Annotated in this window: 47 protein-coding genes, 1 tRNA gene and 2 pseudogenes (2 of these 50 cut by a window edge); 24 read left to right on the top strand and 26 right to left on the bottom strand. The window is 64.0% G+C overall.

Going from position 1 to position 57,671, the window contains the following annotated elements:
* Nucleotides 1–1,299, bottom strand: the beginning of a protein-coding gene (locus BZF57_RS12615) for a glycosyl hydrolase 2 galactose-binding domain-containing protein (RefSeq protein WP_086738436.1). 2,106 nt of this gene lie to the left of the window's left edge; only the first 1,299 of its 3,405 coding nucleotides appear in the window; its start codon is at nt 1,297–1,299; its stop codon lies beyond the left edge, outside the window.
* Between the two features lie 181 nt (nt 1,300–1,480).
* Between BZF57_RS12615 and BZF57_RS12610 the strand changes: the two genes are divergently transcribed.
* A complete protein-coding gene (locus BZF57_RS12610; RefSeq protein WP_086738432.1) occupies nt 1,481–2,722 on the top strand; it encodes an ROK family transcriptional regulator in 1,242 nt (413 codons plus the stop codon).
* 6 nt (nt 2,723–2,728) lie between these two features.
* Here the strand turns inward: BZF57_RS12610 and BZF57_RS12605 are convergent, their stop codons facing one another.
* Both BZF57_RS12605 and BZF57_RS12600 read right to left on the bottom strand, forming a co-directional pair.
* Nucleotides 2,729–3,673, bottom strand: coding sequence for an ROK family protein (locus BZF57_RS12605; RefSeq protein ID WP_086738429.1), 945 nt, complete (start codon nt 3,671–3,673; stop codon nt 2,729–2,731).
* A gap of 91 nt (nt 3,674–3,764) precedes the next feature.
* Complete coding sequence (locus BZF57_RS12600; RefSeq protein WP_086738427.1) at nt 3,765–6,950, bottom strand: TonB-dependent receptor; 3,186 nt, start codon at nt 6,948–6,950, stop codon at nt 3,765–3,767.
* Nucleotides 6,951–7,142: 192 nt separating this feature from the next.
* Here BZF57_RS12600 and BZF57_RS12595 point away from each other — a divergent pair, with 192 nt between their 5' ends.
* Genes BZF57_RS12595 through BZF57_RS12580 form a run of 4 tightly spaced genes read left to right on the top strand, consistent with a single transcriptional unit; the run spans nt 7,143 to nt 13,096 of the window.
* Entirely contained in the window at nt 7,143–8,663 is a 1,521-nt protein-coding gene (locus BZF57_RS12595) for a tryptophan halogenase family protein (protein ID WP_420810207.1), read from the top strand.
* On the top strand, nt 8,653–10,083 hold the full coding sequence (locus tag BZF57_RS12590) for a tryptophan 7-halogenase (RefSeq protein WP_086738424.1): 1,431 nt from the start codon (nt 8,653–8,655) through the stop codon (nt 10,081–10,083). The genes BZF57_RS12595 and BZF57_RS12590 overlap by 11 nt, the downstream gene beginning before the upstream one ends.
* The gene (locus BZF57_RS12585) at nt 10,080–11,606 is read left to right on the top strand and encodes a tryptophan halogenase family protein (protein WP_086738421.1); all 1,527 of its coding nucleotides are present in this window, start codon (nt 10,080–10,082) and stop codon (nt 11,604–11,606) included. Before BZF57_RS12590 ends, BZF57_RS12585 begins: the two co-directional genes overlap by 4 nt.
* A complete protein-coding gene (locus tag BZF57_RS12580) occupies nt 11,603–13,096 on the top strand; it encodes a tryptophan halogenase family protein (protein ID WP_086738418.1) in 1,494 nt (497 codons plus the stop codon). Before BZF57_RS12585 ends, BZF57_RS12580 begins: the two co-directional genes overlap by 4 nt.
* Before the next feature lie 27 nt (nt 13,097–13,123).
* On the opposite strand, the gene BZF57_RS12575 is transcribed toward BZF57_RS12580, so the two are convergent.
* The gene (locus BZF57_RS12575) at nt 13,124–14,149 is read right to left on the bottom strand and encodes a cupin-like domain-containing protein (RefSeq protein WP_086738416.1); all 1,026 of its coding nucleotides are present in this window, start codon (nt 14,147–14,149) and stop codon (nt 13,124–13,126) included.
* A 142-nt stretch (nt 14,150–14,291) separates the two neighbouring features.
* Here BZF57_RS12575 and BZF57_RS12570 point away from each other — a divergent pair, with 142 nt between their 5' ends.
* Nucleotides 14,292–15,599: an MFS transporter gene (locus BZF57_RS12570; protein ID WP_240505972.1), complete on the top strand. Its 1,308-nt coding sequence runs from the start codon at nt 14,292–14,294 to the stop codon at nt 15,597–15,599.
* A gap of 82 nt (nt 15,600–15,681) precedes the next feature.
* Nucleotides 15,682–17,685: a serine hydrolase domain-containing protein gene (locus tag BZF57_RS12565; RefSeq protein ID WP_206073253.1), complete on the top strand. Its 2,004-nt coding sequence runs from the start codon at nt 15,682–15,684 to the stop codon at nt 17,683–17,685.
* 411 nt (nt 17,686–18,096) lie between these two features.
* Here the strand turns inward: BZF57_RS12565 and BZF57_RS12560 are convergent, their stop codons facing one another.
* The 5 genes from BZF57_RS12560 to BZF57_RS12540 all read right to left on the bottom strand — a co-directional run bounded on the left by BZF57_RS12560 (nt 18,097) and on the right by BZF57_RS12540 (nt 22,346).
* On the bottom strand, nt 18,097–19,425 hold the full coding sequence (locus tag BZF57_RS12560; protein ID WP_086738410.1) for a type II toxin-antitoxin system HipA family toxin: 1,329 nt from the start codon (nt 19,423–19,425) through the stop codon (nt 18,097–18,099).
* Nucleotides 19,425–19,676 carry a helix-turn-helix domain-containing protein gene (locus BZF57_RS12555; protein ID WP_086738408.1) on the bottom strand — a complete coding sequence of 84 codons (252 nt, stop codon included), beginning with the start codon at nt 19,674–19,676 and terminating at the stop codon, nt 19,425–19,427. The genes BZF57_RS12560 and BZF57_RS12555 overlap by 1 nt, the downstream gene beginning before the upstream one ends.
* A 178-nt stretch (nt 19,677–19,854) precedes the next feature.
* Nucleotides 19,855–20,187 carry a DNA/RNA helicase domain-containing protein gene (locus BZF57_RS12550; RefSeq protein WP_240505971.1) on the bottom strand — a complete coding sequence of 111 codons (333 nt, stop codon included), beginning with the start codon at nt 20,185–20,187 and terminating at the stop codon, nt 19,855–19,857.
* Between the two features lie 68 nt (nt 20,188–20,255).
* Nucleotides 20,256–21,170 carry a hypothetical protein gene (locus BZF57_RS12545; RefSeq protein WP_086738403.1) on the bottom strand — a complete coding sequence of 305 codons (915 nt, stop codon included), beginning with the start codon at nt 21,168–21,170 and terminating at the stop codon, nt 20,256–20,258.
* A gap of 9 nt (nt 21,171–21,179) precedes the next feature.
* On the bottom strand, nt 21,180–22,346 hold the full coding sequence (locus BZF57_RS12540; RefSeq protein WP_086738400.1) for a restriction endonuclease: 1,167 nt from the start codon (nt 22,344–22,346) through the stop codon (nt 21,180–21,182).
* A 1,153-nt stretch (nt 22,347–23,499) separates the two neighbouring features.
* Here BZF57_RS12540 and BZF57_RS12535 point away from each other — a divergent pair.
* From BZF57_RS12535 to BZF57_RS12510, 6 genes are all read left to right on the top strand, one after another.
* Nucleotides 23,500–23,691 (top strand): helix-turn-helix transcriptional regulator, encoded by a 192-nt coding sequence (locus tag BZF57_RS12535; protein WP_023836545.1) that lies wholly within the window; start codon nt 23,500–23,502, stop codon nt 23,689–23,691.
* 45 nt (nt 23,692–23,736) lie between these two features.
* The gene (locus BZF57_RS12530) at nt 23,737–24,258 is read left to right on the top strand and encodes a hypothetical protein (protein WP_143738492.1); all 522 of its coding nucleotides are present in this window, start codon (nt 23,737–23,739) and stop codon (nt 24,256–24,258) included.
* Between the two features lie 217 nt (nt 24,259–24,475).
* Nucleotides 24,476–24,847: a hypothetical protein gene (locus tag BZF57_RS12525; protein ID WP_086738395.1), complete on the top strand. Its 372-nt coding sequence runs from the start codon at nt 24,476–24,478 to the stop codon at nt 24,845–24,847.
* On the top strand, nt 24,844–26,688 hold the full coding sequence (locus BZF57_RS12520; protein WP_086738391.1) for a type IV secretion system DNA-binding domain-containing protein: 1,845 nt from the start codon (nt 24,844–24,846) through the stop codon (nt 26,686–26,688). The genes BZF57_RS12525 and BZF57_RS12520 overlap by 4 nt, the downstream gene beginning before the upstream one ends.
* Nucleotides 26,688–29,435: a MobF family relaxase gene (gene mobF / locus BZF57_RS12515; RefSeq protein WP_086738389.1), complete on the top strand. Its 2,748-nt coding sequence runs from the start codon at nt 26,688–26,690 to the stop codon at nt 29,433–29,435. Before BZF57_RS12520 ends, mobF begins: the two co-directional genes overlap by 1 nt.
* A 223-nt stretch (nt 29,436–29,658) precedes the next feature.
* Entirely contained in the window at nt 29,659–30,540 is an 882-nt protein-coding gene (locus BZF57_RS12510) for an ArdC family protein (RefSeq protein ID WP_086738386.1), read from the top strand.
* A gap of 29 nt (nt 30,541–30,569) precedes the next feature.
* Here the strand turns inward: BZF57_RS12510 and BZF57_RS12505 are convergent, their stop codons facing one another.
* Nucleotides 30,570–31,019 carry a very short patch repair endonuclease gene (locus BZF57_RS12505; protein ID WP_086738607.1) on the bottom strand — a complete coding sequence of 150 codons (450 nt, stop codon included), beginning with the start codon at nt 31,017–31,019 and terminating at the stop codon, nt 30,570–30,572.
* Nucleotides 31,020–31,066: 47 nt separating this feature from the next.
* On the opposite strand from BZF57_RS12505, the gene BZF57_RS12500 reads away from it, so the two are divergent.
* Entirely contained in the window at nt 31,067–32,659 is a 1,593-nt protein-coding gene (locus BZF57_RS12500) for a DNA cytosine methyltransferase (protein ID WP_240505969.1), read from the top strand.
* Here the strand turns inward: BZF57_RS12500 and BZF57_RS12495 are convergent.
* From BZF57_RS12495 to BZF57_RS12480, 4 genes and pseudogenes are all read right to left on the bottom strand, one after another.
* Nucleotides 32,641–34,710, bottom strand: coding sequence for an AIPR family protein (locus BZF57_RS12495; RefSeq protein ID WP_086738383.1), 2,070 nt, complete (start codon nt 34,708–34,710; stop codon nt 32,641–32,643). The genes BZF57_RS12500 and BZF57_RS12495 overlap by 19 nt on opposite strands.
* A pseudogene (locus BZF57_RS12490) lies at nt 34,698–35,680 on the bottom strand (PD-(D/E)XK motif protein). The gene BZF57_RS12495 and the pseudogene BZF57_RS12490 overlap by 13 nt, the downstream one beginning before the upstream one ends.
* Entirely contained in the window at nt 35,667–38,426 is a 2,760-nt protein-coding gene (locus tag BZF57_RS12485; RefSeq protein WP_086738381.1) for a Z1 domain-containing protein, read from the bottom strand. Before BZF57_RS12485 ends, BZF57_RS12490 begins: the two are co-directional and overlap by 14 nt.
* Entirely contained in the window at nt 38,419–39,933 is a 1,515-nt protein-coding gene (locus BZF57_RS12480; protein ID WP_086738379.1) for an ATP-binding protein, read from the bottom strand. Before BZF57_RS12480 ends, BZF57_RS12485 begins: the two co-directional genes overlap by 8 nt.
* 622 nt (nt 39,934–40,555) lie before the next feature.
* On the opposite strand from BZF57_RS12480, the gene BZF57_RS12475 reads away from it, so the two are divergent.
* Together BZF57_RS12475 and BZF57_RS21115 are read left to right on the top strand one after the other, a co-directional pair.
* Entirely contained in the window at nt 40,556–40,744 is a 189-nt protein-coding gene (locus tag BZF57_RS12475; RefSeq protein WP_086738377.1) for a hypothetical protein, read from the top strand.
* Nucleotides 40,741–40,908, top strand: a complete 168-nt coding sequence (locus tag BZF57_RS21115) for a hypothetical protein (protein ID WP_156076254.1) — start codon at nt 40,741–40,743, stop codon at nt 40,906–40,908. Before BZF57_RS12475 ends, BZF57_RS21115 begins: the two co-directional genes overlap by 4 nt.
* Before the next feature lie 8 nt (nt 40,909–40,916).
* On the opposite strand, the gene BZF57_RS12470 is transcribed toward BZF57_RS21115, so the two are convergent.
* On the bottom strand, nt 40,917–41,840 hold the full coding sequence (locus tag BZF57_RS12470; protein ID WP_143738491.1) for an ImmA/IrrE family metallo-endopeptidase: 924 nt from the start codon (nt 41,838–41,840) through the stop codon (nt 40,917–40,919).
* Entirely contained in the window at nt 41,837–42,217 is a 381-nt protein-coding gene (locus BZF57_RS12465; protein WP_086738371.1) for a helix-turn-helix domain-containing protein, read from the bottom strand. Before BZF57_RS12465 ends, BZF57_RS12470 begins: the two co-directional genes overlap by 4 nt.
* Nucleotides 42,218–42,385: 168 nt before the next feature.
* Here BZF57_RS12465 and BZF57_RS12460 point away from each other — a divergent pair, with 168 nt between their 5' ends.
* From BZF57_RS12460 to BZF57_RS12445, 4 genes are read left to right on the top strand one after another with little or no spacing between them, the layout of a single operon-like run.
* Complete coding sequence (locus BZF57_RS12460) at nt 42,386–42,742, top strand: multiubiquitin domain-containing protein (protein WP_162291006.1); 357 nt, start codon at nt 42,386–42,388, stop codon at nt 42,740–42,742.
* A gap of 5 nt (nt 42,743–42,747) precedes the next feature.
* A complete protein-coding gene (locus BZF57_RS12455; protein ID WP_086738366.1) occupies nt 42,748–43,143 on the top strand; it encodes an E2/UBC family protein in 396 nt (131 codons plus the stop codon).
* Complete coding sequence (locus BZF57_RS12450) at nt 43,140–44,546, top strand: ThiF family adenylyltransferase (RefSeq protein ID WP_206073252.1); 1,407 nt, start codon at nt 43,140–43,142, stop codon at nt 44,544–44,546. Before BZF57_RS12455 ends, BZF57_RS12450 begins: the two co-directional genes overlap by 4 nt.
* Entirely contained in the window at nt 44,543–44,926 is a 384-nt protein-coding gene (locus BZF57_RS12445) for a ubiquitination-like system serine protease family protein (RefSeq protein ID WP_206073251.1), read from the top strand. The genes BZF57_RS12450 and BZF57_RS12445 overlap by 4 nt, the downstream gene beginning before the upstream one ends.
* Nucleotides 44,927–45,073: 147 nt before the next feature.
* On the opposite strand, the pseudogene BZF57_RS12440 reads toward BZF57_RS12445, so the two are convergent.
* Nucleotides 45,074–46,177, bottom strand: a pseudogene (locus BZF57_RS12440) (tyrosine-type recombinase/integrase); the annotation flags it as partial.
* A gap of 177 nt (nt 46,178–46,354) precedes the next feature.
* A tRNA-Leu gene (locus BZF57_RS12435) sits at nt 46,355–46,441 on the bottom strand.
* Nucleotides 46,442–46,855: 414 nt separating this feature from the next.
* On the opposite strand from BZF57_RS12435, the gene BZF57_RS12430 reads away from it, so the two are divergent.
* Both BZF57_RS12430 and BZF57_RS12425 read left to right on the top strand, forming a co-directional pair.
* On the top strand, nt 46,856–47,824 hold the full coding sequence (locus tag BZF57_RS12430) for a complex I NDUFA9 subunit family protein (RefSeq protein WP_086738361.1): 969 nt from the start codon (nt 46,856–46,858) through the stop codon (nt 47,822–47,824).
* Nucleotides 47,825–47,859: 35 nt separating this feature from the next.
* Nucleotides 47,860–48,774, top strand: a complete 915-nt coding sequence (locus tag BZF57_RS12425; protein ID WP_206073250.1) for a formylglycine-generating enzyme family protein — start codon at nt 47,860–47,862, stop codon at nt 48,772–48,774.
* A 50-nt stretch (nt 48,775–48,824) separates the two neighbouring features.
* Here BZF57_RS12425 and BZF57_RS12420 read toward each other — a convergent pair whose 3' ends face one another.
* On the bottom strand, nt 48,825–49,220 hold the full coding sequence (locus BZF57_RS12420) for a hypothetical protein (protein WP_086738357.1): 396 nt from the start codon (nt 49,218–49,220) through the stop codon (nt 48,825–48,827).
* 221 nt (nt 49,221–49,441) lie between these two features.
* On the bottom strand, nt 49,442–50,317 hold the full coding sequence (locus BZF57_RS12415; RefSeq protein ID WP_086738354.1) for a dienelactone hydrolase family protein: 876 nt from the start codon (nt 50,315–50,317) through the stop codon (nt 49,442–49,444).
* A 141-nt stretch (nt 50,318–50,458) separates the two neighbouring features.
* Here BZF57_RS12415 and BZF57_RS12410 point away from each other — a divergent pair, with 141 nt between their 5' ends.
* Both BZF57_RS12410 and BZF57_RS12405 read left to right on the top strand, forming a co-directional pair.
* The gene (locus tag BZF57_RS12410) at nt 50,459–52,630 is read left to right on the top strand and encodes a PQQ-dependent dehydrogenase, methanol/ethanol family (protein WP_240505968.1); all 2,172 of its coding nucleotides are present in this window, start codon (nt 50,459–50,461) and stop codon (nt 52,628–52,630) included.
* A 2-nt stretch (nt 52,631–52,632) separates the two neighbouring features.
* Complete coding sequence (locus BZF57_RS12405; protein ID WP_086738352.1) at nt 52,633–53,091, top strand: beta-lactamase hydrolase domain-containing protein; 459 nt, start codon at nt 52,633–52,635, stop codon at nt 53,089–53,091.
* Between the two features lie 125 nt (nt 53,092–53,216).
* Here the strand turns inward: BZF57_RS12405 and BZF57_RS12400 are convergent, their stop codons facing one another.
* The 6 genes from BZF57_RS12400 to purT form a co-directional block, all read right to left on the bottom strand.
* Complete coding sequence (locus tag BZF57_RS12400; RefSeq protein ID WP_086738349.1) at nt 53,217–53,615, bottom strand: VOC family protein; 399 nt, start codon at nt 53,613–53,615, stop codon at nt 53,217–53,219.
* Nucleotides 53,616–53,678: 63 nt separating this feature from the next.
* On the bottom strand, nt 53,679–54,110 hold the full coding sequence (locus BZF57_RS12395; RefSeq protein WP_162291005.1) for a hypothetical protein: 432 nt from the start codon (nt 54,108–54,110) through the stop codon (nt 53,679–53,681).
* 48 nt (nt 54,111–54,158) lie between these two features.
* Nucleotides 54,159–55,424, bottom strand: a complete 1,266-nt coding sequence (locus BZF57_RS12390) for a serine hydrolase domain-containing protein (protein ID WP_086738343.1) — start codon at nt 55,422–55,424, stop codon at nt 54,159–54,161.
* A gap of 28 nt (nt 55,425–55,452) precedes the next feature.
* The gene (purU, locus tag BZF57_RS12385) at nt 55,453–56,319 is read right to left on the bottom strand and encodes a formyltetrahydrofolate deformylase (RefSeq protein WP_086738340.1); all 867 of its coding nucleotides are present in this window, start codon (nt 56,317–56,319) and stop codon (nt 55,453–55,455) included.
* Nucleotide 56,320: 1 nt separating this feature from the next.
* On the bottom strand, nt 56,321–57,343 hold the full coding sequence (locus BZF57_RS12380) for an NAD(P)H-dependent flavin oxidoreductase (RefSeq protein ID WP_086738338.1): 1,023 nt from the start codon (nt 57,341–57,343) through the stop codon (nt 56,321–56,323).
* 10 nt (nt 57,344–57,353) lie between these two features.
* Nucleotides 57,354–57,671, bottom strand: partial view of a formate-dependent phosphoribosylglycinamide formyltransferase gene (purT, locus tag BZF57_RS12375; RefSeq protein WP_086738335.1) — the end only. The gene runs 867 nt beyond the window's last position; the window shows 318 of its 1,185 coding nt (coding positions 868–1,185); its start codon lies off the right edge, out of view — the gene reads right to left on this strand; its stop codon occupies nt 57,354–57,356.

Below are 57,671 nucleotides of genomic sequence, written 5' to 3'. Positions count from 1 at the left end.
CAGGCCGGTGTTGCGGTCCCGGATCGCGGGGATCCAGTCCCAGCCCTCGGTCGCGACGAAAGTCGGCCCGTCGATCGCGAGCTGGCCGCCATTCTCGCCGACCCCGCCCTTGATCGATTGCTCGTGCGGCGTGCCCGGGTGCGGTGGCGGGTTGACCCTGATCGCGACGACATTGCGGCCCGCGACCGGCGTGAAGGCGAACTGGCCGCGGATGAAGGCGCCCGTGGTGCCGCCGACCGCCTTGCCATTGATCCAGACCTCGGAGGAATAGTTGACCCCGTTGAAGCGGATCTGGGTCAGCTTGCCCGCAGCCTCGGCGGGTACCTCGAAGCTGGTGCGGTACCAGTAGCTCTGCCGCGCCAGCTTTTCCGGGATGGCGAGGTTGTTGAGCGCGTAATAGGGGTCGGGATAGACGCCCCGATCGACGAGGGTCTGGAGCACGGTGCCCGGCACGGTGGCCTTGTACCACCCGGTGACGGTGCCGCCGGGTGCCGAAAGCTGCGCGCCTTCGCCGCCCGCCTTGTCGGCCTCGATCATCTCCCAGCCGTTGATCTGCCAGCGCCCCGCGCCGGTCGGGACGAGCGCCGGCTGCGCGGGCACCGGCTTGGCGACGGGCGCGGTCGCGGGGACGCTCGATTGCGGCAGGGTCCAGGGATCCTGCGGGCGCCAAAGCCCGGTGTTGGCGCGGTTCTGCCATTCCCAGCCCTGTCCGACCTTCCACATATGGACGAGATCGAAAGCGGGCCGCGCGGCATGGGCGGCGGTCACCTCGGCGGCGCTCCAGGCGGCCTCGTCCAGCTTCAGCCCGACGAGATCGCCGCCGAAGTGGGGCTTGCCGGATACCGGCGGTGCTACCGCGATACGTCCGGCAGCGGCCGCAGCCGACGCCTTGCCGGCGGCAACGGGCTTCCCGTTCACGTAGAGCGTCGCAGTCTGCCCGTCGAAGGTGACGGCGAGATAGGCCCATTGGCCAGCCGCAAGGGCATCATTCGCGGCAATCGCGGCCTCGCCCATCCGGAACACGGGGCGTCCGCCCTCGAGGGCGAGGCAGCGGCAGGTCTCGGGAGAATCGCCGACCGCGAGGATCGTGCCGTCGCGGGTGTCGGGGTTCACCCAACCGGAGATGGTGAAGGAGGCGTTGGCGGCCAGAACCGGCGATTGCAGCGGGCGCGAGACGCCGACGCCGCCTTCAAGAATGCTGACGTTGTAGGGCCCGCCGTTCTCCGGCGTGGCAGCCCCGAGTGCGGCGGAGCCGGCAAGTATGGCGACCAGCGCGACGCCGCCTGCGATCTTGTGCATGTCTGTCCCTCTCCACCGGGTGCTCCCTTTCCGAGGCCCCGCGATGGACAGACTATCCGCGGGAAAAAATAAAGCAAACAAATTTCTTTAATAATCACACCGCGAAACAGGATAGACAACGCGAGGCCTTGCGCCGATTCGCGGGATCGATGGTGCGCCGGCTGCTGCTGAGGACTGGACAATGCCTGAACCAACCCAGACTGCGGTCCGCCTGTCTGGAACCAATCTCGAGCGTGCTGCGGATCACAACCAGCGCATCACGCTGCACGCCATCCGGGTTCAGGGAACCACCACGCGGGTCGAGCTGGCCCGCCTCACCGGGCTTACGGCCCCCGCCATCGCCAACATCACCAAGCGCCTGATCGCCGATGATCTGGTGCACGAGGCCGGGCAGGTGCGGCAGGGGCGGGGCCAGCCCGCGATCAAGCTGAAGCTCAACCCCGACGCCTGCTTCGCGATCGGAGTCAATATCGACCGCGATCACATCGCCATCGCGATCGTGAACTTCCTCGGGGAGACGGTTGCGCGGCGAGCGGTGGAGATCGATTTCTCGCTGCCCGACGATGTCCGCGCCTTCTATCGTACCACAGTGAAGGATCTGGTCGAACAGGCCGGTATCGACGTGCGCCGCCTCGTCGGGATCGGTGTCGCCACGCCCGACGATCTGGGGTCAATCGAGCTCGCTGGACGTCCGCAGGATTACTCGACCTGGGACCAGACCGACATCGCCAGCCTGTTTGCCGAGCCCTATGCGCTGCCGGTGTTCATCGAGAACGACGCGGCAGCGGCGGCGATGGGCGAACAGCAGCTTGGCAGCGGACGGCACCATTCGAGCGCGTTCTACATGCTGATTTCGTGGGGTCTGGGCGGCGGCTTCTTCGCCGACGGCACCTATGTGCGCGGCGCTGCGGGCCGCAGCGGCGAGATCGGCTTCCTCAATTGCCGCGCCGATGACGGCACGGTCGAGCCGGTGCAGCAGTGGGTGTCGCTCTCGGGCCTGTCGACCCTTCTGCAAGCGCGCGGGCTTGGCCTTGGCGAGCTCTTCGCGTCCGAGCACAGTCCCGCCTTCGAGGAGGCGTTCGATGTGTGGGTGGAAGGCGCCGCGCGGCGGCTGCTCGATCCCATGATCGCGGTGAACTGCCTGCTCAACCCGGCCGCGATCCTGATCGGCGGGCGGCTGCCGCTACGGTTCCTCGAGCGCCTGGAGCGCAGGCTCAACGCCTATCTCGCAGAGCATGCCGCGCATATCCCGGGACTGGCGCCGATCCGTCTGGCGGAGCTGGCCGAGGACGCGCCCACCGTCGGTGCGGCGATCCTGCCGCTCAGCCATTATCTGCTCCCGCAGGCGGCGACCTTGTGGAAGCAGGATGAGGGCAGCGAGCCCGAACTGGAAAGCGCCGGCACCTGGATGCAGCGCGCCTGAGCGCGGCTATTCGGCGGCGACCGTGAGAGCGGGCGCGGCAGCGGCGGCTTCCGCCTCGATCCCGAGCATGATTGCGCCCAGCGGGCCGGCCTGACCGCCCAACTCCGGCTCGACGATATACGGCCGCCCCTCGGGCAGGCTGATGTAGCCCGCAAGGCTCGCTTTCAGACGCGCCTCGATCCGCGGCACCAGATGCGGCTGGCGGTTGATGACGCCGCCACCGAAGGCGATGCGCTGCGGCGCGGTCGAGCAGACCATGTTGTGGCATAGCGATGCGAGGGCATCGACGACGATGTCCCAGACCGGATGATCGGGCGCGACCCCGGCGAGGTGCTCCGCGCCCATCCGCGCCTTGATCGCAGAGCCGGAGGCGAGGCCTTCGACGCAATTGTCGTGGAAGGCGCAGACACTCGGAAAGGTGTCTCCCGCCATGCGCGGCACCAGCATGTGGCCCAGTTCGCCATGCGCCAGCCCGCGCGTGGCCCTGCCGTTGACGATCAGGCCCACGCCGACACCCGTACCGACGGTGACATAGGCGAAATCGGTAAACCCGCGCCCGCTCCCCCAGGCCACCTCGGCAAAGGCGGCCGCGTTGACGTCGGTATCGAAGCCGCAGGGCACGGGGAATTCGCAGGACAGCTCGCCCAGCACGTCCACCCCGCTCCAGCCGGGCTTGTTGGTGGCGAGGATATGCCCGTAATCGGCCGCGCGCGGATCGAGACGGATCGGGCCGAAGCTGCCGATGCCGAGCGAGCGGAAGCCGTGGCGTGACCACCAGCCGCGCAGGATCGCCTTGAGGCTGCCGAGGGTCGTGTCCGGATCGGTGGTCTCGACGGTCGCTTGCTCGATGACGAGCCCCGGGCCGAGCGCGAGGGTGCAGATGCATTTGGTCCCCCCCAGCTCGACGCCGGCCACAGGCAAACGATCCGGGACAACGTCAGGCTTGCTCACGAAGGGGGTTCTTTCTGCCGGGGAGGGCTTTGGTATTCCGCAGCGGGGAGGCGGGGGGAGCGCAGCAGCGTCCCGCCCGCCTTGTGCCGCATCAGAACGAGAGTCGGACCGTGAACGCGTAGCGGCGGTCGGTGATGAAGGCACCGCGCTTGGCGATCACCAACCGGTCTCCGTCCGCATAGAGCGCAAAGCTGGTCCGTGTGACTTCGTTCAGCAGGTTGTTGGCCTGAAGGCCGATCTTGATGTTGTCGTTGAACGAATAGAACAGCGATCCGTCCAGCTGGCCCGTCGGCTCCGAGAAGACCGGGAGGAACGGGAAGCAGCAGTCGCGGGTGCTGAGCAGGTAGCGCGAACGCCACGAGTAGGCGAGGCGGGCGTAGAGGCCGCCCTTCTCGTAGAAGCCTGCGAGGTTGATGTTGTGACGCGAAAGCTGCGGCAGCGGGAGCAGACCGTAGATCTCGTTCACTTCGCCCGGCGGACGCGCGCCGTCACCCGCGCCGTTGGCCGGCGTGCTGGTCGGAATCCGGCCCGGATCGATCCAGGTATAGGACGCCTGCATCCCGAGCCCCGAGAGCACCCCCGGCAGGAAGTCGTAGGTCTGCTGGTAGGCGAGCTCGAAGCCCTTGATCGACGATTTCTTGTCGGTGTTCGCCGGGCCGTTCAGCACCACATCGAAGGTCTGGCCGTTGTTGGTGGCCGAGATGATGCCCTGCCCGTTGTTGTCGATGACGTTCGACAGCCGCTTGTAGAACAGCGACGCGGTCAGCGAGCCGACGGTGTCGAAGTACCATTCGCTGGTGAGATCGAACTGGGTCGCCTCGGTCGGCTTCAGGTACGGGTTGCGCGAATTCGAGGTGAAGACGAGGTCGTTGGCCTGGTTGACCGTGGCATTGACCCCGATGAAGGCGCGCAGGTTCTCGAAGTTCGGCCGCGAGATCGCCTTCGAGGCGGCGAAGCGGAACTGCAGCTCGTCATTCGCCTGGAAGCGGATGTTGAGGCTGGGCAGCCAGTTGCCGAACTGGTTGCGCGCCGCCAGCGGTTCGCTCGCGCCATTGGCGAAGGCGAGGACGTTGGCCTGTTCGGTCGGCGAGAGGCGGCAGACCGGCGGGATCGGATCATTCGGCCCGCGCGGCGCGGCGCAATAGGCCGCCACGGTCGGGAAGGTCGAAGGCAGGATCTGGTTGCGCAAGGGCGCGGTCAACGATCCGAACGAGACCCCCAGCGTATCGACATAGCGCACGCCGATGTTGCCATCGATGAAGGAATCCCCGCCCTTGTCGGTCGAGAAGTCGAGCCGGACATAGCCCGCCATCGTCCGCTCGGAATTGCGGAACACTTCATTGGGGCAGAAGTAGGTGTTCACCGTGGCGCAGGCGCGGTCCTCGATCGGCTGGTAGTTGCCCGTGGCCCGCGCGGTGATGGTGCGCAGCAGCTCCTGCGTGGATTCGTAGTTCTCCGCGATATTGCCCTTGAGGAAAACCGCGCCCGGAGGCTGGGTCGATTCCCCGCGGAAGAAGTTGTTGAACTGGAACACCTCGTAGAGCGACGGATCGATTGTCGCATAGGTCTGCGCGCCGTTCGGGAAGGTCCACGTCTCGGACGGTGCGCCCCAGTTGTTGTAGTTGTTGTTGCGCACGACCTGATCGCGGTCGGCGTAGCGCGCGCCGACCCGGACGCGGCGCAGGAAGCTGTCGTCGCTCAGGTCATATTCGGCATCCGCACGGAAGGCCCATTCCTCACCGTCGTTGTCGTCACGGTCGGTGAAGGCGTCGCGGAAGTAGAGGCTGTTGGGGTTGGCGAAATAGGCCTCGGCGGTCGGCGTGGTGCCGTTCGGCAGGCGGCCGATGCTGAAGCCGATCTGCGGGATCTTGCCCGAATTGTCGATCGACACGTTGGACCAGGTCGCCGTGTCGATGATCTGGTCGACCTCCTTCGCGCGGGCCTTGATGTACTGCGCATCGAACGACAGGCGCAGGCGATCGCTCGCCTTGAACTTGATTTCGAGGCTGTGGTCGTCGGTGCGATAGTCGGTCAGGAAGCCGCGGTTCGACTGGGTCGTGAAGATCCCGCCTTCCTGGAAGTTGGGCAGGGGATCGGTCCAGTTGCCGCCGCTCCAACCGCCGTGGAAGCCGCCGGGGCGGGTGATGTTGCCGCTGACGAAGACGCCGTTCTCGTCGAAGGTGTAGCTGGTACCGGCCGCCGGGAAGGTGGCGTTGACGTCCGGATACCACACGTTCGGTTCGATCGTGTGTTCGGTCCAGCTGTTCTTGCCCTGGGTGCGCAGAAACGCAGCGGTCGCGATCAGACGGTCGTCGGCGGTCGCGAACTGCGCCGATGCCGCTAGGCCGATGCGCTCGCGGTCGAAGTCCTGGGTGCGCACGCCGCCGCCCGTCGGGGCGTAGCAGGTGGTGAGGCCCGCGCCGCAGTTGAATGTGTCGGTGACGGTCGAGGCATAGGGCGAGCCCGCGTTGAAGGTGCGGGTCCCGTTGAAGCGCTCGAACGGCGAGGCGATGAAGGCCGAATCGACTTTGGAATAGAGCTTCGACCAGGTCGCCGAGGCGAGGAAGCCGATGCGCGCGCCGCTCGGCAAATCCCACTGGTTGCTGTAGACGCCGGTGAAGTTCGGGGCCCAGCGCTCGGCAAGATCGCCGTAGTTGGCTTCACCCGAGATGTAGATCAGCTGCTTGCTCGAATCGAACGGGCGGCGGGTGTTGATGCTGGTGGTGCCCGAAATGCCGCCTTCGATCATGTCGGCGGTGAGGTTCTTGAACACCTCGATCGAGCCGACCAGTTCGGGGGCGATGTCGTTGTAGCTGATTTCGCGGCCGCCGCTGACCGAGAAGGTGTCGCGGCCGTTGAACAGGCCCTTCACGTAGTTGAGGCCGCGGATGGTGACGCCCGAGCCTTCGACCGAGAAGTGCTGCGAATCTTCGGCTGCCGCATAGCGGGTGATCGCGACGCCCGGGACGCGCTGGAGCGCTTCGTTGACCGAGCGGTCGGGGAGCGCGCCGATGTCTTCGGCCGAAAGCGCGTCGACGACGGTGTCGGAGCGCTGCTTGATCGACTGCGCAGTCTCGAGACTGGCGCGGAAGCCGGTGACGATGATGTTGCCTTCATCCGTTGTCGTGGTTTCCGGCTGCGCCTCGTCGGCCTCGCCATCCTGCGTCGCGCTCTGTGCCAGGGCGGCTTGCGAGCCGAGTGCCAGCACCGCCAGCGAAACGCCGCAGGCGAGGTGCTTCAAACTGGTATGCGCAACGGAAAAGCGCCTGTCGGCCATCGTGATTCTCCCCTCTTGCCCGGCTTGTTTTGGCCGGTTTCTGTCCTCTGGCCCCACCTCCGGCGGGTTCGCCCAGTGCCTTTAAGAACCACAAGCCTGCCCGAATGACAAGTTAAAAAAATTTGCTTATTTTATTCAAGCCCCGTTGCCAAACGCGCCGCAGCGCCGGATATTTCGGGCCGGGAGGAGCGAATTGTGGGAAGGCGGGACCCCGTTTCGGTCGTGATTGTCGGAGGCGGAACAGCCGGTTGGTCGGCTGCGGCGGCGCTCGCGCGGCTGGTTCCCGGAGGGGCCGACATCCGCCTCATCGAATCCGCCGATATCGGCATCGTCGGGGTCGGGGAGGCGACGCTCCCCCACGTCCGGCAGTTCATTCAGCAGATCGGGATCGACGAGGCCGCCTTCATGCGGGCGACCCACGCGACCTTCAAGCTGGGCATCGATTTCCGCAACTTCGGCCGGATCGGCGACAGCTACATCCACCCCTTCGGCACCTTCGGACGCGATCTCGCGCAGGTGCCGTTCCATCACTACTGGCTGCAACGCCGCGCGGCGGGCGAAGAGGCGGACATCGGCCAGTTTTCGCTTGCGGTGCAGGCCGCGCGGGCGGGGCGGTTTCAGCTCCCGCGTGAGACCGACCTCTCGCTCGCCTCGAGCTATGGCTACGCCTACCAGTTCGATGCGGGGCTGTTCGGTCCCTACCTGCGCGACTTCGCCTGCCAGCACGGCGTCACGCGCACCGAGGGCCGGATCGTGTCGGTCGAGCGGGATGCGGAAAGCGGCGACGTTGCCTCGGTCACACTGGAAGACGGCACGCGCTTCACCGCCGATCTGTTCATCGACTGCTCGGGCTTTCGCAGCCTGCTGCTGGGCGATGCGCTGGAGGAGCCGTGGGAGGACTGGTCGCATTGGCTCCCCTGTGACCGGGCAGTAGCGATGCCGACCGCCTCGCCTGCGGGGGAGATCGAACCCTATACCCGTGCAACCGCGCTCGGGGCCGGCTGGGCCTGGCGCATCCCGCTCCAGCACCGGGTCGGCAACGGCTATGTCTATGCCAGCGCCTTCATCGATGACGACAGCGCGGCCGAGGGCCTGCGGGGCACGGCCGAAGGCGCCGCACTGGCAGACCCCCGCATCCTGCGGTTCCGCGCCGGACGGCGGCGACGGTCATGGGTCGGCAACGTCGTCGCCATCGGGCTTGCCAGCGGTTTCCTCGAGCCGCTCGAATCGACCAGCATCTACCTGTCGCACATGGCGATCCTGCGGCTTGTCGACCTGTTCCCCTTCGGCGGGATCAGCCCGGCCGACCGGGCCGAGTTCAACCGGCTGGTCGACATGGAATATGACCGGATCCGCGACTTCCTGATCCTCCACTACCACGCCACCACCCGCGACGATTCCCCCTTCTGGGATCACGTGCGCACCATGCAGGTGCCCGACAGCCTTGCCGAAAAGCTCGAGCTGTGGCGCGCGACGGGCCGCGTGGCGCGCTATGGCGAGGGGCTGTTCTTCGAACCGAGCTGGGTCGCGGTCTATTGCGGCCAGAATGTCGTGCCCGACCGCTGGGATGCGCGCGCGGCGCTCCCCGACCAGCCGGTGCTGGCCCGCGCACTCGATCGCCTGAAGCAGGAAATCGCGGCGCAGGTGCAGGCCATGCCGGGCCACCGCGCCTTTCTGGAACGCGAAACGAGGCGGCTCGCCCATGCCGGGTAGCGCGCGCGAGCCTCTCGGCACCATTGCTGTCGTCGGTGACGGGCCGACCGGTCTGGTGGCAGCCATCGCGCTGCGCCGCGCCTTGCCACGCTGCGCGGTAACGGTGATCCCTACCCCGGCCGATCCCGCAGCGCTCGCCGACTGGACAGCCGCGCTCACCCCGCGCAGCAATGCCTTCCTGCGCCAGATGGGTATCGAGGAGGGGATGCTGGCCGCACGCGCCGGCGCGAGCCTGCGGCTGGGTACGGAGCTGGCCGGCTGGACAAGCGGACAAAGCCGCGCGGTGCATCCCTTCGGCGCAGCACCGCCTCCCGAGATTGCCGCGACATCGGTATCCGCTGCGCTCGCGCTGGCGGATCGCTTCGCCCTGCCGTCCGACGATCCGGCCTCTCCCCTGTCGGACATCGACTATGGCCTGCGCCTCAATCCGCAGGCCTACACACGGGCGCTCGGCGCGCTCGCCGCGCATCTTGGCGTCACCCGCAGCCCGAGCGGATTTGCCGCGGCCACCGGCGACACAAGCGGCGGCATTGCCGGGTTGAGGCTGGCTAGCGGCGAGGATGTCACCGCCGATCTGTTCGTCGATTGCTCGGGGCCGGCGTCGCTGGTGGCGCAGGGCTTGCCGTCAGAGCCGCACATTGATTGGTCGCGCATTCTGCCGGTCGATCGCCTGCTTATCCCGCCTACTACAGGAGCGCCCAAACTCACCGCGCTCGACCGCATCACCGCTACACCGCTCGGCTGGCGTGGCGAGGTGTTCGGGCGGGACGGCACCCACGCCTTATTCGCCGCCAGCATCGAGGTAGGATCGCCCGAGGCATGGGTGGAAGCGGCGGGCTTTGCCGAGGCAGCCGTCATCCCCCTCGCGCCCGGACGCCGCGACCGGCTGTGGCAGGCGAATGTCATCTGCCTTGGCGATGCCGGTGTCCGCTTCGAACCGCTGCACTGGCTCAACGCCGCGCTCGTCCATGCGCAGGTCGCGCTGCTGATCGAGCTGCTGCCGGGCCGGGATCTCCACCCGCTCGAACGCAATGAGTTCAACCGCCGCGCCGCTGCCATGGCCGACAGGGCGCGGGATTTTGTCGCGCTCCACTACCACGCGCCCACCCGCCCCGAGGGCGCGTTCCAGGATTATGCCGCGGGTCTGGCCTTGCCCGACACCCTGCGCCTGACGATCGACGAGTTCACCCGCCGCGGGCGTCTGCCCTTCTTTGAGGAGGACGTCCTCCCGCGCGATGCCTGGGTGTTCGCGATGGCATCGCTCGGCATTGCCCCCGGGCCGACCGCTCGATCCGTAACTCTGACCCCCGCCGCCCGGACCGCCCTGATCCGCGGGCACGAGGCCCGCGCCGCCGCCGCGGTGCAGTCCGCCTTGCCCTATCGCGACTGGCTTGCCGCCTATCTCCAGAGTGCCCGATGACCCACGCAATACCCGTCGAAACCCTTGTCATCGTCGGCGGCGGCACTGCCGGATGGATGGCCGCCGCTGCCGCCAGCCGCTTCCTCGATGACGGTCGCCGCACGATCGTGCTGGTCGAATCGGAGGAGATCGGCACCGTCGGCGTGGGCGAGGCGACCATTCCGCCGATCCTCAACTTCAACGCCAAGCTCGGCATTGCCGAGGCCGATTTCGTCCGCGCGACGCAGGCGACCTTCAAGCTCGGGATCGAGTTCGCCAACTGGGGCAATGTGGGCGAGCGCTACATGCACCCCTTCGGCTCGATCGGGCGCGATCTCGAGGGGGTCGCCTTCCACCAGATCTGGAGCAAGTTTCGGGAGCAAGCGGGCATCGGCCCCATCGCCGATTTCTCGATGGCCTGCGTCGCGGCGAAGGCGGGCAAGTTCGCGCCCACCGCCAGCGACCCGCGCTCGCCGCTGTCGCAGCTCGGCTACGCCTACCATTTCGACGCGGGGCTCTATGCCCGCTTCCTGCGCGGTTACGCGGAGGACAACGGCGTCATCCGGCACGAAGGGCGGATCGAACGCGTCGAGCAGGATGGCGAGAGCGGCTTCGTCACCGCGGTTGTGCTCTCCGACGGGCGCCGGATCGCGGGTGATCTGTTCGTCGATTGCTCGGGGTTCCGCAGCCTGCTGCTCGGCCAGACGCTGAGCGTTTCCTATCACGACTGGTCGCAGTGGCTCCCCTGCGACAGCGCGCTCGCGGTGCCGAGCCAGCGCACCGAGCCGCTGCTGCCCTATACCCGCGCGACCGCGCACGGGGCGGGGTGGCAGTGGCGCATCCCGCTCCAGCATCGCACCGGGAACGGCCATGTCTATTGCTCGGCCTTCATGGACGATGGCGAGGCGGAGCGCCTGCTGCTCGCCAATCTCGACGGCGCACCCCTCGCGCAGCCGCGCAAGATCGGCTTCACCGCCGGCGTGCGCGACCGCTTGTGGGAGAAGAACGTGATCGCGTTGGGCCTGTCGGGCGGGTTCATCGAGCCGCTGGAATCGACCTCGATCCACCTGATCCAGACCGGCATTTCCAAGCTTTTGTGGCTGTTCCCCGACAAGCGCTGCACCGCCACCGAACGCGACGAATACAACCGCCTGATGCGCGAGCAGTTCGATTACATCCGCGATTTCATCGTGCTGCACTACAAGGCGACCGCGCGCGGCGACACGCCGTTCTGGCTGCAGATGCGCGACATGCCGATCCCCGACAGCCTCGCCCGCAAGATCGACCTGTTCCGCGAGAAGGGACGCATCCTGCGCTATGACCACGACCTGTTCGACATTCCGAGCTGGGTGGCGGTGATGCTGGGGCAGGGCATCGTTCCTGCGGGGCACGATGCGGTCGCCGATGCGCTGGATGACGAACGGGTGATCGCCGCGCTGCGCACCCTCTCTTCCCACTATACCGAGCAGGCCCAGCGGATGCCCGCGCACGCCGATTACATCGTCCGCTTCTGCGCGGCTCCGGCACAGGCGGTGGCGGTATGAGCGGCCAGCCCTTGCGCACAATCCTGATCGTGGGCGGCGGCACGGCCGGATGGATGGCGGCCGCCGCGATCGCCACGGTCATGCCGAACATCGCGGTCGAGCTGGTCGAATCCGACGAGATCGGCATCGTCGGCGTGGGCGAGGCGACCATCCCTCAGATCAACCTGTTCAACGCCTCGCTCGGCATCAGCGACGCCGATATGCTGCGCGAGACCCAGGCGACCTACAAGCTGGGGATCGAATTCGCCGACTGGCTCGAGGAGGGGCACAGCTATCTCCACCCCTTCGGTGCCTTCGGCGTGCCGATCAACGGGGTCGATTTCTGGCACTTCTGGATCCGGACGGGCGGGCGGGTGCCGCTGCACGAATTCAACGCCAATTCGGTCGCGGCTGCGACGGGGCGGTTCGCGAAGATCAACCCGCCGCCCCCGCCCAATTCGCCGCTCGCCAAGCTGTTCAGCGCCTTCCACTTCGACGCCTCGCTCTATGCCCGCCTACTGCGCCGGGTGGCCGAGGCGAGGGGCGCGACGCGTCACGAAGGGCGGATCGTCGAAGCGACGCGCGATGCGGAGAACGGCATGCTGACGGGCGTCACGCTGGCCGACGGGCGGGTGCTGACGGCCGATCTCTACCTCGATTGCTCGGGCTTCCGCAGCCTGCTGCTCGGCGAGACGATGGGGGTGGGCTACCGCGACTGGTCGCGCTGGCTGCCGTGCGACCGTGCGTTGGCGGTCCCGACCGAGCGGCACGAGGAGCCCATCCTCTACACCCGCGCCACCGCGCGGGCGGCGGGGTGGACGTGGCGCATCCCGCTCCAGCACCGTACCGGCAATGGCTATGTCTATTCGAGCGCGCATGTCTCGGACGACGAGGCTGCGGCCACGCTGCTTGCCGCGGTCGACGGGAAGCCGCTTGCCGAGCCGCGGCAATTGCGCTTCACCGCCGGGCACCGCGAGGAGTTCTGGCACGGCAATGTCATCGCGCTGGGCCTCGCCGGCGGCTTCCTCGAGCCGCTGGAATCCACCAGTATCCATCTGATTCAATTGGTAATCAGCCGTCTCCTCACCCTGATGCCGCGCAGCCTTCCGGCGACCGGGACGGTGGCGGAGTTCAACCGGCAGTCGGTCAAGGATTACGAGGGGATCCGCGATTTCCTGCTGTTCCACTACTGGGCCAACCGGCGAGGGGAGCCGTTCTGGCGGGAACGCCGCGCTACCCTGCCGCCTGACCAGACGCTCGCGGACCGTATCGCCCTGTTCCGCGAGACAGGCCGAATAACCCGCGAAAACAACGAGCTGTTTGCCGAGGCGAGCTGGCTGGCGGTGATGCTCGGGCAGGGGGTGGAGCCCGCCGCCTACTCCCCGCTGGCCGACCTTGTGCCCGAGCAGGAACTGGCCGACATCATGGCCATGCTGCGCGACACAACCGCGCAGGCGGTGGCAAAATTGCCCTTCCAGGCGGAGTTTATCAGGGGTCTGACGGGGGTCTGACCGCGTCTGGCGGGGGTCTGAGGCGGGCTAACCCGCACCTAGCGCACGCATCACGAAGGCCCGCACGCCCTCTGCCCGGCCAGCGCCGGGCGGACCGCTCACTCCGCGCGCGTGCGGCGGCAGGTGCGCGGCGGCATCGGCGGCGTCGGGCGCGAACACGAAATGGTCGAACCAGTGCGCCCACGCCGCTTTCTCGGGCGGCGGCAGATCGCGCACGGCCAGCATCGCATGGACCAGCGCGGCAAAGGGCGAGGAGTTGGCCGGCGCGTTGTACCAGTAGTTGACGAGGATATTGGCCGGATCCAGCGCCTCGATGCAGTGCCACCACAGCGAGGGCATGTAGATCGCATCGCCCGCTTCAAGCTCGGCCACGACCGCGTGCTCCATCGCCTCGGCGTAGCGCGGATAGCGTTCGAGATCGGGCGCGCGGATGTCGACCATGCTCACCGGCTGGCCCGCGATCGTCACATCCAGCGGGCCGACATAGAGGTTCGCGGTCTGGTGCGGCGGGAACAGCACCACCCGCCGGCGGCCGAGCGCGACCACCGCGATATTCTCGGAGATATCGAAATGCGGGGCGACGTGGCTGGCATTGCCGACCCACACCCGCGCGGCGGCATCGGGGATCGGCAGCGTCAGCCGGTTCGCTGCGGCAAAGCCGGGCAGATAGGTATCGACCGGGTTCGAACCGGCATAGACCGCAGGGGGATCGGGCTGTTCCACCAGCGCCAGAATCTGCGCGCAGACCTGTGCGAGGCCGACCGTCTGCACCGCGAAATTGTAGCCCAGCATGTCGTCGGCATAGAAGAACCGCCCGCCCAGCGCCGCCGCGCCGAGCATCGTCTTCGCTCCCTTGCCGGTGTCGAATTGCAGGAGATGATCGAAGGCTTGCCGCGGCCCGGTGCGACCCTGCCCCACCAGCGGCCAGTCCGCCGCAAGCCCCCGAAACACCAGCGGATGCCCCGCCTGCGCGGCATCGGCGAGCGCTGCTGCCGGATCACCGCTGCACTCGGCAACGCTGCGCCCGGGGCGCCAGCTCCACGGCTTCAACATCCGGCTTTCTCTCCCGCACCCCTGATCGGCGCTTGATTATGCGTCTACCTTGCGCCATCCAATAAGATAAGCAAAATTATTTAATACAGGGAGGGGATCGATGGTGGCCAAAAACGGCTCGACAGGCCTTGCGTTCGCGGCCGTGACGACGCTCTTTTTCGCGTGGGGCTTCATCACCTCGATGCTCGATCCGCTGGTCGCCTCGGTGAAGGGCATCTTCACTCTGAGCGATTTCGAGGCACAGCTGAGCGCCTTTGCCTTCTTCATCGCCTATGGCGTCACCAGCCTGCCCGCCGCGGCCTTGCTGGCGCGCCTTTCCTCGGTGCGCACCATCCTGATCGCGCTCGCGATGATGATCGCGGGCTGCCTGACCATGCTGCTCGCTGCCAATGCCGCGATCTATCCGGTGGTGCTGGCGGGCCTGTTCATCCTCGCGAGCGGGATCACGATCCTGCAGGTCGCCGCCAACCCGCTCGCCGCCGCGCTCGGCGCGCCCGAGCGCAGCCACCTGCGCCTGACGCTGAGCCAGACCTTCAATTCGGTCGGCACCTTCATCGGCCCGATCATCGGCGCGAGCCTGTTCCTCAAGGATCTCGAGGTGAAGCCCGGCGTCGAGGTGACCGATGCGGTCCGCGATGCGGCGCTGGCGGGGATCGACCGGGCCTATTTCTGGATCGCGGGCATGATCGCGGCGCTGCTGGTGTTCTTCTACCTCAGCCGCAGCGCCTTGAACGCGGCCCAGCCTCCGGTCGAGAACGCCGCCGCGCAGCCCGGCGCGCTCGCGACCCTCGGCGATGCGCTGTCCTCGCGCTGGGCGGTGTTCGGCAGCCTTGCGATCTTCCTCTATGTCGGCGCGGAAGTCTCGATCGGCACCCAGATGGCACTGTTCCTCAATTCGAACGCGGTGTGGGGCCAGTCCGAGGCCGCATGGTCCTTCCCCGCCATCAGCTGGCTGTTCAGCAATGACGGGGTGCCCGGCATCTCGCTGGAAGAGGCGGGCAAGTTCACCGCGCTTTACTGGGGCGGGGCGATGATCGGGCGCGCGGTCGGATCGGCGCTGCTGGCGCGCTTCGATGCGGCGCGGCTGCTGGCGATCTTCACCGTCACCGCCGCGCTGATGTGCCTCTATGTCATGGCGGTCGGCGGGGTGAGCGCCGGGTTCGTCGCGCTCGCGATCGGCCTGTTCAACTCGATCATGTTCCCGGTGATCTTCACCCTCACGCTCGAACGGTCGAGCGCGAGCCAGGAGGCGACCTCGGGCCTGCTGTGCACAGCGATTGTCGGCGGCGCCTTCATCCCGCTGCTGGCGGGGGCCGTGTCGGGGGCGAGCAGCTATGCCACGTCCTTCATCGTCCCGGCGCTGTGCTACGGCGCATTGACGCTGTTCGCTGTGCTGGCCGGACGCGCGGCGGCGCAGCGCACGGTCGCAGCGGGGGCGGGCGGGCACTGACGGGGCATAGTCCCCCCGCCAATTCGCAGTTGCCAGACCTTCTTGCCTGACGGATATTCCCGACCGGTTGGGAGGGGATTCCATGGCAAAGTTTCTGAAAGTCACCGCGTGCCTGCTTGCGGTCGCCGCGCCGCTCGCGCTGGCGATGCCCGTGTCGGCGCAGACCGCCGCCGAGGCGCAGGACGCGGCCGCGCTGTCCGGCGTGACACCTGCGGGGGCGACCTTCACGCTCTCTCCCGGCTGGACCCGCAAGGAGGCACCCAGCCTCGTCGAACTGGCCGCGCCCGAAGGCGATTTCCGCATCGCCATCGTCGAGGTCGGCGCCGCCGCTGACGCTTCCGCCGCGGCGGCCAAGGCATGGCAGCTGTGGTCGCCCTCGCAGACCCGCCCGCCCAAGATCGTCACCGCAAGGCCCCCGCGCAACGGCTGGGAGGAGCGGCAGGTCATCGATTACGAGACCTCGCCGAACGAGAAGCGCGCGCTCTATGCGGTCGCGTTCCGCAAGGGCGCGGACTGGACGCTGGTGCTGATCGACGGGGCCGAGGCGACCGCCGACAAGCGCGCCGCAGCCATCGGCCTCGTGCAACAGAGCCTGCGTCCGGCGGGCTATGCGCGCGAGAGCTTTGCCGGACGACAGGCGCATCCGATGGACGCCGCGCGGATCGCCGAGCTGCGCAGCTTCGTCGAACAGTCGATCAAGGAGCTGGGCGTGCCCGGCGCGGGAATCGCTATCACCGACCGCAACGGCACGCTCTATGCGGGCGGCGTCGGCGTGCGCGCTATGGGCAAGCCCGAGCCGGTCGACGGCGACACGATCTTCGCCATCGCCTCGAACACCAAGGGCATGGCGACCCTGCTGCTCGCCAAGCTGGTCGACGAGGGCAAGCTGCGCTGGGACGAGCCGGTGACCGAGGCCTATGCCCCCTTCCGCCTCGGCAGCGATGCGACCACTGCCAAGGTGCTGGTCAGGCATCTGGTCTGCGCCTGCACCGGCCTGCCGCGCAAGGACTTCCAGGTCATCCTCAACTCCGACCCGAACGCGGCGGCCAAGGACACCTTCGCCCAGCTCGCCGTGACCGAGCCCACCAGCGGTTTCGGCGAGGTGTTCCAGTACAACAACCTCATGGCCTCGGCCGCGGGCTATATCGGCGGGCATCTGGCCGAGCCGGAGGTCGCCGATCTCGACAAGGCCTTCGATACGGCGATCCACCGGCTGGTGTGGGGCCCGCTCGGCATGACCCGCACGACGCTCGATTTCGGCAAGGCGACGCAGGGCAACTGGGCCTGGCCGCACGCGACCGACATCACCGGCGCGCACCAGCCGATCCTCGATGCGGGGCAGAAGCTGAACTTCGCCTTCACCCGCTACGGCGCGGCAGGAGGGGCGTGGTCGACCGCCGCGGATCTGGCGAAATACGTCCGCTTCGAACTCAACGTGGGCAGGCTCGACGACGGGACGCAATATGTCTCGGCCGCCAACGTGCTCCAGCGGCGGGTGGCGAACGTGCCGGTCGGCGAGGACCGGGTCTACGGCATGGGGATGCAGGTCGACCGCGACTACGGCGTCGACGTGGTCCACCACGGCGGCAGCCTTGCCGGGTACAAGAGCGACATCATCATCATCCCCGAGGCCGGGATCGGCGCGGTGCTGCTGACCAATTCGGACTACGGCCAGGCGCTGCTGCGCCCCTTCATGCGGCGGCTGCTCGAACTGCTCTACGATGGCAAGCCCGAGGCTGCGAGCGATGTCAGCGCGGCGGCGGCACGCTACAACGCGGAAATCGCGGCAGAGGCGGCACTGGTCTCGGTGACCCCCGACCCCGCGGCAGTCGCGGGCCTTGCGGCATCATACTACAACGCCGACCTCGGCCCGCTGAAGGTGACGCGCGACGCCAAGGAAACCCGTTTCGCCTTCCGCACCATGTCGACCCCGGTCGGCACGAGGAAGAACGAGGACGGCACGCTCAGCTTCGTCGGGCTCGATCCCACCCTGCTGTTCTTCCCGCTGGTGGCCGGCACACAGGACGGCAAACGGACGCTGGTGGTGCGCGACAGCCAGCATGAGTTCGTGTTTGTGGAGCAATAGGGAAGGGGGCAAAACCATTGCCCCGTCCGCGCCGCTTGGCCTTTGCGGGGTGGCCGCGATGGTGCGCGTTGCAGCGGGAAAATGGTGCCCAGAAGAGGACAAACAAGTAAAAAGTAAGTATTTGATATACTTATCATATATACATTTCGAAGATTGAAATGCCACTTGCCATGCCCCCAAGTCTGATTTGCTCAAAAGATTTGGGTCTTTAAGCACTGTTTCAGGCACATTCACGATGTAGCACATCGTTTCGTGTGAATGCAAGTTTCTTCAGAAGATTTATTTGATGCGTGCTTACCGTTTCGATCGCCTTTGGAGTCCGCAAACGGCTGAATTGATCCGTTGGCGGGTTCCCGATGGCCAAGCGAGAGCAAGCGGCAAAGCTTCTGCGGTCGGCCGCGCTGAGTGCCATCATAGGTCCCTGAGGCCAGCTTCGAGAAGATTGAGCCGGCCGCTGATTGCCCGTTCGATGCTCTCGTAAACTTCGAAGGAGAAATCAGACGGCATCCGCTCCAGCGCTCGCGCTGGCGCAGTTCCTGCAAGCTGCAGAATGCTGTGGATCGCCATTTCGATTGGGGTCGAGCCAATCCCTGCTTCCTTCCCCGTCTGTATGAAGTGGCGTCCGGCAATCTCGAGAATTCTGTATTTCCGGCTGTCCCCGGCAGACATGGCCAGCTTGTACTTGTTGTTGGGTATCTGCAGCCGGTCGAAGGCGGGCTGGGCTGAAAGGACGTCGTACATCGGCGTCAATCGATAGCGGCCGCCCGGACGCAGGAAGATCGAGAAATTCTTGGCATGCCCATCCGTCGCCCCGATCAGCCAGAACAGAATGAGAGCGATGAAGAAGTCTCGCTGATCATCCATCGGCTCGTCCGACCCCTGAAGCAGGCCGAGTATGCTGACCGCGCCGGGTCCGCCTTGGCTCTGATACTTTTTGGCTGGAGGCACCCCGAGAGCCTGACAGCAGTCCTCTTGTGGCAGACGCAGAAGATTGTCCGTGCCGCGCCAGCGTCTGTCGAAGCGCTCGACCACGAGGACGCGGCGCTTGCCGAAGGTCTCGATCCAAGTGTTGGCGACCTTGAGGCCGAACTCCTCGAGCAGTGTCAGGCAATAGTGCTCGTTGTCGACGCTGGCATTCATATCGATGATGCCAGAGGCGGTCGGAATCTCGCCAAGCTGAGGCTTGAGAAGGTGCGTTGTCGGCGTCGCTCCTGAGGGGCGCATCCATTTTCCGTCTTTTAGGAGGAACGCAGTCTTTTCCTGTGCGCCTGCAACGGAGATCCGGAAGTCATCGTCCAGGTCCATGCCGAGCGGTGCCCGTGCAAGACCTGCAAGAATGCGCTCGATATCCTCTTCGGACACCTCCTCGCCTTCGATTTTCGGCACGAGATCGTGGTCATCGTCTGCATGAAGGAATTGCATGGCGCCGACGCAGTCGCGGCCAATTTCTTCTAGCAGACTGTAAGCGTCAGTGCCGGCTGCCCCGGTGCGTTCCGCAACCCTTTTTCGGATGTTGGGATTGTCCGGCAGAAGGTTCTCGAAGACAGCCGTAACCGGCGCTCCGGTCCACGGCGTCTCGCGGATCGGAAGCGAGAGGGAGACGGCAAATGCATGCTCCCAGTCAAGCCAGCTCTGGGCGTAGGTGAACTTGGTGGCGCCGCTGGTCTCCTTCTCGAGGTTTCCGACCATCCGCCCATTGATGAGTACGTCAAGCGGCGCATGGGCCTTCCGACGTGGCATCAGAAGATGTCCTCGATATCCGCGGCCTGTCTGGCGTTGCGCGCGTCAACGACAAGATCGAGGCTGAGGGCTGCGAATATCGCGTGAATGGTGGATAGCTTTGTGCCTTCGTGTCCGGTCTCTATCTTGGACACCAGCTCTTGGCGCAGTCCCGCGTGATCCGCCAATTCTGACTGTGTCCAGCCGCGGTTTCTGCGTGCACGCCTGATGATGTTACCGAGCTGAACGGGTGATCTTACGATTTGCGACATGTGTGCCCTCCTCGGCACTTTATGCCCGAAATCGCATAAATCCGCAATATGTCATTTTTCGCATAAAGACAGAATATGCGCCAAACAGCATAAAGGTACTATATGCTGAAAATCGCATAAACCGACCATCACATATCAAGGTCTCCAAGCGCGGAAACCAGCTTTGAAGCTGAGCCTGTCACAAGCTCTCGAAACCGCACGCGAGCAGATGGGTCAGTATGCCGTCATAGAAGCTGGGGGACCGGGTCTCATCGGCCGCCGAACCTTCGGGCACAAAGACAATTATCCCCTGCTTGGCCCGCGTCATAAGCACGCGATACGAATTCACAATAAATGCTTGCCTGCTGGTATCATTGACCGCCCGCCACCGGGTTCCTCTGAACTGCCAGGTCTGCAAGGCGCCATTTTCCCACCGGAAGTTCGCGTCCCAGCACACGCAGGTCCAATCCAGCTCTAGTCCCTGAACATCAAACTTGGTGGCCGCGTCTTCGAGCGCATTAGATGAACGCACGTCTGGGCGCCCGTTGCCTACTTCGATCTGCGCTAAGGCTCTTACGGCATTGGTGATAGCGATCCGCGTTATGAACGGCCGCTCCTGGTGGAGGCCGCCGCCCGGGCGTCGCGTCGCCGACGATACACCTCAGCCAGTTTCTCCACGTCTTCGATGCCGAGAACAGCCTTGCGGCCGATAAGGAAAATCGACGCGTAACGGTCGAGGATGCCTTGGTTGAGCTTCAGACCCACTTTCATCTGGGCTCGAGCGCGTCGAAGTTGGTCCGGCGTCGCCTCCGAGATCCCTCGCCGCTCGAGGAGCTTAGTGATCAGCTTTTCTCGTCGCTCCGATAAAGCTGCGTTGCTGCCATGGTTGACGATGTACGTGGCGAAGACTTTCCCGAAGATCTCGTGGCATTGGAAGATGCTCAACACCTCGGCTAATCGCTCCCCATATGCTTGGGTGATGTTGCCTGTTTCGAAAAGGCGTTCGTAGAAAGAAGGGAATCTCGCTTCCAACTCTCCGACGCTAATCTCGCGTTCCGGTGCGATCGTAAGGAAGTAGGGGCTCGGTTCGGTTACAGAAAGCTCGGTCGACAGATACATGCCGAAGCAAACGCCAAAGATGCAGCAGACGTTGTTCTCTGCGGCAACGTTCACCGCACGAAGCGCCGACGTCAGTTCGGCCCACCCGAGACGATCGCCGCTAGGTGCTAACAACAGGCCCGATTCCTCGGAACCGTGGCAGTCGAAGTGCAGGATTGGCCGAAGGCCGTCGCGACACCTCGACGCGAGTGTCGCAAGCGCTGCCAGCATTTCGGCCGTCGACGACACCACGATTTCCTCGAACTGGAACGTTCCACCGCGCTCCGCGAGAGGTTCGATGTCCTCCACCATCCTGCGGGACGGACCTAACTCGTCCTCGGGTAGCGATCGTAGCCAGACGATCGTGTTCACCTCGAACTTGTCGACAATGTCGATGATGGGCTTTCCGTATTCCATCCATGCCCCTTACTGCTCGAAGCGCCATGCCGCGGTATCGAACCAGTGGGCCCGCTCAAGTTCTTCTGCGGACCGGCCGCTATCCAGCGCCTTGACCCACCGGCGTACAAGAGCCGGCATGGCCCACTTGAACCGAACCGCGTTGGGAAGCTCGCTGACGTTGTCAGAGCGCAGGTTCGGATACTTTTCCCTGAGTTCCGTCCGGTGCTGCATAATGGCGGCGAGATCTACAGGCGGCATAAAAACTGCTATCCGCTCGTCAGGTGTCAGACCGGGGGGGAAGATCCTGATCTTCTCAAAGCCCGTCACGGTCGAGAATTGCATATCAAGTTCCTGCTCAACGTAGGACCGGACGAGGATCGAGGCGTGATCGCGCCAGGCGGTCATCATTTCACGCAAAAACTTGTTGCCAAAGAGTAGTCTCAATCCCGCAGCGGCGGTACTTTCGCGATCGCGTAGCTGACGAAGCTTGTCGCGGAGGTCGACGATCGCCTCACGCTCTTTGAGAGATTGGTTGGACGCCGCCTGCCGCTTCTTGATTTCGAAAAGCAGATCGGCCGTTTCCTGCTGGTGGATGAGGATGCGTCCATTCGGAAAATCGCCCAAGTCATGGATGATCTCTCGGATGGCGACACGAAGCTCCTCGTCGTCGAGATGCAGCTTATAGCCCGAGGCTTGCCACGCGGCGATCAACGGCGCCGGAGGAGCGGCCGAATATGAGCCGAAATGCTTGGCGGCGACACTATGATGCCGCTTGGCCCTACGTTCGAGCTCGGCCCAGCCGATCAAAACGACTTCGAACAGCTTTTGCTTCTTGTGCTGCACGTTGAGCTTGCGGACGTGCTCCTGCAACGGGCCATCATCCGGGGCCGTCGAGACCAAGTAAAAAACCTGCAGCGCAGGTTTGAAATTTTTCGCCTTGGCGATTTCAGCGTCTATTTCCTGCGTCGTGATTTTTTTAACAGGCCAGCGTGATTTCTTTTTGCACTGTATACCGATCGGCCAAAGGACGCCTTGACGTGCGACTATATCAACACCGTCCTGCGCTTGCCCCTGGCGTCCGTTACGAACAAGCGCATAGTCCTGGAATTCATCTTGAAAGGTGTCAGCGCACAACTCCTCGAATTGGTCCCAACTCCTCGGGGGCGCATGCTCAAAGTGAACGAAGCCGCTCATAGTCAATCTCAATCCAAGAGGGTTCCGGCGCCCCACAAAACATAGAACCGGTGGATCATTGGCTCGCGAAGCGTCAAGTCCGATTTCCGCGCCGCCAGTGGCAGCGCTGGGTGCCTAGACGAGGAAACTCGATCCAGAACTGGAGATAGGCGGCATTGCGCCGCTCAGCCGATTGCGCCTGTTGCCAGTGCTCATCGTCCATATCCTATTGCACCGACGCAAGGAGGGTAACCACCGTTAGGTGCGGATCTTTGTCTTCCGTATCGAACGCGAAATTGAGCATCTGACGGCCTAGCGGTGTCGTGATGCACCACGCGGGTCCGATATAACGAAACGTCAGCGTGAGATCGGATCGATTGCTGATCACGTAGCGATGCCAGGACACATGCGCGTCGTCCCCTCGGAATAATAGATCGTGATGCGCAATCGTCGGCGCCATAGTGAGGCGGCGAAGGTGTAAAGGCCGGCGAGACCGCCAACCCAAGCCGATCCATGTGCCGTCGTCCTTGGCCCGCTACCCCAGCTGCGTGGACTTCGTTGCAGCCGGAATACGTGTCCCCGGCGGGCAGCGTATCGAGGATCGCTTGTCGCTCCTTTGCAGCCTCCAGAGCATTCGCTCCAAAGGCTAAGCCAAGCCCCGAAGCCACGGCGATCAGGCCGTAGCGCCCTGCGGTCTGCAGGGTCGTTTCAGCAGTGGGCGCGGGACGCCGTTGAGGGCGATTGGTGAAGCGCCGGTAGGGTTGCGGGCGAGCCATACGATTGAATTACAATCCAATCCTCAAGTCTCCGTTAAGTGCGTAAGGTACCGAGTCGCGCAGATTCCGGCCATGAACGCTGACATAATCCGCCGCTGGCGCTGCTCATTACCGACAAAACCGAGGCTTGGCTCCCCGCTCATGAGAACTGTGCCGAACGGGATGCGTCCCGGTGCGTCCACAGCCGTCCACGCGTCAGATGGAACGGCTTTTGATCCCGTTTTGTTCTTTCCAACAGCCAAGCGTCGCACATAGCTTCTGATGGTCACTGAAGCTCAGGCAGGTGTGTCGGGTTGAATACAGGACCGTCGTGCGGCTCACCGTGCGACGGTCAAACCGACACTCCGGAAGGGGACGACGGCGCCAGTGACAGAACCTTGAATGAAGAGGAATCTGTCATGTCGAATACCGAACTGATCACCTGCCAAGAGGTCCTGCGCCTCACGGGCATTCGCAGTCGCTCCACCATCTGGAGAAAGATGCGCAAAGGGGGCTTCCCCCACCCTGTCGACATCGGCGGCGGCCGCATTCGCTGGCGCGCCGCCGACATATCGGAATGGATCAACGCCCTTCCGCTGCGCCGCTACTGACCCCCTCAATTGGCGGGCAGTGGCCCGCAGAAAGATGCTTTCCCAATGTCCATTTTCTCCATGTTGGAAGCCGCCTTGCGCGCGGAAGGCTGGGCGCTCGTTCGTGTCCCGGTCAATGACCGATACAAGTCTCTGACAGAACTGCTGATCGACGATTACGTCAGGCGGCTCAGCCGCACCGGCCTCGATGGCAGCTGCTACCGTAACTTCATCGCCGACTGGCTCTACTTCGAACGGCCCATGATCGATCGCTTCAAGGGCGAGGAATTCTCGGCCCAATTTGAAGGTCCCCTGGTCGCTATCGGCGACAAAACATACCCGCTCGGCGGGTTCATTCTCGACCATCTCCAATGGGCCCGATTGTCGCCTGAAGATGCTTTCGATCTGCGCGAGACACTGCGTGCTGTGGTCGATCGGTCAGTGCGCAAATGGATGCAGGACAAGGACCTTACATTCGTCCCCGCGCTTCCTGAAAAGCCGTTCCCCGACCGTGCTGCCGCCGACGCTGAAGCCGAGCGTCAGATCCGCGCATTCGCCCGCGTACCTCGGGACCTGGGGGATATCTAGTGAGCCACAGACAGGACTATTCACCGGAACCCATGAAGGGCCACGATGCGATGCATCGGGCCCGGAAAAGGGATACACACCCCACGCACGCGTGCAGCGAGGATTTCTGCGGGTTTGACGGGATGCGGATAGCATCTCGTCTCCGACAGGCTCTCGGCACCCACGCAATTCCGCCATTTTTCGCGATGGCGGATCGCATCGCTCAGGAGACGGTGCGATGAGCGCGCGGGTGCAGACGGTGCGCCTCAATCCGTCGCAATACCGGGTGCTCGCCGAGTTCGCGCAGCGGCGTGGGCTCAGCCAGTACGCCATGCTCGGCCGGGTCGTTGAAGAGGGGCTTCTGGCCCTCATCCACGGCGCTGACCGGGAGACCGATCTTGCCGAAATGGCCAGCGTGATCGGGTCGATATCGGAACGCCTTGCCGATGCCGAACGGGTGCTTGACCGCACCCTGTTCACGGCCTGCGCGGCCTATGCCTATGCCCGCTCGTCAGCGCTCGGCGGGCGCACATCCGACGAGGTCATTGCCGCCGAAGCGCGGGCCGCATTCGAGCGCCAGCGCAAGCTGGCAGAGGAGAGCGAGCGATGACCGCAGGCAACGACTTCATCACCCGTGCCCACGCGCTGTGGCGCGTGCGCATGGCCCAGTTGCAGCAGCGTTTCGGGTTCTTTGCCCGGCTAGTTCTGCTGTCCGGCGGCGCGGGCGCGATCATCGCGCCGCAGTTCGTCCTGAGTGCAGCCGAGCTAAAAGTCGCAGGCCAATGTCTGATGGCCAAGGCCCTCGTCATGCTGGGAGAGATGGCGGGCAAGGACCTGATGATGAACGTGTCGCTGGAGGGGTATCGCTCTACCGTCTCAGCGGCTGCTTTTGCCAACGAGCCATTCATTGCCGGGACCTTCTCCAAAGCCGTCGCTGTGCTCATCATCGGGGCAGTTCTGGGCTGCGCCCTGGGGCTTCTGGTGGTGTGGTTGATCCAGCGCACCATGTCCTCGCAGGGGCGCGATACGCTGGCCGACCGGGTGATCGGCGGTACCCGTCTGGCGCGCCAGGAAGAGGTCGCCGCGCACACCCGTTCGCTGTCCGGCGGGGGTGCGCTGCAGATCGGGCCGGTCCCCATACCGCAGCGGATCGAGACCAGGCATTTTGCCTTCCTCGGTACCACCGGGAGCGGCAAGACCACGGTGCTGCGACAGATGCTCGACGGTATCGAAGCGCGCGGCGAAGCAGCGCTGGTTTACGACACATCCGGAGAGTTCATCGCGCACTATTACCACCCCGCACGCGGCGACATCATCCTCAATCCCTTCGATGCGCGCTGCGCATTCTGGTCACCCTTCGACGAGATATCGCACCCCGCCGATGCCGACCGCATCGCGCGCCAGCTGGTCTCCGAAACCGGCAGTCAGGATGATGATGTCTGGCTCGAAACGAGCCGCATTCTGGTCGCCAACATGATGCGGTCGTTGTGGGCCGAGAAGAACGGCAGTCTCGAGGCCTTGCTCGATGCACTGCAGGTCAAGAGCAAGGAGCAGCTGAAGGCCTGGCTGGGGCATACATCCTCGGCGCGCACCTTTGCCGATGATGCTGACCGCGCCACCGGCAGCGTGCTCTTCATGCTCGCCAAGGCCGCCAACCTGATCCAATTCCTGAAGGTCGAACAGGAGAACACGGCGCGCTTTGCATTCCGCAATTTCATTGTCGGGCTGGACCGGGTGGAGGGCGCAAAGCCCTGGATCTTTGTGCCGCGCAAGGAGGACTATTTCGAGGCAGCCAAGCCCCTCATGGCCTGCTGGCTTGAATGTGCGGCGAGCGCCGTGCTGGGCCTCTCGCCTTCGCCCGAGCGGCGCATCTGGTTCGTGCTCGATGAGCTTGCCGACCTGCCGCGCGTCGAAAACCTTGCGCGTCTTCTGCCCGAAGGTCGCAAGTTTGGAGCGGCAATCGTGCTGACCTTTCAGGCGCTGGGGCAGATGCGTCATCGCTATGGCGACAACATCGCTGAAGCCATGCTCGCCTGCTGCAATACCAAGCTGTTCCTGCAGACCGTCGACCGCGAAACCCGCCAATGGGCGAGCGAGACCATCGGCCAGTGCGAAGTCGAAATGCGGATGGCCACCGACACCTTGATGGTCGGCAAGGAGGTGCCCCGCACCGCCATTGCCACGCAGCGCCAGTTCCGCGCGGCTGTGCTCGAAAGCGAACTGCGTCTTCCCCCGCATCAGGGCTTTCTGCTGCTGCCTGATGGCCTGCCGGTTGCGCGGATCGGCCTCACGGCTGAGCACATCGCCCGGCGGGGCTCACCGCGCCAGCCAGCCTTTGTGGCGGGCGATCCGGCGAGCACCCTGTGGAGCCGGGTCAGCGCTGTTGCAGCGCCTTCCGAGGACGAACCCGATGGAGGCTCAACGAAGGGGCCTGAGGCGGGGGCGGTGTGATGGTGGCATCGGTCTCAGCCCTGACAAGCGCTGGGCAGGCAGCCAGCTACTACGAGGCCGATGACTACTATGCCGAGGGGGGCTTTGCCCCCTCGGAGTGGTTTGGTGAGGGGGCCGAGGCGCTGGGTCTGTCCGGAGAAGTGGACCGCGTGGAGTTTGCCGAGCTGCTCGAAGGCCGCGTTGCCGGGCAGCAGCTCGGCACCACCCGCGATGGCAGAATCGAGCACCGGCCGGGCTGGGACATCACTTTCTCCGCGCCCAAGTCGGTCTCGATATTGGCCGAGGTTGCCGGCGACAAGCGGCTGATCGCTGCGCATGCCGCAGCAGTCAAAGCCGCGCTTGGCCATGTCGAGCAGCATATGGCGGCAACCCGGGTTCGGGAGGGCGGGGAGGTGCGGCGTGAGGAAACGGGCAACCTCGCCATCGCAACCTTCCGCCATGCCACAAGCCGCGCGCAGGACCCGCAGCTCCACACCCATGCGGTGATCCTCAACGCAACACAGGACAAGGGCAGCAACTGGCGCAGCCTCGAGCCGCGCGCCTTCTATCAGCTACAGAAGGAGATTGGTGCGATCTACCGTCAGGAGTTGGCGCATGGCGCGGCGAAGCTGGGTTATCGGATCGAGGCGGGCAAGGACGCCATGTTCGAGATCGCAGGCGTGCCCGAAAAGGTAATCGACGCCCTCAGCCAGCGTACCGCAGCAATCGATGCGCGGCTTACCGAGCGGGGTACGAGCCGGGAGGAAGCGAGTGCCGCGGAGAAACAGATCGCGGCGCTCGATACCCGCGAGGCCAAAAGCCATGCGGACCACAAGAGCTTGCGTGCCGAATGGCGCGCCACATCAGAAGCTAAGGGCTTTGGCGAGGCGGCGCAGGCACGCGTCATCGTGGAGGCCGAGGATAGGGCCCGGGCGAGCGAAACTGCGGCGAGCCCCGAGATCCTTGCAGCGCGCGCTGTCGCCTGGGCCGCTGCGAAGTTGTCCGAGCGGCAGGCGGTGTTCCCGGCCAGCACGCTGGCAAGCGAGGCGGGCGACTATGCCTTTGGCAGGCTCAGCCATAGCGCCATCAGCGCGGCTATTGCCGAAGCGGGCGAACGCGGCACGCTGGTCCCGCGCACCTATTTGGACCGGCGCGGTGCGGAGTTTGCGGGCTTCACTACGCCCGACGCTATGGCGACCGAGCAGACCATGCTGCGCCTTGAAGCCGCCGGGCGCGGCGTTGCCGCGCCGCTGGCTTCGCCGCTCGCTGCTGCGCGCGCGATTGAGCGCGCCGCCCGCCAATCCGCGCGCGCGGGCTTTGCCTGGACCGATGATCAGAAGCGCGCGACCTCCGCGCTGCTGACATCGCGCGACCGCGTTGCCGCCGTGCAGGGCTATGCCGGGACCGCCAAGACCACGACCGTGCTGGCGACCTATGCGCGGGAGGCAGCGAAGAGCGGGCTGGCGGTTACCGCGCTCGCCCCGACCGCGTCGGCGGCGACGGTGCTGGGAGAAGCGCTTGGCCTGCGCGGCGATACCGTCGCGCGGCATCTTGTCTCGCCCGAGGCCAAAGGGGTCGGCAAGGGCGCGGTCTGGATCGTCGATGAAGCTTCGATGCTCTCGGCGCGTGACATGGCGGCGCTGATGTCCCGCGCTGATAAGGCCGGTGCCCGGCTTGTGCTGGTCGGCGACGTCAGGCAGCTCGGATCGGTCGGCGCTGGTGCGGCCTTTGCCCAGCTGCAGCAGGCCGGCATGGCCACGGCCAAACTCGCCAACGTAGTCCGGCAAACCAATGCCGAGATCCGCGAAGCCGTCATGGCGTCAATCGAGGGTCATGCCGGCAAGGCGCTTGCCGCGTTGGAGCGGGGTGGGGGCGAGGTGATCGAAGGTGCAAGCCGGGATGCCCGTCTTGCGACGATGGCCCAGCGCTATGTTGCCCTGAGCCCTGCAGAGCGTGCGCGGACCCTCGTGATCGAGCCTTCGCGCGACGGGCGCGACACTCTAACTGCCATGATCCGGCAGCAGCTGGTGCAGCGCGGCGAGCTCTCATCCGCGGCCGTTCGGTTCGAGGCGCTGGAAGCCAAGGGCCTGACCCGCGCAGAAACCCGCCAGACCGCAAGCTATGCCATTGGCGATGTCGTCCGCTTTGCCCGCGACTATGCCGACAAGGGCGTCTCGCGCGGGGCCGCCTACCGGGTCGAGAAGATCGATCCGGATAAGGCCGCTATATCGCTCAAGTCCGCTGACGGTTCAGCCGTCGACTGGCGGCTGCGCCAGCGGGGCGCGGGCAAGGTCGAGGTGTTCGCGTCCAAGACGATGGAGTTGCAAGCGGGCGACCGGGTGCAGTTCACCCGCAACGACCGCGAGGCCGGGCGGATCAACGGGCTTCGCGGCACCGTCACCGGCATCGATCCGGAGCGTCAGCAGGCGACCATCGCGCTGGCCAATGGCCGCGAGCAGCGGCTCGATCTCACCGACCCGCGCGACGCTCATCTGCGCCATGCCTATGTCCAGACCGCCCACGCCGCGCAGGGCCAGACCGCCGAGCGCGTCCTGATCCACGCCGACAGCCGCTCCGCCAATCTGGTCGATCAGAAGATGCTCTATGTCGCGCTCTCGCGCGCCAGGTCCGAAGCCATTGTCGTCACCGACGACAAGGCGCGGCTGATCCGGGCGATTCACGAGCGCGCGGGCGAAAAGCAGACGGCCATAGAGGTGAGTGCGCCCGAGGCCTCGAAGACGAAGTCTCTGGGGGCTGGTCTCGGCTGATCGTGTGATGCGTGAACGCAGGGCCATGGCATCCTTCACCCTGCCGTTGGAATTAACTGCTCCCTCTCGTGACAGGCCGTGCCGGGCGGGATCAACAGCCTGCCCGCTCCATTCGGGCTGTGCCCTCCCGTGTTGTCTGTTCCGCGCTTCGCGCTGACCCGCCCGGCCATCCGGCCCGTCCCTTCATCCGCGTTCCCAACGTCAGGACGAAGGATTTACCACCATGGCCCGCACCGCAACCGCCAGCATCTACGACACCATCACAAACCAGATCATCGCCGCGCTGGAGCGCGGCACCGGCGACTACACGCTTCCCTGGCACCGTAGCAGCGCCCCGCTCACGCGGCCCGTCAATGCGGTCACCCGCAAGGCCTATCGCGGCGTCAATGTCCTTGCCCTCTGGGCCAGCGCCGAGGCGCAGGACTTCGGGCATGGTCTCTGGGCAACCTACCGCCAGTGGCAGTCGCTGGGCGCTCAGGTTCGCAAGGGTGAGAAGGCTTCGCCGATCGTGTTCTACAAGGTCTTGGACAAGGCCGAGGGCAGCGATGACGAGGCACGCGAGAACGCGGGTCGGATCTTCGCGCAAGGCTCGCATGTGTTCAACATTGCGCAGGTCGAGGGCTACGCCTTGCCCGAGGTGTCGGAAGCCGAGACCTTCGATCCGATCCCAGATGTCGAAGCCTTCATTGCCGCCTCAGCCGCTACCATCCGCATCAAGGGCGATAGTGCCCACTACACCCCTTCCACCGACACGATCACCATGCCCGATCGCGAGCGGTTCTTCACCACAGACACCGCCAGCGCGGTGCAGAACTGGTATGCCATCCTGCTCCACGAGCTGGTCCACTGGACTGGGGCTGATCACCGTCTTGCCCGGACCTTTGGCAAGCGCTTCGGGGACGAGGCCTATGCCATGGAAGAGCTGGTCGCCGAGCTTGGCTCAGCCTTCCTGTGCGGGGACCTCGGGCTGTCGGTCATCCCGCGTCCGGATCATGCCTGTTACCTCGCCAGCTGGCTCAAGGTGCTAAAGGGCGACAACCGGGCAATCTTCACCGCCGCCAGCGCGGCGGCGAAAGCGGCGGAGTGGTTGGGGGAGAAAGGATAAATGCGACCATCAACGCACGCCATACTTGATCAGACGGTCGGTAGCTCCAGCGTGCAGGTTCGCCCCTGCGTCAACCAATGCGCGACCAAATCTGCCATGCGGCTGACATCACCGCCCTTGAGTGCGCATTCCCAGACCGTTGCGATCCGCCAGCCATTTTCCACGAGTGCCGCGACATTCCTTTTGTCTCTCTCGATGTTGGCCGAGAACTTCGCCGTCCAGAACTCAGGACGGGTCGCTGGCGTTGTCGCGAAGCGACAGTTGCTGTGACGGTGCCAGAAGCATCCATGCACGAAAACGACAGCCTGGTGCTTGGCAAAAACAAGGTCAGGTTTGCCGGGCAGTTTTGCTCCGTGGAGCCGGTAACGGAGGCCCCTTGCATGCAACGCGCGCCGCAGGAGCAATTCCGGCTTGGTATTCTTGCTTCGAATGCCCGCCATCATCCGTGAGCGGGTGTTTGCGTCAACAATATCAGCCAAAGTGATCAGGCCCCCTGGCGTCCCGCTGGCAGCCTGGTAATAGGCTCATGACGCAGTGGAAGTTCGAACAGATGAGCCAGCAATTCAAGACGGTTGACCTCTTCGCCGGTCCGGGAGGACTGGCCGAAGGCTTCGCATCCATCCGCGATGCGGGCGGGGGCAAACCGTACCAGATTGCACTGTCTGTCGAAAAGGAGCCATCCGCGTTCGCCACCTTGAGGCTGCGTTCGTTTTTCAGGCAGTTCGCCGAAACGCCCAAAGCCTATTATGACTATCTGGCAGGCTATGTCTCAAAGGACGAATTGATTTCAAAACATTCGGCGGAGTGGCAGGCGGCTTGCGAAGAAACTGCCATGCTCGAACTTGGCACCGCCGAGGCTGCCGACTGGCTGAACCCCGTCCTCGACCGAATTGGTGAGAGCGCGGCTGACGGCACGATCCTCATCGGCGGACCGCCTTGCCAAGCCTACTCATTGGTCGGCCGCGCCCGCAATCGCGGGAAGGTAGGCTATGATCCCGCCAGCGACCACCGGCATTTCCTCTACGAGGAATACATCCGTATCCTCAAACGCCTTCAGCCCGTGGCGTTTGTCATGGAGAATGTGAAAGGGATGCTGTCAGCAAGGGTCGATGGCGAAAGCATGATCGACAAGATAGTTGACGATCTCAAGGCTGCCGGGGGTAAGCCCGACAGCTACGTACTGGTGCCACTTGTGGCGGATCAAGGCTCCGGTCACGTGCGGCACATAATCAGGTCGGAGAATTTTCAGATACCGCAGGCGCGCCACCGGGTAATCCTCATGGGGATCAGGGCAGACATCTTTCGCAGGGCTGGGATGAGTGATGAGGAAACACCCGCGCTGCGCCCTCATCCCGCTCGATCCACTGTTGCATCAGTTCTCGCCGGGATGCCACAGCTCAGAAGCGGGTTGAGCAAGTCTCCCGATGGCGCCGAATCCTGGCAACGGGCCGCAGTGAAGGCATTCAAGAATGCTGCCTCTGCCAGTCGTGATGATGGTGGCTGGCTCGCCGAGGTGGCAAAGCGTCTCTCCGATCATTCACGGCAGATCGCCTCAGCAGAGGAGCTGCCCCCGCGGTCAAGCACAGTGGTAACGCCGGTCAGGGACAATTTCCTTGGGGCTTGGCTTTGCGACGAGAGATTGCCTGTCCTGCCCAATCATGAAACGCGTGCGCACATGGAAGGGGACCTCGCAAGATACGCCTTTGCATCGACGTTTGCCGAGGTGTTCGGGCGGTCTCCGAAGGCGGACGAGTACCCTCGTGGCCTTGCTCCAAACCATCGGAACTGGGATTCAGGCAAGTTTGCGGACCGGTTCCGCGTCCAGACGTGGGATGCTCCCTCGACTACAGTGACGAGCCATATCTCGAAGGACGGACACTATTTCATCCACCCGGACCCGTTGCAGTGCCGGAGCCTTACAGTTCGCGAGGCCGCTCGGCTCCAGACCTTCCCCGACAATTACTATTTCGAGGGCAACAGGACCCAGCAGTATGTGCAGGTCGGCAATGCTGTTCCGCCGCTGTTGGCGCGACAGATCGGAGAATTGCTCCTGCAGATCCTGTCTCAAGCGGACCAAAGGAAGGCACGAAAGCCCGCCCGTCAGCTGTCTTTCGGGTAGAACTGCTCCAGCTTGTCTGCGATCGCGAGCGCAGCCAGTGACTGCTTCTCGCTCGGAATTCTGTGGGGTAGCTGCGCGCAGGCCCTGAGAATGCCCTGCTCCTTGACTGTCAGTTTTCTGATCGACTTTCCGAATTCTAGCAGACTTTTCCAGTAGTCTGCGCCTTGCACAACCACCTCTCTCTGTGCCTCGATCCCGGACGTGAGCTGACGAGCCTGTCTCGCGCTACGCGTCGCAGCCTGCGCTTCGGCAGGATCGATCAGGCTTTCCCAGAAGTCCTCGCCATAATCGACCGGTCGCTTCGCGAGATCAGCCCAGCAGGCCTGCTTCTTTGCCCACTCGCTCATGTTGCGTATGCCGGAGGGAGGATTCGTGATGACCGCATTGGCCGCTTGCGCAGCGGCAAGACACGCACGCTCGAGGTTTGAAGGCACGCGCTGCAATGCCCATACTCGGTCGAGATCGAGGAGCTTCTGCTTCTGATCCGCGTCATGGACGATCTTGGCGAGCGCGTAGGTCACGATGTTGGCGCGATAGCCGCCTGCGTACCATTCCTGCTGCGGGACGAGCTTTTCGAGATTCCGGAATATGATTGCCTTGGCAATCAGCCGCTTGAACCAGACCTCATCATAGGAATCCTTTTTCTTCTCCCAGTCTGCCCCGACCAGTTGCGCCAGTTTGCCGAAGTTCTTCTGTGCGCCGAGGCTGACCTCGTGGGGAAGGCAACGATAGGAATTCTCGAACTTCGCGAGATCGGTTTTCGTGAAAAACTGGGAGCGCGGAAACTCGGCATCGAACTTCTTCCGATCCCCAATCGAGCGCCGACCGCGCTCATCCGCGAATTGCCCACGGGCGCGCTCATAAAACCACTTGGTTTCCCGGTAACCTTCATCCCCTGAGGGCGCGAGGATACGGCGCGAGAACTCCTCGATCCGCACATGGAATGGATGGTTCGCAAAGAAATCCGCAGCGTTGACCTTGTTCTGGCTGTTCGCGAACTGCGAGATCAACGGGACAATGTCTTCCGCCTTTTCCGATGGCACCACCGTCAGCTTCATCTGGACAAAGACGTCCTTGAGTTGCTCGGGGGCCAGTTTGCGGGCCGCATGGATCGAAGCCGTCGTTTGCCCGCCGTTCACGATCTGGAAGTTGCTGGCCGACATAAGGAAGAGACCTTCGCCAATGTCGGCGATCTCGACTGACTCGGCTGTCGCTGTCAGCCCGTTGTTGTAGGAAAAGAACATGTTGGGGTCATCGCGGATGGTGTCGCGAATGCCGCGATTGACCTTGTTTCGCGCCTGCAGGAAGCTCCGCACGTTCGCCTCCAGCAATCGCGCGCCCCACTTCTCGTAGATTTCCGCCAGCTGTGCGCCCGGGATCACGGCGATGTAGCTTTCGAACGGAGCGCCGTCATAGGACGCCTTGAGCACCGGAACCGGCTCCCCGAACGTCTCGGCGAAATCGACTACGAGGTCTTCCCGCGTCTGGCCCGACGAAACGAAGCGGTGAATGCGAGGAAGGTCCCAGACATTCGACGTGACGGGAATTCCGCCAATTGCACCGACCGACTGCGCGTCGGTGCGGGACTTGTTGATGCGGTTGGTGACAAGGATCAGCTTGATCTTGTTGATCTGCTTCCATGCCCGCGCGATCAGGTCGCTGAGAACAAAGCCGTTGCTCGTTTCTTCCAGATTCTCCCGAAAATCACGGGTCTTGGCCGCCACCACGAACTCGACGAGGCGCTTCAGGAGGCGGCTGATTTCCGTCTTGTCGATTGACTGCGGTTGCTCAGAGAGCGCAAGATCGCAGATCACAACGCTCAGGACGCCTTCTTCATCGGTGGGGTCCCATGCATAGGCATCCACCTGCACAGCCTTCGAGCCGAATTTCCCTTCGTAATAGCATTGCGAGAGCGACGTCACCTCACCGGCTTCGTCCAGCACATCCGCAATCTTTTCTAGGAACGCCTCGCTGGTGATGAGCCCCATGGCATCAGCATCACCCTGGATTTCCGCCATCAGCTGGCGGTGATATTCGGTCAGTTCGTCCATGGGCCATGCCTTTCGGCTACCAGACGATCCAGCACCTCTTCCTCAACGGCGAACTCGGAGCAGGCATCAAGGCTGATGCTGTAGCGTACGGACGACACGCCTGTAGGCGGCGGATTGGCTATCCGGGGAAAGCCCTCCGCCACTTCGAAGTGGAGGTTCTTGCCGATATTCCAGCGACGGTCCGAGTAGTCATCCTCGAAGTCGAAGCCCGTTGCCATGATGGCTTCTTCCCAGAGCGCGTAAGCCTCCGGATCGAGCACCGCGTAGAGCTTCTCGAATTCCGACACATAATCGGTCAGTGTGAGGCCGTTCGGCTTCACGACGGCATCGATGGCACTCACGACAAGGAACAAGCGGCAGCCGTCGACATCCGAGAGCTGATCTTCCGAAGAGATTTGCACGAACGGCTTGGCCGCCCCGCGACTTGCCTTCACTTCCACAGACACCCGTCGAGCTCGAAATCCTTGGAAGAGCCAAGGGGCCCCTTCCACGCCTCGATCGCTGCTCTTGGGCCGATCAGGTCGATCAGATGCAGAAGGAATTGCAATTCGCCCAGGAGCCCGCGTTGCTCCTCTAGCGATAGAAGCCCGTTCTTCCCGCCGCGAAGCAAATGATGCCATCGCATGGTGCGACGAATGGCGCGGTTCAGGGCATCACGGTTGTCGCTCCCGGCATCCCCAGCCGCAACGATGTCCGTGCAGAGGCTGCCAAACAGTTCTCGCTGCTCTTCGTCCCTGAGCAGCAGCACGAGAGATTTGTGGCCCGCAACATTGCGATACGCGAGATCGAGCGAACGAAGTCTTGGCAAAGGCTTGATCTCGGCTGTGTCTGCCGACAGCCGTAGAAGCAGCCCAGGCTCGTCCTTGGCGGAAACGACCCAGAAAAAATCGTGAGGGCTGGCCGGATTAACTCGCCTCGCATCGATTCCACCGGAACCGAGCCCGTCCCACGGGTCATCATTCCTCGTCATCGGGCAGGTCCTCGTCGTTATCCTCTTCCCCGAAGAGCTCGCGAAGTTTGGTGGTGTTCAGAATGTACTCCACCTTCTGGTCGGGTCGGGCAGATGGTGGGAAGCTGATCCCCCACCCGACAACCGGTTCGCCGGGGATTCTTTGCAGATCACGAGCATCAACGCCATCATTCTTGATCCTCACGTTGAACAGGAGGAATAGGGCGCGCTCTCGCCGGGCACGATAGACCCGGTCCGGAAAGTTCACCTTGGCATCGGCGGATAAGCTTTTTTCCTCACGATAATCCGCTTCTGCCAACCGGGCGCGCTCTGCCGAAAGCCCCGCCTTTTCCATTCCGCGAGATGCCACACGCGCGCTCGATCCACTGATCGTGAAGATCCCATTCCTGAGATCATCCGGACCGATGGCGCGACTGATCGGATTGATCTTCCAACCTTCTATTTCCAGCGGTTGGGTACCGTCAGAGCCGCGGAGCGATGCAACAAGCACGTCCCAGTGTGCCAATTCATCATCCTTGCGATCGGAGATGTACCTGCGGATCGGGTCAGTAGCGGAGAGCACAGAATCCTGATGATTTTCGAAGTCGCGCAGGAAGTCATCAATGAGAGAAACTGGCACTCTGGAAAGCAGCATGCCGCCGGATGCGGGAAGCGAGGACGTTTGGGTGAAGCCATTCTCCGAAAGCGAGCTCAGCAGCTTGTCGCGCACTTTGCGGTTATGAACGAGGCTCGCATTTGCTGCGCCAAGACGAGTTGTTTCCACGAAGTTGTTGGACAGGCCGACCATCAGGTGCTTCTGACCCGATCCCATCTTGTTCCTCGCCGTCACCATCAGCGCACTTGGGTGGCTGCGCACCGCCAAGCCGAATTCCTTTGGCGTGGCATTGGCACGCTCCATCTTCTTCAGTTCCAGCTGCAATTCCTCGGTGGCTTCTGCGATGTGGGCATACCACGAGGCTGCTTCACGCAGGATCCAGATGCGGCATAAGTCCTCGTAGTTCTGGCGATAACCGAACCATCGACCCATCTGCATGAGTGTGTCGTACATAAGCGAGTTACGCAGAAAATACGAGACTGTCAGGCCTTCCAGAGTCAAACCGCGCGATAGCGAGAAGCCGCCTACCGCAATCACCGTCAGCCCATTTTCGCCCCCGGCCTCGTAATCGAGGCTTTCGGATGATGACGAGTTCACGGCGATGACCATCGCCGACGCGACCACGGGGAGCAGAGCCCGCCGTATCGAGTCCCATTCCGGCCATGCATCCCGATATTCGTTAGCCCAGCAACGCTTCAGCTCGGCAATCTCCGGATTCAGGTCTGCATCGACCTTGGCGCCATCGACGCGCACGGCATCTTCGATTGCCTTGAGATGCTGGTGCAGCCTGTTCTTGAGTACATTCTGGATGCCGGTGAAACGCGACGCGTTGACGAGCATGGACGCGTGCTGGCCCTTCTGGCCTCTGAGATTCCGGATCGCGCGCGCAACAATGAAGCATCGCAGAGCGTCGAGCATACTGTCAGGCAAGGCAGTAATTTCATGCCCGATTGTATGCTTGACGGGCAGCAGGTCGCCATTGTCATCAATGTAGCGGAGGTAGTCTGGTCGCTCGGCATCATCGTCCGGCATGCCGTCGATGAAGACCTTGCGGGCACCGAAATAGTTCGTCGGCGCGTCGAGGCCGATGATGAAATCCCTCGGAAAGAGATCCTGCTTGTAGACCTCGTCATCCTTGTCGGGATCGATGAAGATATTGGCGAAGGGTGTAGCGGTGTAGCCGACATAGCAGCTGCGCCGAAACAGGCCGAGCAGGTCTCTTATCTGGCCGTTAATGCGTGAAACCTCGTCGCGACCATACTGAATATTGATCGAGGCATTGTCCGCTTCATCATCGATCAGCAGCATCGGCTGATCGACCATCTCGGAATATCGGCCAGTGCTGTGCTCTCGCAGCCAATCGATCAGATTTTCAAGCGTGCGGTAATTCTTCTTGATCACCAATACGACAGGGACAGCATAAGACGCAATTTCGCTGGTATTCGTCGTGGCCGTAGCCTTGTTGAAGTCCTTGAGCGTCGTGGTCAGGCTGACCGGGGCCTTTCGATGATCGAACATGCCCGCCCCGATCAGCTTGGGCTTGCTTCGGGTGTCCTTCTTTTCGAGCCGACCGGTGTCCCGACCGATGAAGCCCTCGTCGATCCGCGCCTGCGTCTGATTGCGCAGGTTATTGTGAATGCCGGCGATCACGACAATGAGGCGATATCCGGCGTCAGCCGCCTTGCAGACGAGACCGGTGTAGTTCGCCGTCTTCCCGCTCTGAACGTGGCCAACCACCATCCCCTTTCGATCCCACGAGCCGAGATCATTGGGGTTGCCCATTCGGTCCAAGATGCGGTCCGTTACCTGGTCTGTGGAGGTGATGACGTCCATCGGCAGGCGCTTCTGCTCCAAGAGCTTTCTGTACCTGTTCCAGTAATAGGGTTCGATCAGGCCTTCCGCCCGGGCGTCGTTGAGCCATGGCTTGAAGTCCACCGCGCCTACGACCGCTCCAATACCCATGCTGATCCCGACCCGCTCTTCGAGCTCACGGGCGAGGCGTTCGGCCTCTTCATCGGTGATGCCCGAAAAGTCGGGGAGCATGCGAACTGTTGAGATTGCAGCGCGAATGCTCTCTTCCGTCGGGGTCTTGTCTGGCCCGGCGATGAGCTGAGAGACGATTGCATCGAGCTGGGTGATGGCGTCAGCCATTGTTGTGATACCTGTCCAATTTCTCGTTGATGATGCCTTGGGCCATGGCGGCGGCCGACTTGAAGGGCTCGATCTGACACAGGATTTCAGCAATCCGCTCCCGCTCGATTCCCTGCTCGACAAGCCTCGGGATCATGGCATCGGCCAGCTGGTGAAGCGATTGCTCATCAGCCTCCTCGGCTCTCACCTCTTCGGGCGATCCTGCGAAATCCGAATGCAGTGAAGCTACCGGAACCGATGAACCGATCAGTGCAATCAGATTGGCGAATTCACCCTGCAGCTCGTCGGGCAGTCTGGCCGCGAAATCCGCAAAGACGGGATGCGATAGATCGGGTCGGTAGATGATGGCACCGTCGCGCTGGATACGCTGCCAGACAGGGAAATACTCGCTGTCCACGAGTTTCTTGCCCCGACGCTGGTACGTTCGCTTCGACGTAAGCGCGAGCCTTTCCACGAGCAGGCGCATCCTCTCACGGACGGCAGGCGGAAGTTGGGCGGAGGCCTTCTTCACGTCTATCTTCCATTCCGAATCCATCGTGTTCGGAATGTCGACACGAATGCGGCACAGCTTTGTCAGTTCGGTCTGCCGCGCCATGCCCAGCCAGCTTCCAGCGATGATGAGACGTCGCCCACGATAGACGTAGAAGCCCTGCGTCCGCAGGTGGCCTTCCGGGCCTCCCAGATCGTTCCAGTCCGCTGGAGGAATTTCCTTGTGGTGTGGCAGCGTGAAGCTCTGGAATTCCACGAAGCCGTTCTTGAGTTCGAGCCGATCCGGCCTGTCGGCCTGATGTTTCGGGAATCTCGTTCCGAACGGATCAAGCGGCTCAAGCCGTCTGCCATTGAGCGCGATCTCCAGCGGCGGCCTGTCTTCCGACATGAAGCGGTGGAAAACCAACCTGATGTGGCGTTCGGCTTCCGCCAGCAGACGATTGATATGTTCCGCCCGCTTCCTGTGATCGCTTTCGATCCCCCCGGAGAGCCTGTCGAGCGATCGCCAGACCACCAACGTACCCTGCGTGCCGAGCATGTCGCTCCACGGAATGCCCGAGAGGTCATCGTGGATTTCGACTTCCCACTTGTTGGTCCGCGACACCTCATCAAGATCCCACGTTGCAGCGGACGTGGTTCCGTCTTTCCGGGTTGCAACGGTGAGCCGCTTGCACTGGGAAAAACTGGCGCTTTTCATCCCCAGTCCGAACCTTCCCAGATCGCCGGATGCTCGGCTGTCGAGAGGGTTCTTGCTCCCGGGGCGCATGGCCTCGAGGAGCTCCACCATTGTCATGCCGCGACCATCGTCGAGAACAGCTACCGCAGGCTCCGCCGAAGCCGCGTCTGACAATATCTCGACCTTGCGGGCACCTGCAGTGATCGAATTGTCGATGATGTCCGCGAGCGCAGTTTCGGCTGAATAACCGATATCGCGCAGGCTCTGGATCAGTGATGCAGCATGAGGCGTCGCATCTGCGGTCCTTCGGTCAGAAGAGGCCTTGGGCGAGTCAGAAGACATGGAAACTCATGCAATTCATCGGTTCGCCAAGATGTTATAGCGATCTGGACCTTAAGCAACCTTCATTGGGAGACATGCCCCCAGACCTGTGATCTGCAACCGGAGGGGCGAGCGTTTCTGCCTCGGAACTTTCTGCCGCTACCCTGCCGGGCAACCTGCTCTATCCGCTGGGCGGACCGGGCCTGTAGTCCCGGCCCATCCGGGTGACGATCAGGAGCGGGGGCAAGCGGAGCGGGAGTTTCTGGAGGACGCGGGCTGTCCCGCATGGCCGGTGGCCATGCTCCTGAGGGCGCGGCGTTCCTGAGCTGACCCGCAGGCGCGCTCGCCTCTCTCATTGCCGGACGCCCGCTGGCCCACTTGGCCCGCGCGCAGGGCGTCCGGCGGCTTCGCGCCGTGCAAGGGCGCCGTTCTTGTGCGGATCGCTGCGGCGATCCTTGAGGGGAACGCCAAGGGCTTTGCCCTCTCGGTCCCAAACCCCAATAGACGCCCCCGTGTGGCGGGCTTCGCCCGCTGGCCCGCGCCAGGGCATCGATTGGGATTTTCCCTCCCCCTCCCATCCTCGCCGGAAGGCAGAGCCGCATGCCGCGTGACGCTTGCGGCTTTGCCGGATGGAGTTTGGACCATGGGTGACCTGATCTTGAATTACCGCGCATGCGGGGCCGAGTGCCGGGAAGACTGGCTGCGCATGCTTGCGCACGACAACGGCTTGCCGCTGGTGGCAGTGCAGCAGCTGGCGGATGAGCTGGGCGAGCGCGAGGATTTCGGCGAGCTGATGCGCCTGTGCGAATGCGGCGGGAGCCTAGCGTCATGAGCGGCGCGGCGCCGACGCGGGCCGAGCGGATTGCGCGGCTCAATGATCTGGCGCGTCGCGCCATGGGGATTGCCAGTGTGGTGGTGGCGACCGAAGGCATTCGGGCTTTGTCCGAGACGACTCAGCGGTTTCAGGTGCCCCAGCGTTTAAAGTCTGAGCTATGAAGCACCATCTACGCCTTGTTGATACTCGGCATGATGATGGAGGTTTTGGTGAGCGTGCTTACTGCATGGATCAAAACAAAAACTTGGTAAGACTGTGTGAATGCCTCGGCGATGCATTCATGAGTATCGCCATTTCGGTCGACGAGCGAAATCGTTCGTTTACCGGACATCCTGCGCCCATAGGCCGGAACCATGGCACCGATTGGATGGCTCGGTGTAAAAACCAGCGGCCAGTCGACCTCGCCAAAAATCTCCGCGAAGCGTGGCGATGAGCAATGCCGTCGCAGCGAGGCACGAAAACCGTCACCAGGAACAAGCTCGGGTGGATTCAGCACTAGCACAGTGCAAGCCCGCCAGTTGTGAGAGACGTACCGGCGCACGGAAGAATAAATCGACGCGCCATACCGTTTGCTCAAGTTGACCGGCACCAGAATGCCAAATTCTTTTTCTTCTGCCTCCTTGGTGAATCCGTCGAGCTGAAATACCACCTCTGATGCAAAGACGTTTGCTTCGCGGTCGAAAAGATCGGCGGTGCTCGGTTCGATGGTCTGGTCGCAGTCTTCGACCACGGCGTAAAGATCACGCTGCCATGCCATGAAGGCGTGGCCCGTTTCATGCAGCCTCACAAACATCTGTTTTACGACGTGTAAGCTGCGATCAATGAAAACGAGCCTCGCCTTTGCATCGAACAGACCGATCACTTTGCTCAGCGCGGACTTGAGCGCGCCACTGGCCTGCTTGCGAAGTTTCAGAATGAAGCTTTCGTTGAGAACATCTTCTTTCACCTCCTCGACGTTGGCGGCGGCCATGATGTCGTCAATCGGCGTCGGAAAACGACCAAGCGCGCCTGCCAGTGACAAGGCGCGCTCGGCTTCGGATCTTACCTTTGCATATTGAGCCCGGGTTAGACGGCTATCATCTGGTTTGATCAAGATTTGGCTTTCTGTCGGACAAAGGAAAGATATTGCAACAGTTCCTTTTCCTCATCCAGCGTCAGATTTTCAATCGAGAATGTCGCGGCACGTCCATGTTTGGCGGTGTTGGAAGTTCTGGCTGTCGGTGAAATGTAGCCTGCCCGCTCCATTAGCTTCGCGTAGGGCACTTTATAGACACTGGCTAAAGAGTGCAGAACGTTTGGCGAAGGCTTGGCTATGTGACCATTTTCCAATTGGCTTAGGTAGGCGTTGGAAACTTCTTTGCCGGTCGCATCTTCGACTTCTCGAAGGGTTAGGCCTGTTCCTGACCGTAGGCTTTTGAGGTAAATCCCCAACGCCTCACCCCTTTTTCCCCCATCGGTTTCGTCACTCATCGGTCCTCCTAGCTGTGGGTTCAAGGCGAATTCCGCCAAGTCGAATCATAGGCATTCTGCTAAGCGCGTCAAGCGTGCTAGATGTTGCTTGACATACTTAGCAAGCTGCGTAGATTAAGCGTGTAGGCAACGAAGCCTGCTGTACATCGCCAGCCCATGGAGCTCCGAATGACTAAGGAAGTGACGGAAGACGGGTCGCCCAACGAAATCGTTGAAGCGATCCGCGAGGAAATCTCGGAAGAAATCGCCGATCTGGAAGATTACGCCCGCCGTGGGGAAGCACCGCCCCGCTGCCGGGGGTACAAGTTCAAAGTGAACGGTGATCCGTTCGTCTCGCATGATCGCTACATCACGGGCCGTGAAGTGCTCGAACTGGCCGGTTTGGTGCCGCCGCAGGAATACACCCTGCGCGTCAAGGTCGCCGGGCAGCGGTTGCAGAAGGTTGAGCTCGATGAAAAGGTCGATCTCCGTCGCCCCGGAATTGAGAAGTTCAAGGCTCTGCCGCGCGATCAGACGGAAGGCTGAGGGTCATGCGTCGGCAGTTCGATCTGTTGCCCGAAGACGAGCAACTCCTCAACGACTACGGCCTGCCTTGGGAAACGGTCGTGGATGGCTCCCATTGGGTGCTGATCCACGACTTCCCCACGCACGAAGGCTACAATCACAAGACCGTCACTGCCGCAATTCGGCTGGAAACGGGGTATCCCATCACACCGTTGGACATGGTCTATTTCCACCCGGCACTGGCCCGTATCGATGGTCGCGCGATTGGAGCGACGCAGGCGGTCCAACAGATTGTCGGCATCACCTATCAGCGGTGGTCACGCCATCGCACGGCGCAGAATCCTTGGAAGCCGACCATTGATAGTCTGGGCACGCACATCGTGTTGATTGAAGATTGGTTGCAGCGGGAGTTCGAGAAATGAGCCCGCCCATCACTCTGACGATGACGTCGGATCAGCACCGTCGCTTGCAGGCCCATCTTTTCCCCGGCGACGGTAAGGAAGCGGTGGCGGTTCTTCTCTGCGGGCGCCGTGACGGCGACCGGCGGCATCGGCTGCTGGTTCGCGAGATCGAAGAGATACCCCATGCGCATTGCGACCGAACGGCGGTGAGTGTGACATGGCAAACCGATGCCATCGAGGGAGTTCTTGGCCGCGCAGAGGCCGAAAGCTTGAGCTTCATCAAGATTCACAGCTATCCTACTGGCTATCCCGCTTTTTCGACCACCGATGATGTGAGCGATGGTCAGCTTTTGCCGATGGTGCGAGGATTCACCGGTCTTGATGTGCCCCACGGCAGTGCGATCATGCTGCCAACGGGCGAAATCTTCGGACGTGTGCTGACCGATGATGCTCTTGTGCCCATCGCATGTATCAGTGTCATTGGTGACGATTTCCAGTTTTGGTATCCGGCAGGCGGTGACGCAACGGTCCCCAGCTTTGCTGCATCCCATGCTCAAATCTTTGACGAAGGCACGATTGAACGACTGCAACGGTTGTCGATTGCCGTGGTCGGCTGTTCCGGCACCGGCAGCCCCGTTATCGAGCAGCTATTTCGCCTGGGCGTTGGCGAACTTGTCCTCGTTGATGACGATCATATCGAAGAACGCAACGTCAATCGCATCCTCAATTCGACCATGGGCGATGCGGCGCAAAAGCGCCCCAAAACTGATGTGATGGGCGGCGCCATCGACCGTGCCGGGCTTGGCACGCGGGTTATTCGGGTCACTGGCAATCTATGGTCGCCCGATGTGGTGCGCGAGGTTGCACAATGCGATATCGTCTTCGGCTGCATGGACACCATTGATGGCCGCTATCTCTTGAACACGCTCGCGACGTTCTACCTCCAGCCCTATTTTGATATCGGTGTTCGCCTCGATGCGGTGCGAGAGGGCGCGACCAAGGGTAAGATTCGGGAAGTCTGCGGCACCGTTCATTACCTCCTTCCCGGTAAGTCCAGCCTCGTCACGCGGGAGCTCTTTACTTTGAAGCAAGTCGGTGATGCCGGATTGCGCCGCACCGATCCTGCGGCACATGCGCAGCAGTTGGGCGATGGCTACATTGCTGGGGTTCAGGGTCATCGACCTGCCGTCATCAGTGTAAATATGTTCGCAGCATCGCTTGCCGTGAATGAATTTCTCGCAAGACTTCATCCTTTTAGAGAAGAGGCTAACGGCGAATATGGATCGGTCACCTTCAGTCTGGCCAGTATGGAACTGATGTACGAGCGTCATGATGCATCCTGTGAGCTGCTGGAGCCCCATGTCGGCAAAGGTGATGTACGACCGTTGCTGCGCATGATCGAACTCTCTGAGAAGTCGAAATGATGAAGTGGCTTTTGACAGCGTGGCGTCGGCTTGTCCGCCTTTTTGTAGGCGGCAAGTACGGACAAAAATCGGCCCCCTATCGCACCATGGTGGTACATGAAGCGCTCCCTGAATCGCTCACTGCCGAGGTAATCTACGTCGTCGAGGAGGACGGCTTTCTCGAACAAGCAGCTATGCTCTGCCCGTGTGGTTGCGAGCGGATCTTGCACATGAACCTGCTGCCAGATGATCGGCCCTGCTGGGAGCTGACCCAGCACCAGGACGGAACGGCCACCTTGTTTCCCTCTGTCTGGCGAAAGAAGGATTGCGGGTCGCATTTCTGGTTCCGTCAGGGGCAAGTCATTTGGTGCTCAAATGAAGCGGACAGTAGTATTGTTTGATTGCCGCTAGCTCCAACTGATTGCGTTGGTGCTGCTCCGGATGGTCGCCTAATCGGCTGCGTTGCCTGTTCTCAAAGCATCCAGATAGTCGCTCCACCACTGTGCCATCTTGACCCGCTCGTCCCAGTACTGTCCCCGATTGTAGGTTCCACGGATCGCGTTGCTGTCTCCATGGGCAAGCGCGCGTTCGATGGCATCGGGGTGCCAGAGCCCACTTTCGTTGAGCATGGTCGAGGCCGTCGAGCGGAACCCGTGCGCCGTCATTTCGTCCTTGCTGTAGCCCATGCGCCGCAACGATGCGTTGATCGTGTTCTCGCTCATCGGGCGCAGGCGTGTGTGGAAGGCGGGGAAGATGTAGCCTTGCCCCCCTGTGATCGCCTTTAGCTCCCCGAGCAGTTCGAGCACTTGGCGCGATAGGGGCACTGCGTGTGTACGCCGCGCCTTCATCTTCCCTGCGGGGATCGTCCAGATCGCCTTCTCGAAGTCGATCTCTTGCCACTCGCCATGCCGCATCTCGCCCGGTCGAACGAAAATGTGCGGGGCGACTTTCAACGCCAGTTTGGTGATCGGGTAGCATTCGAACGCATCGATGGCGCGCAGAAGCTCGCCCAGCTTCTCCGGTTCGAGGATGGCCGCATAGTGCCGCGCTTGCGGCGTCAGCAGTGCGCCTTTGAGGATCGCCGTTGGGTCCGTGGTGCAGCGGCCAGTGGCCGCGCCATATCGGAACACGCGGCTCGCGAAAGAGCGGTACTTCTTGGCGGTCTCACGGTTGCCCCGCGCTTCCAGCTTCTTGAGCGGGGCCAGCATCATTTGCGGGTCGACATCCGAAATCGGCATGTGCCCGATCGCAGGCTTGAGCAGATCGAGGAACCATCGGGCCTTGAGCAGGGTGGCCTCGGCGCGGCCTTCGCCGACCATCTTGTTCTCGATATACTCTCGGGCGACCGACTCGAAGGTGTTGGCGGCGCTGATTTTGGCCGTCGCCTTGTTCTTCTTCCGCGTCAAAGCAGGGTCTTCGCCCTTGGCAATACGCAGCCTGAGTTCGTCGCGCTCAAGGCGCGCCGCTTGAAGACTAACTTCGGGCCAGGCACCAAGAGCGATCCTCTTTTCCTTGCCGCCTACATAATACTTCAACCGCCAGAGCTTCGAGCCGTTGGGGAAGATTTCAAGGTAGAGGCCGCGCTCATCGGCGCGCTTGTAGGCGGCAGCACCGGGCGAAAAAGCTCGGATTTGCAAGGCTGTCAGTGACATTTGGGGGCATGACCTTTCGCCAGAAAGGGGCATGAGGGGGCATATGCCCCGCTCCATGCCCCTGATTGTGGGGGCACGGCCTGAAACAGCGTGAAACACGCGGCATCAAAATCCCGCCAAAAATGGCAGAATTCTGCGGTTTTTTCAAGGTTCTTGATGCCACTCCCGCAGGAGTTTTGGTGCCCAGAAGAGGACTCGAACCTCCACGCCCTTGCGAGCGCCGCCACCTGAAGACGGTGCGTCTACCAATTCCGCCATCTGGGCACGGATGCTTCCGGTCGTCGTCGCCGGAGGCTGGGTAGGGGCGCGCCTCTAGCGGGGGGCGGGGGGTGCTGTCAATGCAAACCTCGCCGATTGTCGCGATCGGCGTGTTTCACGTGGAACAGTGCCGTTTTCCCCGCGCTGGGGAGGGTCTGGCGGGGGTCTGGAGGGCTCTGGCAGGGGTCTGGCACTCGTCTGGGCCGCGCTGGAGGTGGTCTGGGCGGGGCTGGCGAGAGGCCGGAGATTCGCCCCGCTGCCCGATCACCCCGCCGCGCGCCCTCAAACCCCCGCAACACCCGCCCCTCCCGTTATCCCCCCACCGCCACGACGCGCCCCCACACCCCTTGCCTCCGGCCCGCGCTTGTCGCAAAGCGCTGCGCAGCAACACGCAGCCATCACGAGCGAGCACAGACCCTCATGCCGTCCCCCACCTCCTCCCCGCTTGCCGGCCAGCTGGTCACGATCTTCGGCGGCACCGGCTATATCGGCAATTACGTCGCGCAGGCCCTGCTGAGCCGAGGCGCGCGCATCCGCCTTGCCAGCCGCGCGCCGGGCAAGGCGCAGAGCCTCAAGCCGCTTGCCAACCTCGGCCAGCTCCAGCTCACCCCCTGCGACATCACCAACGAAGCCCACGTCGCCGCCGCGCTCGAGGGCGCGAGCCATGTCGTCAACCTCGTCGGCGCCTTCACCGGCGATCTCGGCAAGCTGATGGGCGAGGCCCCCGGCACCATCGCGCGCCTCGCGGCCGAGCGCGGCGTGGCCAGCCTCGTCCATGTCAGCGCGATCGGCGCGGACGCCTCCTCGCCCACCGCCTATGCGCGCGGCAAGGCGCAGGGCGAGGCCGCCGTGCTGGCCGCCTTCCCCAAGGCGACGATCCTTCGCCCATCCATCGTGTTCGGCAAGGACGACAACTTCATCAACCTGTTCGCCGGGATGATCGAGCTGCTGCCGGTGCTCCCGGTGTTCGGCCCCGAGGCGAAGCTGCAACTGGTCTATGCCGACGATGTCGCCGAGGCCGTCGCGGTCGCGCTCGAGCATCCGCAGGCGCACGGCGGCAAGACCTTCGAGCTGGGCGGGCCGGAGCAGCTCTCCATGATGGAAATCCACGAGCGCATCGCCGCAGCGCAAGGACGCAAGCGCACCTTCCTCGCCGTGCCCGACGGGATCAGCGCCGCCTTTGCAGCCATGCCGCTGACCCCGATGAGCCGCGACCAGTGGACGCTGCTGAAGCCGGGCAGCACGGTGGCGCCCGGTGCGCTCGGTCTCGCCGACCTCGGCATCGAGGCCAAGCCGCTCGGCCTGTTCCTCGACAAGTGGATGCTGCGCTACCGCAAGCACGGCCGCTTCGGCGCGGCGAACGAGCGCGCGAAGCTGCACAAGGCGTAGGCGGCGGGGCTGCGGCGGACGGGGAGGACGAGGCCATGATGCGCAGAACCTTCCGGCAAGCCGCGGCGCTCGCCTGCATTGCCGCCGCTCTCGCCACCCCGGCGCTGGCGCAGCAGGGTGCCCTCGCGCCCGGCGCGGTCTTGCGCGATACCCTGCGCGACGGCTCGGCGGGGCCGGAGATGGTCGTCCTGCCCGCAGGGACCTTCGTCATGGGCTCGCCCGAGGACGAGAAGGGCCATGATTTCACCGAAGGCCCGCAGGCCGCGATCACCATAGCGAAGCCCTTTGCCGTCGCGCGCTACGAGCTCACCTGGGACGAGTGGGAGCAATGTGTCGCCGCCGGGGGATGCGAGGACAATGCGCGCAAGGCCTATGGCGAGCGGCGCGATGCCGGCTGGCCGGGCGATGCGGGCTACGGGCGCGGACGGCGTCCGGTCATCAATGTCGCGTGGGACGATGCCGCCGCCTACGTCGCCTGGCTCAGCGCCGAGACGGGCAAGCGCTACCGGCTATTGAGCGAGGCCGAGTGGGAATATGCCGCGCGTGCCGGATCGACCGGCCGCTTCCCCTGGGGTGAGGCCGATCCGGTCTGCGAGCCGGGCAAGCCCAACACAGCCAACTTCAGCAACCCCGCCAGCACGAGCCTGATGGGCGGCTGCAACGGCCGCAACACCGAACCGGTCGGCTATTCGGCCCCCAACGCCTTCGGCCTCTACGACATGCACGGCAATGTGCGCGAATGGGTGCAGGACTGCTTCCACGTCTATCTCGACGGCATCCCGGCGGACGGCTCGCCGTGGGTGACGGACTGCGACCGGGGCGGGGAGGGCCACGTGTTCCGCGGCGGCTCCTTCACCGGCGGCGCGAATCAGGCGCGCTCGGCCTCGCGCCAGGCAACCATCGGGCGCGAGGTCAACATGGGCATCCGGATCGCGCGCGAGATCGAGTGAGCTAGCCGCGGTTCGGCCAGAAGCAGCCGAGGCTGGCTCGCGGAGTTTGCCTAGGCGTAGCATTCCTGTGCTAGCTTGAGCCAAGCGGTCAGCGCTTCCATTTGCGCCGTAGCAGCTTCCAGATCGGGCGGTGCCTTGCCTTCAAGGAAGGCGTTGGCCATTGCGGAATCCGGCTTCAGGTGAACCTGTCCGTCCTTGTAGACGAACTCCGTGAACCCGGAATACGCGCCGAACGAATTGCGACCGTTCACCTCGCCACACGTCACATTGGTGCCGGTCCGCCAATTCCGGAATTGTGCACTGCCGGGGTCTTTCAGTTGAGCGGCGACAGCCTCTTCAACCTGCTTCTGCTTGGAGCCCCACGGATCATTATTGGCAGAAATATAGGTTCCGAGCGCAAGCAAGGCTGCGGCTCCGATTGCGAGATGGCTACGCTTGAAATTCACGCCGTGGCTCCGTGCTTGTCTGGCATGCAACTAGTTGGCGCGAATTGATTTTGCGTTAAGTCTGAACTCACAGGCGAAGCAGAAAGCCCTCTCACCTCCGTCTTCCCGGGCTCGACCCGGGATCCCGCTTCTTTCCTCACAAGCAATGGTGGCGCCCAAAGGCAGCGGGGCCCCGGATCAAGTCCGGGGAGACGGGGGAGTGTGATGATCCGACGGAGGTTCTACGCCAGCGCGGTCTTGTAGAGCGCCAGCAGGTCGGCCTCGCCCTGCGCTGCGGCGGGGGCGTTGTAGGCGGGGCTGTCGGGCACCATCCAGCCGTGGTCGCCGGCGTAGACATCGACCTTGGCGGGGCGCTTGGCCTCCTCGGCGGCGTCGCGCAGCACGGTCTTGTCGGCCGGGGCCTGCGCGTCGTCGTTCTTGGCGATGGCGATGAGGAAGCTCGCCTGCGTCTTGCCGAGCAGCATGTGCGGGCTCATCGGGTTGTCGGGCCGCACGAGGCCCCCGCCGTGGAAGCTCGCCGCGGCGCGGACGCGGGCGGGGACGGCGGCGGCGGTCCACACGGTGAAGGGCCCGCCCATGCAATAGCCCTGCGTGCCGATGCCGCGCGCGGTGTCGACGCCGTCCTGCCGGTCGAGCCACGCGACGATGGACGTCGCATCGCGCGTGATCGCCTCGGCATTGAGCTTGCCGCGCCACGGGCCGACCTTCTGGAAGCCGCCACCCGCGATGAAGGCAGCGAAGTCGGCGAACTGCTCGCCCGCGACGTCGCGGTAATAGGGGTTCACGATCAGCACCGCGTGGCCCTCGGCGGCGAGGTTGCGGGCGATGTTGCGCTTGGCTTCGCGCAGGCCTGCGATGTCGGGCCACAGGATCACGGCGGGGTGATCGCCCTTGGCCGGCTGGACGAGGAACCCGTCAAGCGTGCCGTCGGCGGTGGGGAAGCTGACGGCCTGTTCCTTGAGGCCGGGGAGCGGAGTGGTGGCGTTGCTCTCTCCGCTGGCGCAGGCGGCGAGCGCCGCGGCCCCGGTGAGCGCGCCGAACTGGCGGCGGCTGATCGCGGCCTTCGCCCATTCCTCGAGCTTGCTTTCATCGCACATCGGTCATGTCTCCTTGCACCCACCCGCGCGCCGTTCTGACGCGGCGGGGGCATTCCGACAAGCGGGAATGGACAAGCCGCCCACGGCGCGGCAACATACCGCAAAACAGACACGGCCCACAGGGCGGGGAGAGAGGGATCGATGGACTTCAGGCGCTGGGCCGCGGGGGCGGCGGTATTGCTTTCAGCCGGGATGCTGGCGAATTGCAGCCAGATCTTCGGCGGCGGCGAGGGTGAGGGCGTCACTACCGCGATGCTGGTCGGGGCCGATGGCGACACGGCCAACTGGATCAGCCACGGGCGCACCTATTCCGAACAGCGCTATTCCCCGCTCGAGGGCGTGAACCGCGAGAATGTCGGCCAGCTCGGCCTTGCCTGGTATGCCGACATGGACACCGGCCGCGGGCAGGAGGCGACGCCGCTGGTGATCGACGGCAAGCTCTACCTCACCACCGCGTGGAGCAAGGTGAAGGCCTTTGACGCCACCACCGGCAAGCCGCTCTGGGAATATGACCCCAAGGTTCCGGGCGAGACCGCGGTCAAGGCCTGCTGCGACGTGGTGAACCGCGGGCTCGCTGCCTATGGCGACAAGCTGTTCTTCGGCACGCTCGATGGCCGCCTGATCGCGCTCGACCGCAACACCGGCGGGGTGCTGTGGGAGAAGGTCACGGTCGATCAGTCCAAGAGCTACACCATCACCGGCGCGCCGCGCGTGATCGATGGCAAGGTGATCATCGGCAATGGCGGGGCGGAGTTCGGGGTGCGCGGCTTCGTCGCCGCCTATGACGCGAACGACGGCGCGCAGCTGTGGAAGTTCTACACCGTCCCCGAGGGCAAGCAGGGCGATGATGCCCCGGCCTATCTCCAGAAGGCCGCGGAAACGTGGAACATGGACGTTCTCGGCGCCAACGACGCGATCGGCGGCGGGGGCACGGTGTGGGATTCGATGGCCTACGACCCGGAGCTCGACCTGCTCTATATCGGCGTCGGCAACGGCTCGCCCTGGAACCGCGCCTACCGCTCGCCGGCCAAGGACGGCAGCGGCGGAGAGGGGGACAACCTCTACCTCTCCAGCATCGTCGCGATCCGGCCCAAGACCGGGGAATATGTCTGGCACTACCAGACCACGCCGGGCGAGACGTGGGACTTCACCGCCACCCAGCACATCATGCTCGCCGACATGGAAATCGACGGCAAGCTGCGAAAGGTGCTGATGCAGGCGCCCAAGAACGGCTTCTTCTACGTCATCGACCGCGAGACGGGGAAGTTCATCAGCGCCAAGCCCTATGTCGGGCTCAACTGGGCGACCGGGATCGACCCCAAGACCGGCCGCCCGATCGAGAACCCCGAGACCCGCGTCGACCGCACCGGCAAGCCCGCGATGGTGCTGCCCGGGCCGCTGGGCGGGCACAACTGGCACCCGATGGCCTTCAGCCCCAAGGAAAAGCTGGTCTATATCCCGGCCTTCGAGGCGGGGATGCTCTACGCCCCGCTCGCCAACTGGAAGCCCGACACCGCGCGCGGGTTCAATGTCGGCTTCGACTTCGCCGGCAACCTGCCCCCCGACGGTGGCTTCCGCCAGCAGGCGGCGGGCACGCTCAAGGGCCGGCTGGTGGCGTGGGACCCGGTGGCGCAGAAGGCGCGCTGGACGGTCGAGCACCCCGGGCCGTGGAACGGCGGGCTGCTCGCGACCGGCGGCGGGCTCGTGTTCCAGGGCACCACAGGGAGCGAGTTCAACGCCTATGACGCAGGCACCGGCAAGAAGCTCTGGAGCTTCGCCGCGCAGACCGGCGTGGTCGCCCCGCCGATCACCTACACCGTCAACGGCGAGCAATATGTCGCCGTGCTCGCGGGCTGGGGCGGGGCCTATGCCCTCTCGGTCGACGGCGATCTCATCAACCGCAAGGCGCCGGTGCGCAACATCAGCCGCCTCCTGGTGTTCAAGCTCGGCGGCACCGCCAAGCTGCCACCGCCGCCGCCGCTCGCCGACCTGCCGCTCGACCCGCCGCCGAGCACCGCCTCGCCCGAGGTCATCGCCGTGGGGCAGGCCAAGTATGGCCGCTACTGCGCGGTGTGCCACGCGCCGGGCGCGGTCGGATCGACCGTGCTCCCCGACCTGCGCCGCGCGGGCGCGCTCGAAAGCGCCGCCACCTGGCAGACCGTGGTGCATGACGGGGCGCTGAAGGACCGCGGGATGGCGAGCTTTGCCGGGTCGCTCTCGAAGGAAGAGATCGAGGCGATCCGCGCCTATGTCATCAAGCGCGCGAACGAGGACAAGGCGCTGGAGGCGGGCAAGAAGATCGCCCGCAGGTAGTCATGGCCGGCAGCGATCCCGTCGACATCCGCAACTGGCAGCGGCGGCCCGACGGGATCACCACTTCGGGCAAGCTCGAGCCGCATGACCCGGCGCGCCTTGCCGCGATCGGCGTGCGCCATGTGGTAAACCTCGCGCTCGACAGCCACCCCGAGGCGCTGGCCGGGGAAGCCGCGCTGCTCGCGGCCGAGGGTATTGCCTATACCCACATTCCCGTACCCTTCGACGCGCCGACGCCCGGCCATGTCGCCGCCTTGGCCGAAGCGCTGGCAGCGCAACCCGGCCCCACCCACGTCCATTGCATCATGAACTTCCGGGTGACGGCGTTCTTCTACCTGCTCGATTGCGCGGCAGGCGTGCCGGAAGCCGAGGCGCGGGCGCGGATGGCGATGGTGTGGAACCCGCTCGAGGACGAACGCGCGCCCGAGGCATGGCGGGTGCTGGTGCGCGGGGAGGGGTGATCTCCGCATCATCGTCACCCTGAACTTGTTTCAGGGTCCATCCGGCGGCCGGGCACTGCCCTCGATGGCGCACAGCCAGGCCGTCAAATGGATGCTGAACCAAGTTCAGCATGACGGGCCAGGAGCTAGGCGAAGAAATTCAGCTCCAGCAGCACGTTGTTCGGATCGGCCGTGAAGATCTGCCTGAGGCCGATGCTGGAGAGGTCGTTCACGCGGTAATCCGCCCCGCGCGCATCGAGCCGCGCCACGACCTCCTCGAACTGTCCGCAGCGCAGCGCCACGTGGTGGATCGCACCCGTCTCCGCGCCCGGTTGCACCGCGCGGTCGAAGGCGCGGGGGCAATCGACCGCGTTGATGTGCAGGATCGCCTGCCCGCGCGCGTCATACATCCAGCGCGCCTGCGCCGGCGTCAGCGGCGGCGGCGCGTCGCGTTCCTCCAGATCGAGCAGCTCGGCATAGAACCGTGCGGTCTCCGAGAGACGGTCGGTGATGATGTTCACATGGTCGAGGCGTTCAACGATCATGCGCGCGAGGATGCCGCACGGGGATGCTTCGCACAACTCGCCAAAAGCGGGGGGGTGCGCGCCTCAGCCGATAGCGGCGAAAGCGAACATGCCCAGCCCGGCGATCATCATGCCGGGAGCGATCGGAATCCTCTCGCGACGGAGCAGGAACGCGCCTGCGGCGGCCAGTCCCATCGCGATGGTGATGAAGAGGAGATAGTCTCCGGCGTCGTGGAACCATGGCAGGAAGGCGATCGCGACCTTCACCACCCCGCCCGGCACGCCGCCGACGAAGGTGAAGATGCCGATCCACACCACCGTGCCGATGATCCAGAACAGCCAGGGCGCCTCCGCCGGCCCGTCGCGGGTCAGGCCGAGGGCAAGCCCCGCCACCAGTACCGCCGCCGCACACCAGTTGGGCAGGTTGCCGCTGCGCAGGTTGACCGCCAGCACCGGAACGAAAACCACCACCAGCGCCAAGAGGCGCACCATTTCCCACGATAGTGACGACATCATGCCCTCCATCAAAGGGGCAATGACATCAGTGATTTAAGATGGCGTGAATCAGTCGCCCGCCGGGCCCTGGTAGTCCGCGCCGTAAACCGCTTCGCGGAATTCGCGGTGCATCGCGTTGTCGAAGGGTATCTTCTGCGTGGCGAAGACTACCGCCATGTCCTGTGCCGGATCGACCCAGAACAGCATCGAGGGGAAACCGTCCCAGAAGAACTCGCCGACGCTGCCGCGGTTCTCTTGCGGGCTCTGCGGCGGGGCGGTGCGCACGAACAGGTCGATGCCGAACCCGCCGCTGCCCTTGCCGGGGAGCCACTGGCGGTTCTCGGTGGGGATGCGCGGATCGAGCTGGTCGGTGGTCATCAACCGCAGCGTCGAAGGTTTGAGGATGCGGGTGCCATTCAGCGTGCCCTGCCCGAGCAGCATCCGGGCGAAGGTCATGTAATCGTCCACCGTGGTGACGATCCCCGCGCCGCCCATCGTCATCGGCTTGCCCTTGAAATTGGGTTCGAGCAGCAGCGCTTCGGGCACCGGGACGAGCGCGCCGGCCTCCGCGTAATAGGCGCTCGCCAGTCGCGCGCGGTCTGCCGGGGTGCGTTTCCACCCGCTGTCCTTCATGCCGAGCGGCTGGAAGATGTGCTGCGCGACATACTCGGCAAAGGGCTGGCCCGAGAGCACCTCGACCAGCCGCGCCTGCACGTCGACCCCGGCGCTGTAATGCCAGTGCGCGCCCGGATCGTAGAGCAGCGGCACCTGCGCCATCGCCTGCGAGAATTCGGCGAGCGTCTTGTCGAAGGCAAGCGGTTGCAGGCGGCTCCATGCGCGGTCGGCGGCGTTCTGAGGCTCGCCGTCCGCGCCATAGGTGAAGCCCGCGGTGTGGCGCAGCACGTCGCGGATCGTGACCTTGCGCTTCGGCTCGCGCAGGATCGGCGAGCCATCGGGGTTCTCGCCGTCGGCGACCTTCAGCGCGGCATATTCGGGCAGGTGCCATTCGAGCGGATCGTCGAGCCCGAACTTGCCCTGCTCCCACAATTGCATCAGCGCGACGCCGGTGACCGGCTTGGTCATCGAATAGATCTGGAACAGCGTGTCGCGCGCGATCGGGCGGGCGGCCTCGCGGTCGGCATCGCCGACGGCCTCGAAGCAGGCCTCGGCCCCGTCCTTCCACACCAGCGCCGAAGCGCCGACGGTGCGGCCATCGGCCACCAGCTTGCCGAGGAATGCGTCGATCCTGCCGCAGTCGGGGCGGTAGGGCGCCTCTTCGGCGGATGCAGGGAGCGCTACCAGCGCGAGCGCCAGTGCGGCGGCGGTTCTGATCATTGTCCCTCTCCCTCCCATGCGGCCCGGATCAGCCCCTGAAGACGACCGTCCGGTTTCCGTTCATCAGCACGCGGTCTTCGGCGAAGAGACGCACCGCCTCGGCGAGCACCCGGCGCTCGATGTCGCGGCCCTTGCGGACAAGGTCCTCCGGACTGTCAGCATGGGTGATGCGCTCGACATCCTGGTGGATGATCGGCCCCTCGTCGAGATCAGCGGTCACGAAATGCGCGGTCGCGCCGATGATCTTCACCCCGCGCGCGTGGGCCTGGTGATAGGGCCGCGCGCCTTTGAAGCCGGGGAGGAAGGAGTGGTGGATGTTGATCGCGCGGCCCGCGAAATGGGCCGAGAGTGCGTCAGAGAAGACCTGCATGTAGCGCGCCAGCACCACCAGCTCGGCGTCGGTTTCCTCGGCGAGCGCCCGCAACTGCGCCTCGGCGGCGGGCTTGGTGTCGGGGGTGACGGGGATGTGGTGGAACGGGATATCGCCGATATCCACCCGGATCGCGGCCTCGCGCGGGTGGTTGGAGACGATCGCCACCGGATCGATCGCCAGTTCGCCGGTGCGCCAGCGGTAGATCAGGTCGACGAGGCAGTGGTCGAACTTGCTGACCATGATGATGGTGCGACGCGGCCGGTCCTCGCGCGCCATCTTCCATTCCATCCCGAACTCGCCCGCCAGCGCGGTGAAATCCGCACGCAGGCCCTCGGGCGTCGAGCCGTCGGGATCGAACACCACGCGCATGAAGAACCGGTCGCTCCCGCCCGCCTCCCCGCGGTCGTTGAACTGCTGCGCGTCGAGGATGTTGGCGCCCCGCTCGAACAGGAAGCCGGTGACGCGGGCGGTGATGCCGGGCCGGTCAGCGCAGGCGAGTGTGAGGACGAGGGGTTGGGTCATGTCAGCGGGTGAGCGCCGCCTCGCACTGGCCCATCAGCTCGGCGATGATGTCGGCAGCGGGTTCTTCCCTGGTGACCATGCCGACCGACTGCCCGGCCATGACCGAGCCGTTCTCGACATCGCCCTCGATCACCGCGCGGCGCAGGGCTCCGGCCCAGAAGTGCTCGATCTGGAGCTGGGCCTCGGCCATGTCGATCCCGCCTTCATCGAGCAGGGCGGCGACTTCGCGCTGCTTGGCGGTGAATTCCTCGGTGCCCTTGTTCTTGAGCGCGCGCACCGGGATCACCGGCAGGCGCGGGTCGACCTGCACCGATGCCACCGCCTCGCGGGCCGAGGCGCGGAAGAAGGCCTTCTTGAAATCGGGGTGGGCGATGCTCTCGGTGGCGCAGGCAAAGCGGGTGCCGAGCTGCACGCCCGCCGCGCCCATTTCGAGGTAGGAGGCAATCGCCTCGCCCCGGCCGATGCCGCCAGCGACGAAGATCAGGTGATCGGCGCTGAGTTCCGGCAGGATTTCCTGCGCCAGCACGCTGGTCGAGACCGGGCCGATATGTCCGCCCGCTTCCATCCCCTCGATCACCAGCGCATCCGCGCCCGAGCGCAGCAGCTTCTTGGCGAGCGCCAGGGTGGGGGCAAAGCAGATTACCTTTGCACCATCGCTGTGCGCACAGGAATCGTGGATCGACTCAATCGAACCCTTTGGTGGAATGCCACCCGCGAGGACCACGTGACTGACCTGATTGTAGGCGCACACGTCGATCAGTTCCATCAGGTCAGGGTGCATCGTGATGAGATTCACGCCGAAGGGCTTGTCGGTCAACGCGCGCGTTGCCTTGATCTCCCGGTCGAGCAGTTCGGGGGTCATCGCCCCGCAGGCGATCACGCCGAAGCCGCCCGCGTTGGAGATCGCGGCGACAAGGTTGCGCTCGCTCACCCAGCTCATCGCGCCGCACAGGATCGCGGTCTCGCAGCCGAGGAAGTCGGTGCCGCGCTTCATGGCGGCGGCGGTCTTGGGGTAGGTTTCCATGGGCCGCGCCCTAGTCGCTCGAAGGCGAATAGACAATCCGCACGGCGTCGGCCGCCTGCTTGGCCAGCGCAACCGCTGCGGGCGCGTCGGCGGCGCGGGCGAGCGCCACGCCCATGCGGCGGTAAGGCCGGGTGACGGGCTTGCCGAAAATCCGCACGTCGGTATCGCCCAGCGCCAGCGCTTGCGACAGGCCTTCGAAGGCGAAATCATCGCTCTCGCGGTCGGCGAGGATCACGGCGGAGGCGGCGGGACGGGCGGCGATGCTGGCGGGCACCGGAAGGCCGAGGATGGCGCGGGCGTGGAGGTCGAACTCGGTGAGGTCCTGGCT

The sequence above is a fragment of the Erythrobacter colymbi genome, assembly GCF_002155685.1.
Classification (GTDB): domain Bacteria; phylum Pseudomonadota; class Alphaproteobacteria; order Sphingomonadales; family Sphingomonadaceae; genus Erythrobacter; species Erythrobacter colymbi.
Note: the sequence above shows the minus strand (reverse complement) of the source record. Positions and strands in the feature narration are given on the sequence as shown.

Bases quoted from the DNA above. Each gene is read 5' to 3' on its own strand.
- BZF57_RS12400 (WP_086738349.1), bottom strand. From the start codon at position 53,615: ATGATCGTTGAACGCCTCGACCATGTGAACATCATCACCGACCGTCTC.
- BZF57_RS12445 (WP_206073251.1), top strand. From the start codon at position 44,543: ATGATGAAGTGGCTTTTGACAGCGTGGCGTCGGCTTGTCCGCCTTTTT.
- BZF57_RS12495 (WP_086738383.1), bottom strand. From the start codon at position 34,710: ATGGACGAACTGACCGAATATCACCGCCAGCTGATGGCGGAAATCCAG.
- BZF57_RS12430 (WP_086738361.1), top strand. From the start codon at position 46,856: ATGCCGTCCCCCACCTCCTCCCCGCTTGCCGGCCAGCTGGTCACGATC.
- BZF57_RS12390 (WP_086738343.1), bottom strand. From the start codon at position 55,424: ATGATCAGAACCGCCGCCGCACTGGCGCTCGCGCTGGTAGCGCTCCCT.
- BZF57_RS12580 (WP_086738418.1), top strand. From the start codon at position 11,603: ATGAGCGGCCAGCCCTTGCGCACAATCCTGATCGTGGGCGGCGGCACG.
- BZF57_RS12545 (WP_086738403.1), bottom strand. From the start codon at position 21,170: ATGGAATACGGAAAGCCCATCATCGACATTGTCGACAAGTTCGAGGTG.
- mobF (WP_086738389.1), top strand. From the start codon at position 26,688: ATGGTGGCATCGGTCTCAGCCCTGACAAGCGCTGGGCAGGCAGCCAGC.
- BZF57_RS12590 (WP_086738424.1), top strand. From the start codon at position 8,653: ATGCCGGGTAGCGCGCGCGAGCCTCTCGGCACCATTGCTGTCGTCGGT.
- BZF57_RS12395 (WP_162291005.1), bottom strand. From the start codon at position 54,110: ATGATGTCGTCACTATCGTGGGAAATGGTGCGCCTCTTGGCGCTGGTG.
- BZF57_RS12535 (WP_023836545.1), top strand. From the start codon at position 23,500: ATGTCGAATACCGAACTGATCACCTGCCAAGAGGTCCTGCGCCTCACG.
- BZF57_RS12405 (WP_086738352.1), top strand. From the start codon at position 52,633: ATGGCCGGCAGCGATCCCGTCGACATCCGCAACTGGCAGCGGCGGCCC.
- BZF57_RS12485 (WP_086738381.1), bottom strand. From the start codon at position 38,426: ATGGCTGACGCCATCACCCAGCTCGATGCAATCGTCTCTCAGCTCATC.
- BZF57_RS12510 (WP_086738386.1), top strand. From the start codon at position 29,659: ATGGCCCGCACCGCAACCGCCAGCATCTACGACACCATCACAAACCAG.
- BZF57_RS12465 (WP_086738371.1), bottom strand. From the start codon at position 42,217: ATGAGTGACGAAACCGATGGGGGAAAAAGGGGTGAGGCGTTGGGGATT.
- BZF57_RS12520 (WP_086738391.1), top strand. From the start codon at position 24,844: ATGACCGCAGGCAACGACTTCATCACCCGTGCCCACGCGCTGTGGCGC.
- BZF57_RS12575 (WP_086738416.1), bottom strand. From the start codon at position 14,149: ATGTTGAAGCCGTGGAGCTGGCGCCCCGGGCGCAGCGTTGCCGAGTGC.
- BZF57_RS12565 (WP_206073253.1), top strand. From the start codon at position 15,682: ATGGCAAAGTTTCTGAAAGTCACCGCGTGCCTGCTTGCGGTCGCCGCG.
- BZF57_RS12530 (WP_143738492.1), top strand. From the start codon at position 23,737: ATGTCCATTTTCTCCATGTTGGAAGCCGCCTTGCGCGCGGAAGGCTGG.
- BZF57_RS12525 (WP_086738395.1), top strand. From the start codon at position 24,476: ATGAGCGCGCGGGTGCAGACGGTGCGCCTCAATCCGTCGCAATACCGG.
- BZF57_RS12410 (WP_240505968.1), top strand. From the start codon at position 50,459: ATGGACTTCAGGCGCTGGGCCGCGGGGGCGGCGGTATTGCTTTCAGCC.
- BZF57_RS12610 (WP_086738432.1), top strand. From the start codon at position 1,481: ATGCCTGAACCAACCCAGACTGCGGTCCGCCTGTCTGGAACCAATCTC.
- BZF57_RS12560 (WP_086738410.1), bottom strand. From the start codon at position 19,425: ATGCCACGTCGGAAGGCCCATGCGCCGCTTGACGTACTCATCAATGGG.
- BZF57_RS12555 (WP_086738408.1), bottom strand. From the start codon at position 19,676: ATGTCGCAAATCGTAAGATCACCCGTTCAGCTCGGTAACATCATCAGG.
- BZF57_RS12500 (WP_240505969.1), top strand. From the start codon at position 31,067: ATGACGCAGTGGAAGTTCGAACAGATGAGCCAGCAATTCAAGACGGTT.
- BZF57_RS12425 (WP_206073250.1), top strand. From the start codon at position 47,860: ATGATGCGCAGAACCTTCCGGCAAGCCGCGGCGCTCGCCTGCATTGCC.
- BZF57_RS12585 (WP_086738421.1), top strand. From the start codon at position 10,080: ATGACCCACGCAATACCCGTCGAAACCCTTGTCATCGTCGGCGGCGGC.
- BZF57_RS12380 (WP_086738338.1), bottom strand. From the start codon at position 57,343: ATGGAAACCTACCCCAAGACCGCCGCCGCCATGAAGCGCGGCACCGAC.
- BZF57_RS12600 (WP_086738427.1), bottom strand. From the start codon at position 6,950: ATGGCCGACAGGCGCTTTTCCGTTGCGCATACCAGTTTGAAGCACCTC.
- BZF57_RS12415 (WP_086738354.1), bottom strand. From the start codon at position 50,317: ATGTGCGATGAAAGCAAGCTCGAGGAATGGGCGAAGGCCGCGATCAGC.
- purU (WP_086738340.1), bottom strand. From the start codon at position 56,319: ATGACCCAACCCCTCGTCCTCACACTCGCCTGCGCTGACCGGCCCGGC.
- BZF57_RS12540 (WP_086738400.1), bottom strand. From the start codon at position 22,346: ATGAGCGGCTTCGTTCACTTTGAGCATGCGCCCCCGAGGAGTTGGGAC.
- BZF57_RS12475 (WP_086738377.1), top strand. From the start codon at position 40,556: ATGGGTGACCTGATCTTGAATTACCGCGCATGCGGGGCCGAGTGCCGG.
- BZF57_RS12450 (WP_206073252.1), top strand. From the start codon at position 43,140: ATGAGCCCGCCCATCACTCTGACGATGACGTCGGATCAGCACCGTCGC.
- BZF57_RS12460 (WP_162291006.1), top strand. From the start codon at position 42,386: ATGACTAAGGAAGTGACGGAAGACGGGTCGCCCAACGAAATCGTTGAA.
- BZF57_RS21115 (WP_156076254.1), top strand. From the start codon at position 40,741: ATGAGCGGCGCGGCGCCGACGCGGGCCGAGCGGATTGCGCGGCTCAAT.
- BZF57_RS12480 (WP_086738379.1), bottom strand. From the start codon at position 39,933: ATGTCTTCTGACTCGCCCAAGGCCTCTTCTGACCGAAGGACCGCAGAT.
- BZF57_RS12455 (WP_086738366.1), top strand. From the start codon at position 42,748: ATGCGTCGGCAGTTCGATCTGTTGCCCGAAGACGAGCAACTCCTCAAC.